At 42.8% G+C, this 54581-nt stretch carries 59 protein-coding genes, 9 tRNA genes and 2 other annotated features (1 of these 70 running past the window's edge); of the genes, 12 read left to right on the top strand and 56 right to left on the bottom strand.

Annotated elements, in window-relative coordinates; translation table 11 throughout:
- On the bottom strand, positions 1–257 hold the 5' end (the start) of the coding sequence (locus DW930_RS04295; protein WP_023022489.1) for a bifunctional methylenetetrahydrofolate dehydrogenase/methenyltetrahydrofolate cyclohydrolase. 598 nt of this gene lie to the left of the window's left edge; only the first 257 of its 855 coding nucleotides appear in the window; it begins with the start codon at positions 255–257; the stop codon falls past the left edge of the window.
- Positions 258–567: 310 nt separating this feature from the next.
- Positions 568–798 carry a DUF1797 family protein gene (locus DW930_RS04305; RefSeq protein ID WP_048687767.1) on the bottom strand — a complete coding sequence of 77 codons (231 nt, stop codon included), beginning with the start codon at positions 796–798 and terminating at the stop codon, positions 568–570.
- A gap of 229 nt (positions 799–1027) precedes the next feature.
- Between DW930_RS04305 and DW930_RS04310 the strand changes: the two genes are divergently transcribed.
- From DW930_RS04310 to DW930_RS04325, 3 genes are all read left to right on the top strand, one after another.
- Positions 1028–3295: an ATP-dependent Clp protease ATP-binding subunit gene (locus DW930_RS04310; RefSeq protein ID WP_123159422.1), complete on the top strand. Its 2268-nt coding sequence runs from the start codon at positions 1028–1030 to the stop codon at positions 3293–3295.
- Positions 3296–3554: 259 nt separating this feature from the next.
- The gene (locus tag DW930_RS04320; protein WP_006596775.1) at positions 3555–4004 is read left to right on the top strand and encodes an NUDIX hydrolase; all 450 of its coding nucleotides are present in this window, start codon (positions 3555–3557) and stop codon (positions 4002–4004) included.
- A 67-nt stretch (positions 4005–4071) separates the two neighbouring features.
- Positions 4072–4374 carry a DUF1827 family protein gene (locus tag DW930_RS04325; RefSeq protein WP_006596776.1) on the top strand — a complete coding sequence of 101 codons (303 nt, stop codon included), beginning with the start codon at positions 4072–4074 and terminating at the stop codon, positions 4372–4374.
- A gap of 80 nt (positions 4375–4454) precedes the next feature.
- Here DW930_RS04325 and DW930_RS04330 read toward each other — a convergent pair whose 3' ends face one another.
- The 14 genes from DW930_RS04330 to typA all read right to left on the bottom strand — a co-directional run bounded on the left by DW930_RS04330 (position 4455) and on the right by typA (position 20108).
- Positions 4455–4889 carry a GNAT family N-acetyltransferase gene (locus DW930_RS04330; protein ID WP_123159423.1) on the bottom strand — a complete coding sequence of 145 codons (435 nt, stop codon included), beginning with the start codon at positions 4887–4889 and terminating at the stop codon, positions 4455–4457.
- A 216-nt stretch (positions 4890–5105) separates the two neighbouring features.
- Positions 5106–7898, bottom strand: a complete 2793-nt coding sequence (gene ileS / locus DW930_RS04335) for an isoleucine--tRNA ligase (RefSeq protein ID WP_123159424.1) — start codon at positions 7896–7898, stop codon at positions 5106–5108.
- A gap of 51 nt (positions 7899–7949) precedes the next feature.
- Positions 7950–8166 (bottom strand) — a binding site (T-box leader).
- A complete protein-coding gene (locus DW930_RS04340) occupies positions 8157–9002 on the bottom strand; it encodes a DivIVA domain-containing protein (protein ID WP_123159425.1) in 846 nt (281 codons plus the stop codon). Its footprint overlaps the feature before it by 10 nt.
- Before the next feature lie 9 nt (positions 9003–9011).
- Complete coding sequence (locus DW930_RS04345) at positions 9012–9800, bottom strand: YlmH/Sll1252 family protein (protein WP_023022477.1); 789 nt, start codon at positions 9798–9800, stop codon at positions 9012–9014.
- On the bottom strand, positions 9797–10057 hold the full coding sequence (locus tag DW930_RS04350) for a YggT family protein (RefSeq protein WP_006596781.1): 261 nt from the start codon (positions 10055–10057) through the stop codon (positions 9797–9799). Before DW930_RS04350 ends, DW930_RS04345 begins: the two co-directional genes overlap by 4 nt.
- A 1-nt stretch (position 10058) precedes the next feature.
- On the bottom strand, positions 10059–10688 hold the full coding sequence (locus tag DW930_RS04355) for a cell division protein SepF (protein WP_023022475.1): 630 nt from the start codon (positions 10686–10688) through the stop codon (positions 10059–10061).
- Between the two features lie 9 nt (positions 10689–10697).
- A complete protein-coding gene (locus tag DW930_RS04360) occupies positions 10698–11366 on the bottom strand; it encodes a YggS family pyridoxal phosphate-dependent enzyme (RefSeq protein WP_042507438.1) in 669 nt (222 codons plus the stop codon).
- Between the two features lie 2 nt (positions 11367–11368).
- Complete coding sequence (gene ftsZ / locus DW930_RS04365; protein ID WP_120701160.1) at positions 11369–12646, bottom strand: cell division protein FtsZ; 1278 nt, start codon at positions 12644–12646, stop codon at positions 11369–11371.
- Positions 12647–12661: 15 nt separating this feature from the next.
- Positions 12662–14014 (bottom strand): cell division protein FtsA, encoded by a 1353-nt coding sequence (ftsA, locus tag DW930_RS04370; RefSeq protein ID WP_023026449.1) that lies wholly within the window; start codon positions 14012–14014, stop codon positions 12662–12664.
- Between the two features lie 140 nt (positions 14015–14154).
- On the bottom strand, positions 14155–15372 hold the full coding sequence (locus tag DW930_RS04375; RefSeq protein WP_123159426.1) for a cell division protein FtsQ/DivIB: 1218 nt from the start codon (positions 15370–15372) through the stop codon (positions 14155–14157).
- On the bottom strand, positions 15369–16439 hold the full coding sequence (locus DW930_RS04380) for a UDP-N-acetylglucosamine--N-acetylmuramyl-(pentapeptide) pyrophosphoryl-undecaprenol N-acetylglucosamine transferase (RefSeq protein WP_123159427.1): 1071 nt from the start codon (positions 16437–16439) through the stop codon (positions 15369–15371). The genes DW930_RS04375 and DW930_RS04380 overlap by 4 nt, the downstream gene beginning before the upstream one ends.
- Position 16440: 1 nt before the next feature.
- Positions 16441–17793 carry a UDP-N-acetylmuramoyl-L-alanine--D-glutamate ligase gene (murD, locus tag DW930_RS04385; protein ID WP_123159428.1) on the bottom strand — a complete coding sequence of 451 codons (1353 nt, stop codon included), beginning with the start codon at positions 17791–17793 and terminating at the stop codon, positions 16441–16443.
- 178 nt (positions 17794–17971) lie between these two features.
- Positions 17972–18238, bottom strand: coding sequence for a DUF3165 family protein (locus tag DW930_RS04390; protein ID WP_023026447.1), 267 nt, complete (start codon positions 18236–18238; stop codon positions 17972–17974).
- A gap of 22 nt (positions 18239–18260) precedes the next feature.
- Positions 18261–20108 carry a translational GTPase TypA gene (gene typA / locus DW930_RS04395; protein WP_123159429.1) on the bottom strand — a complete coding sequence of 616 codons (1848 nt, stop codon included), beginning with the start codon at positions 20106–20108 and terminating at the stop codon, positions 18261–18263.
- Between the two features lie 238 nt (positions 20109–20346).
- Here typA and DW930_RS04400 point away from each other — a divergent pair, with 238 nt between their 5' ends.
- Positions 20347–21072 (top strand): 16S rRNA pseudouridine(516) synthase, encoded by a 726-nt coding sequence (locus tag DW930_RS04400; RefSeq protein WP_123159430.1) that lies wholly within the window; start codon positions 20347–20349, stop codon positions 21070–21072.
- A gap of 35 nt (positions 21073–21107) precedes the next feature.
- Here DW930_RS04400 and DW930_RS04405 read toward each other — a convergent pair whose 3' ends face one another.
- The 4 genes from DW930_RS04405 to DW930_RS04420 form a co-directional block, all read right to left on the bottom strand.
- Positions 21108–21341 carry a hypothetical protein gene (locus DW930_RS04405; protein WP_023022451.1) on the bottom strand — a complete coding sequence of 78 codons (234 nt, stop codon included), beginning with the start codon at positions 21339–21341 and terminating at the stop codon, positions 21108–21110.
- 75 nt (positions 21342–21416) lie between these two features.
- On the bottom strand, positions 21417–21761 hold the full coding sequence (locus DW930_RS04410) for a rhodanese-like domain-containing protein (RefSeq protein WP_042507500.1): 345 nt from the start codon (positions 21759–21761) through the stop codon (positions 21417–21419).
- A gap of 38 nt (positions 21762–21799) precedes the next feature.
- Positions 21800–22018 (bottom strand): YqgQ family protein, encoded by a 219-nt coding sequence (locus DW930_RS04415; RefSeq protein WP_023022447.1) that lies wholly within the window; start codon positions 22016–22018, stop codon positions 21800–21802.
- A gap of 123 nt (positions 22019–22141) precedes the next feature.
- Positions 22142–22669 (bottom strand): Dps family protein, encoded by a 528-nt coding sequence (locus DW930_RS04420; protein ID WP_006596795.1) that lies wholly within the window; start codon positions 22667–22669, stop codon positions 22142–22144.
- A 153-nt stretch (positions 22670–22822) separates the two neighbouring features.
- On the opposite strand from DW930_RS04420, the gene DW930_RS04425 reads away from it, so the two are divergent.
- Positions 22823–23482: an A24 family peptidase gene (locus DW930_RS04425; RefSeq protein ID WP_042507437.1), complete on the top strand. Its 660-nt coding sequence runs from the start codon at positions 22823–22825 to the stop codon at positions 23480–23482.
- 6 nt (positions 23483–23488) lie between these two features.
- On the opposite strand, the gene trpB is transcribed toward DW930_RS04425, so the two are convergent.
- The 13 genes from trpB to rsmD form a co-directional block, all read right to left on the bottom strand.
- Positions 23489–24676 carry a tryptophan synthase subunit beta gene (gene trpB, locus DW930_RS04430; protein ID WP_123159431.1) on the bottom strand — a complete coding sequence of 396 codons (1188 nt, stop codon included), beginning with the start codon at positions 24674–24676 and terminating at the stop codon, positions 23489–23491.
- Positions 24677–24797: 121 nt separating this feature from the next.
- Positions 24798–25033, bottom strand: a binding site (T-box leader).
- Positions 25034–25110: 77 nt separating this feature from the next.
- The gene (locus DW930_RS04435; protein WP_023022440.1) at positions 25111–25644 is read right to left on the bottom strand and encodes a VanZ family protein; all 534 of its coding nucleotides are present in this window, start codon (positions 25642–25644) and stop codon (positions 25111–25113) included.
- Entirely contained in the window at positions 25622–26710 is a 1089-nt protein-coding gene (gene rlmN / locus DW930_RS04440) for a 23S rRNA (adenine(2503)-C(2))-methyltransferase RlmN (RefSeq protein ID WP_123159432.1), read from the bottom strand. The genes DW930_RS04435 and rlmN overlap by 23 nt, the downstream gene beginning before the upstream one ends.
- Positions 26711–26728: 18 nt before the next feature.
- A complete protein-coding gene (locus tag DW930_RS04445) occupies positions 26729–27307 on the bottom strand; it encodes a YutD-like domain-containing protein (protein ID WP_123159433.1) in 579 nt (192 codons plus the stop codon).
- A 585-nt stretch (positions 27308–27892) separates the two neighbouring features.
- Complete coding sequence (locus DW930_RS04450; RefSeq protein ID WP_123159434.1) at positions 27893–29605, bottom strand: sensor histidine kinase; 1713 nt, start codon at positions 29603–29605, stop codon at positions 27893–27895.
- The gene (locus tag DW930_RS04455) at positions 29602–30336 is read right to left on the bottom strand and encodes a response regulator (protein ID WP_123159435.1); all 735 of its coding nucleotides are present in this window, start codon (positions 30334–30336) and stop codon (positions 29602–29604) included. The genes DW930_RS04450 and DW930_RS04455 overlap by 4 nt, the downstream gene beginning before the upstream one ends.
- A gap of 58 nt (positions 30337–30394) precedes the next feature.
- Complete coding sequence (gene msrB / locus DW930_RS04460) at positions 30395–31516, bottom strand: peptide-methionine (R)-S-oxide reductase MsrB (RefSeq protein WP_123159436.1); 1122 nt, start codon at positions 31514–31516, stop codon at positions 30395–30397.
- Positions 31517–31528: 12 nt separating this feature from the next.
- Positions 31529–32089: a TlpA disulfide reductase family protein gene (locus DW930_RS04465; protein ID WP_123159437.1), complete on the bottom strand. Its 561-nt coding sequence runs from the start codon at positions 32087–32089 to the stop codon at positions 31529–31531.
- Positions 32090–32154: 65 nt separating this feature from the next.
- Positions 32155–32460, bottom strand: a complete 306-nt coding sequence (locus tag DW930_RS04470; RefSeq protein WP_023026435.1) for a hypothetical protein — start codon at positions 32458–32460, stop codon at positions 32155–32157.
- A gap of 26 nt (positions 32461–32486) precedes the next feature.
- Complete coding sequence (ccdA2, locus tag DW930_RS04475; RefSeq protein WP_023022423.1) at positions 32487–33197, bottom strand: thiol-disulfide oxidoreductase-associated membrane protein CcdA2; 711 nt, start codon at positions 33195–33197, stop codon at positions 32487–32489.
- Between the two features lie 313 nt (positions 33198–33510).
- On the bottom strand, positions 33511–34545 hold the full coding sequence (locus DW930_RS04480; RefSeq protein WP_172605109.1) for a SepM family pheromone-processing serine protease: 1035 nt from the start codon (positions 34543–34545) through the stop codon (positions 33511–33513).
- A gap of 77 nt (positions 34546–34622) precedes the next feature.
- The gene (coaD, locus tag DW930_RS04485; RefSeq protein WP_117745081.1) at positions 34623–35096 is read right to left on the bottom strand and encodes a pantetheine-phosphate adenylyltransferase; all 474 of its coding nucleotides are present in this window, start codon (positions 35094–35096) and stop codon (positions 34623–34625) included.
- A complete protein-coding gene (gene rsmD / locus DW930_RS04490; RefSeq protein WP_123159467.1) occupies positions 35086–35625 on the bottom strand; it encodes a 16S rRNA (guanine(966)-N(2))-methyltransferase RsmD in 540 nt (179 codons plus the stop codon). The genes coaD and rsmD overlap by 11 nt, the downstream gene beginning before the upstream one ends.
- A 182-nt stretch (positions 35626–35807) precedes the next feature.
- Between rsmD and DW930_RS04495 the strand changes: the two genes are divergently transcribed.
- From DW930_RS04495 to DW930_RS04510, 4 genes are read left to right on the top strand one after another with little or no spacing between them, the layout of a single operon-like run.
- Positions 35808–36485, top strand: coding sequence for an XRE family transcriptional regulator (locus DW930_RS04495; protein ID WP_123159439.1), 678 nt, complete (start codon positions 35808–35810; stop codon positions 36483–36485).
- Positions 36486–36487: 2 nt separating this feature from the next.
- Positions 36488–37900: a Y-family DNA polymerase gene (locus tag DW930_RS04500; RefSeq protein ID WP_123159440.1), complete on the top strand. Its 1413-nt coding sequence runs from the start codon at positions 36488–36490 to the stop codon at positions 37898–37900.
- Positions 37897–38268: a hypothetical protein gene (locus tag DW930_RS04505; protein ID WP_123159441.1), complete on the top strand. Its 372-nt coding sequence runs from the start codon at positions 37897–37899 to the stop codon at positions 38266–38268. The genes DW930_RS04500 and DW930_RS04505 overlap by 4 nt, the downstream gene beginning before the upstream one ends.
- Positions 38249–38554 (top strand): DUF5960 family protein, encoded by a 306-nt coding sequence (locus DW930_RS04510; protein WP_023026420.1) that lies wholly within the window; start codon positions 38249–38251, stop codon positions 38552–38554. The genes DW930_RS04505 and DW930_RS04510 overlap by 20 nt, the downstream gene beginning before the upstream one ends.
- A gap of 20 nt (positions 38555–38574) precedes the next feature.
- Here the strand turns inward: DW930_RS04510 and DW930_RS04515 are convergent, their stop codons facing one another.
- From DW930_RS04515 to rlmD, 14 genes are all read right to left on the bottom strand, one after another.
- The gene (locus DW930_RS04515) at positions 38575–40164 is read right to left on the bottom strand and encodes a hypothetical protein (RefSeq protein WP_123159442.1); all 1590 of its coding nucleotides are present in this window, start codon (positions 40162–40164) and stop codon (positions 38575–38577) included.
- Positions 40165–40241: 77 nt separating this feature from the next.
- Positions 40242–41462 carry a DNA cytosine methyltransferase gene (locus DW930_RS04520; protein WP_123159443.1) on the bottom strand — a complete coding sequence of 407 codons (1221 nt, stop codon included), beginning with the start codon at positions 41460–41462 and terminating at the stop codon, positions 40242–40244.
- 39 nt (positions 41463–41501) lie between these two features.
- Positions 41502–41948, bottom strand: coding sequence for a hypothetical protein (locus tag DW930_RS04525; RefSeq protein ID WP_123159444.1), 447 nt, complete (start codon positions 41946–41948; stop codon positions 41502–41504).
- A gap of 2 nt (positions 41949–41950) precedes the next feature.
- A complete protein-coding gene (locus DW930_RS04530) occupies positions 41951–42232 on the bottom strand; it encodes a DUF4325 domain-containing protein (protein WP_123159445.1) in 282 nt (93 codons plus the stop codon).
- Entirely contained in the window at positions 42207–43376 is a 1170-nt protein-coding gene (locus DW930_RS04535; RefSeq protein WP_123159446.1) for a hypothetical protein, read from the bottom strand. Before DW930_RS04535 ends, DW930_RS04530 begins: the two co-directional genes overlap by 26 nt.
- A 6-nt stretch (positions 43377–43382) precedes the next feature.
- A complete protein-coding gene (locus DW930_RS04540) occupies positions 43383–46031 on the bottom strand; it encodes a valine--tRNA ligase (RefSeq protein ID WP_123159447.1) in 2649 nt (882 codons plus the stop codon).
- Positions 46024–46602 carry an AAA family ATPase gene (locus DW930_RS04545; RefSeq protein WP_123159448.1) on the bottom strand — a complete coding sequence of 193 codons (579 nt, stop codon included), beginning with the start codon at positions 46600–46602 and terminating at the stop codon, positions 46024–46026. The genes DW930_RS04540 and DW930_RS04545 overlap by 8 nt, the downstream gene beginning before the upstream one ends.
- On the bottom strand, positions 46602–47162 hold the full coding sequence (locus tag DW930_RS04550; protein ID WP_207801599.1) for a GNAT family protein: 561 nt from the start codon (positions 47160–47162) through the stop codon (positions 46602–46604). Before DW930_RS04550 ends, DW930_RS04545 begins: the two co-directional genes overlap by 1 nt.
- Positions 47163–47420: 258 nt before the next feature.
- Positions 47421–47768: a helix-hairpin-helix domain-containing protein gene (locus DW930_RS04555; RefSeq protein WP_023026407.1), complete on the bottom strand. Its 348-nt coding sequence runs from the start codon at positions 47766–47768 to the stop codon at positions 47421–47423.
- A 181-nt stretch (positions 47769–47949) separates the two neighbouring features.
- Entirely contained in the window at positions 47950–48204 is a 255-nt protein-coding gene (locus DW930_RS04560) for a DUF1912 family protein (RefSeq protein WP_023022387.1), read from the bottom strand.
- A gap of 2 nt (positions 48205–48206) precedes the next feature.
- Positions 48207–49553 (bottom strand): DUF438 domain-containing protein, encoded by a 1347-nt coding sequence (locus DW930_RS04565; protein ID WP_023022385.1) that lies wholly within the window; start codon positions 49551–49553, stop codon positions 48207–48209.
- The gene (locus tag DW930_RS04570) at positions 49553–49786 is read right to left on the bottom strand and encodes a DUF1858 domain-containing protein (protein ID WP_006596822.1); all 234 of its coding nucleotides are present in this window, start codon (positions 49784–49786) and stop codon (positions 49553–49555) included. Before DW930_RS04570 ends, DW930_RS04565 begins: the two co-directional genes overlap by 1 nt.
- A 43-nt stretch (positions 49787–49829) precedes the next feature.
- Positions 49830–50282 carry a cytidine deaminase gene (locus DW930_RS04575; protein ID WP_023022383.1) on the bottom strand — a complete coding sequence of 151 codons (453 nt, stop codon included), beginning with the start codon at positions 50280–50282 and terminating at the stop codon, positions 49830–49832.
- Positions 50283–50299: 17 nt separating this feature from the next.
- Positions 50300–51655 carry a 23S rRNA (uracil(1939)-C(5))-methyltransferase RlmD gene (rlmD, locus tag DW930_RS04580; protein ID WP_123159450.1) on the bottom strand — a complete coding sequence of 452 codons (1356 nt, stop codon included), beginning with the start codon at positions 51653–51655 and terminating at the stop codon, positions 50300–50302.
- Positions 51656–51813: 158 nt separating this feature from the next.
- Between rlmD and recX the strand changes: the two genes are divergently transcribed.
- The 3 genes from recX to DW930_RS04595 all read left to right on the top strand — a co-directional run bounded on the left by recX (position 51814) and on the right by DW930_RS04595 (position 53628).
- Positions 51814–52590 carry a recombination regulator RecX gene (gene recX / locus DW930_RS04585; protein ID WP_123159451.1) on the top strand — a complete coding sequence of 259 codons (777 nt, stop codon included), beginning with the start codon at positions 51814–51816 and terminating at the stop codon, positions 52588–52590.
- 87 nt (positions 52591–52677) lie between these two features.
- Positions 52678–53211 carry a DUF402 domain-containing protein gene (locus DW930_RS04590; protein ID WP_006596828.1) on the top strand — a complete coding sequence of 178 codons (534 nt, stop codon included), beginning with the start codon at positions 52678–52680 and terminating at the stop codon, positions 53209–53211.
- Positions 53212–53310: 99 nt separating this feature from the next.
- Positions 53311–53628, top strand: a complete 318-nt coding sequence (locus DW930_RS04595) for a DUF960 domain-containing protein (RefSeq protein ID WP_023022377.1) — start codon at positions 53311–53313, stop codon at positions 53626–53628.
- Positions 53629–53693: 65 nt separating this feature from the next.
- Here DW930_RS04595 and DW930_RS04600 read toward each other — a convergent pair.
- From DW930_RS04600 to DW930_RS04640, 9 genes are all read right to left on the bottom strand, one after another.
- Positions 53694–53767 (bottom strand) — tRNA-Pro (locus DW930_RS04600).
- Between the two features lie 19 nt (positions 53768–53786).
- Positions 53787–53860: transfer RNA gene (locus DW930_RS04605), tRNA-Arg, on the bottom strand.
- A 36-nt stretch (positions 53861–53896) separates the two neighbouring features.
- Positions 53897–53970 (bottom strand) — tRNA-Arg (locus DW930_RS04610).
- A gap of 21 nt (positions 53971–53991) precedes the next feature.
- Positions 53992–54077: transfer RNA gene (locus DW930_RS04615), tRNA-Leu, on the bottom strand.
- 7 nt (positions 54078–54084) lie between these two features.
- Positions 54085–54156 (bottom strand) — tRNA-Gly (locus tag DW930_RS04620).
- Positions 54157–54179: 23 nt separating this feature from the next.
- Positions 54180–54252, bottom strand: a tRNA-Thr gene (locus DW930_RS04625).
- Positions 54253–54269: 17 nt separating this feature from the next.
- Positions 54270–54351, bottom strand: a tRNA-Leu gene (locus tag DW930_RS04630).
- A 5-nt stretch (positions 54352–54356) separates the two neighbouring features.
- Positions 54357–54429, bottom strand: a tRNA-Lys gene (locus DW930_RS04635).
- Positions 54430–54460: 31 nt separating this feature from the next.
- Positions 54461–54533 (bottom strand) — tRNA-Asp (locus DW930_RS04640).
- Between the last annotated feature and the right edge of the window lie 48 nt (positions 54534–54581).

The following is a 54581-nucleotide window of genomic DNA, read 5'->3' on the forward strand; positions in this document are numbered from 1 at the left end:
TTGTAGCGGTCAATAAGTGCCAAGAGTTCCTCTTGTGTAGTAGCCTCTGGTAAGCGGACCACCTCGCTACGAAAACCAGCAGCAAGAGCCGAGCGTTCTTTATTTCGTACGTAGACCTGACTAGCTGGATTTTCCCCCACTAGAATAACCACTAAACCAGGTACCTCCCCTGTTTCCTCTTTTAAACGTGCTGTCTTTTCAGCTAATTCTCCCTGTAATTTTACTGCCAAGGCCTTCCCATCAATCACATGTGTCATCTCAATCTCTTTTCTATTCAATATCTTCTCTATTATATCAGATTTGTGAACCTGCTCCTAACACTTCTTGATTAGATAAGGTTATAGGAAGAAACTATAACAGTTTTATTCCAACAAAAAAGAGAGAGGGACAGAAATCGGTCATTCGTTAGAATTCGATTTCGTCGTCCCACCTCCGCACAGTTGAGTAGGGCTATAAAAGCTGATGAAATTAGCGTAGTAGAGCCCACTCAACCACTGCGTCTTGCTCGACAATCCAAAGACAATTTAGAGGCTAGGACTTTTGTCCCAACCTCTTGATTGATACTTCTTAGTACAACAATTCGTAGATTTCCATTGCAATTAAGTCAATGCTATCGAATGTATAGGTCTCACGCGCTTCTACATCACGAAGAGTAAATACTGATCCATTTTCTTCATCATGGTTGTAGGCTACTTCAGCGACTACAACTCCTTCACGTTCAAAATTACGTTTTAAGTTTCCACCGTCTTTTGTCATTGCTTCCAAACGGCTGATAATTCGTACCAAATGTGATTCCATTTTGATTCTCCTATTTACTTTCTACTCTCCTATTCTATCATAAAAGAAGGAGGAAATTCCAATAAAAATCAACTTTTCCGCTTTTTTCCTCTTTATTCCATGCCTAAAACCGGCCTTCATACTAAATTCTTGCAAACTTTTAGAATACTGTTATAATGAAACTATAAAAGTTTGACTATTTCTGACCAATAGTTTCTACACTTTTTACCCTAGAGAAAGAGGTAAGAGAATGCTTTGTCAAAACTGTAAAATCAACGATTCAACCATTCATCTTTATACAAATGTGAATGGTCACCAACAACAAGTAGACCTTTGCCAGAACTGCTATCAAATTATGAAAACCGATCCTAACAATAGTCTCCTGGCAGGATTAAACCAACAAAATCGCGGAGGGCGGGATCCTTTTGAAGATTTCTTCAATCAACTGGGCAACTTCCAAGCTCCCCAAGAACCTCAAACGCCACCGACCCAATCAGGAGGAGGATATGGAGGTGGAAATGGCTACGGACAAAATGGGAACGGTCGAGCTACTGGACCAAATAGACCTCAAGCCAAACAACAACCAAAAGGACTCCTAGAAGAGTTTGGAATTAATGTTACTGAAATCGCTCGCCGTGGGGACATTGATCCAGTCATTGGCCGTGACGACGAAATTCTCCGAGTTATTGAAATTTTAAACCGCCGAACCAAAAACAACCCTGTTCTGATTGGAGAACCTGGTGTCGGAAAAACAGCTGTCGTAGAGGGCCTGGCCCAGAAGATTGTCGATGGCGATGTCCCTTATAAATTACAAGACAAGGAAGTTATTCGGTTAGACGTTGTTAGCCTGGTTCAAGGGACTGGGATTCGTGGACAATTTGAAGAACGGATGCAACAACTAATGGAAGAAATCCGTCGCCGTGAAGATGTCATTTTGTTTATCGATGAAATCCATGAAATTGTAGGAGCAGGATCTGCAGGTGATGGCAACATGGATGCAGGAAATATCCTCAAACCGGCTCTCGCTCGTGGTGAATTGCAATTAGTTGGTGCCACAACACTCAATGAGTATCGTATTATCGAAAAAGATGCTGCTCTTGAACGCCGGATGCAACCAGTCAAGGTGGATGAACCAACGGTTGAAGAAACCATTACCATCCTTAAAGGCATTCAAAAGAAATACGAAGACTACCACCACGTCCACTACACAGATGGTGCTATTGAGGCTGCAGCTCTCCTCTCCAATCGCTATATCCAAGACCGCTTCTTGCCCGACAAAGCCATTGACCTCTTGGACGAAGCAGGCTCTAAGATGAATTTGACCCTCAATTTTGTCGATCCCAAAGTCATTGACCAGCGCTTAATTGAAGCCGAAAATCTCAAGGCCCAAGCGACGCGGGATGAAGATTTTGAAAAAGCAGCCTACTTCCGTGACCAAATCGCTAAGTACAAAGAAATGCAAGGGCAACAGGTCACCGACCAAGATACGCCCGTCATTAGCGAAAAGACTATCGAACACATTGTTGAGCAAAAGACCAATATTCCAGTTGGAGATTTGAAAGAAAAAGAACAATCCCAATTGATCAACTTGGCTGCTGATTTAAAAGCTCATGTCATCGGCCAAGATGAGGCTGTTGAAAAAATTGCTAAGGCTATCCGTCGTAATCGGGTAGGACTTGGAACGCCAAACCGTCCAATCGGTAGCTTCCTCTTTGTTGGACCAACTGGTGTCGGGAAGACCGAGTTGTCCAAGCAATTGGCCATCGAACTCTTCGGTTCTGCTGATAGTATGATTCGCTTTGACATGAGTGAATACATGGAGAAACATGCCGTTGCCAAATTGGTCGGTGCTCCTCCAGGTTATGTCGGCTATGAAGAAGCTGGCCAGCTGACTGAAAAAGTACGTCGCAACCCTTACTCTCTCATTCTCTTGGATGAGGTAGAAAAGGCCCATCCTGATGTCATGCATATGTTCCTCCAAGTCTTGGATGATGGTCGCTTGACAGATGGTCAAGGACGAACAGTGAGCTTCAAAGATACCATCATCATCATGACTTCCAATGCGGGAACTGGAAAAGCGGAGGCTAATGTTGGTTTTGGGGCGGCTCGTGAAGGACGTACCAATTCTATCCTAGGTGAACTTGGAAACTTCTTTAGTCCAGAATTCATGAACCGGTTTGATGGTATTATTGAATTTAAATCCTTATCTAAAGAAAACCTCCTTCAAATCGTCACTCTTATGCTCGATGATGTCAATCAACGCCTGGCCCACAATGATATCCACCTCGATGTTACCGATAAGGTCAAGGAAAAATTGGTTGATTTGGGCTACGATCCAAAAATGGGAGCTCGTCCACTTCGTCGTACCATTCAGGACTATATCGAAGATGCCATTACAGATTACTACTTAGAAAATCCTAGTGAAAAAGATCTGAAGGCTGTCATGACCAGCAATGGAAAGATTTGCATTAAAGGAAAGAACAAACCTGCTAACGAGGCAGAAAAAGGAACTGAATAATCGCATTTAAAGTGGCTGGGACAAAAGTCCTAGCCACTCAATTGTCTTTGGATTGTCTAGCAAGACGCAGTGGTTGAGTGGGCTCTACTACGCTGCTTTCATCAGCTTTTACAGCCCTACTCAACTGTGCGGAGGTAGGACGACGAAATCGAATTCTATCGAATTACCGATTTCTGTCCCACTCTCTTATTTTTATCTCCTACTGCTTTTTATGTCCATCTATGTTATAATGATAAAAAAATAAGAAGCGAGCTTTAATATGACTGTTGCAACTTTTGGGACAAAAGAAGAAAATGTTGACTATGTCAATCGTTATGGAGTCTATGCGGTGATTCCAAATCCAGCCAAGGATAAAATCATCCTAGTCCAAGCACCAAATGGAGCTTGGTTCCTACCAGGTGGTGAAATCGAGGCAGGAGAAGATCATTTTTTGGCACTCGAGCGCGAACTGATCGAAGAATTGGGTTTCACTGCGACCATCGGCGAGTATTATGGCCAAGCAGACGAGTACTTCTATTCTAGTCACCGCGACACCCACTACTATAATCCTGCCTATATCTATGAAGTAACTGACTTTGTAGAAGCTCAAAAACCGCTAGAGGATTTCAATAACATTGCCTGGTTCCCCATCGATGAAGCCATTGACAGATTAAAAAGAGGAAGTCATAAGTGGGGCATCAAAATGTGGAAATCTGCCCAAAAATTGTAAGCAACTTCTTTCACAAAATAAAAAAAAGTGCTATAATAAATGGAGAAAGAGCTTAGGAGGATCTCACATGAAGCTTATGAACACAACAAATAGTCATGCTACTCTGGTCAAAAGTCAATTAGAAAGTACCGATGCTACCCTTGTTGAGGTCTATTCAGCTGGTAACACCGACGTTATCTTTACCAAAGCTCCTACACATTACGAATTGCTGATTAGTAACAAACACCGTGCCATTCGTGAAACAGAAGTTGAAAAAATTCGTGAGTTCTTTTTAAAACGCAAGATTGATCTTCAAATCATTGACCAATCTGCTATAAAGACCCTCTACTCTGATAAACTGATCGAAATTTCTTTCCCAATTGCTAAGTAAGGTATTTCTACCTTACTTTTTTCTTTGCTATCTTTTTCAAAAAACATCCGTTCACCTCGATAATGAGATGAACGGATGTTTTATTTCTGATAGATCATTTTTACGTGAGGGGTAGAAGCCAAGATAAAAGGCTCGCTCACCCTTTGAAAACCTAGCTTTTCATACAAGCCAACTACCTGTTCTTGGGCCTCAATTTCAATGGTCCGCCCAGGAAAGCTCTGTTCACACAGATCCAAAATCTGCTCCACCATAGCCCTTCCCAGTCCTTGGCCACGACTGTCTTTGGCTACAGCAACTCGGCCAAAATGAATCGTAGTCCCCGTCTCAAAGATCCGTGCATAGGCATCTACATTTCCCTTTTCGTCTTGATGAAAAAGGTGAAGAGCTCTAAGATCAATAGCATCAAGATCATTGTAGATTCTTGTCTGTTCCACGACAAAGGTTTCCAAACGCAATTGAACGATCTCGTAAAACTCTTTTAGTTCTAGTTCTTTAAATTCTTTCCGGTACCACATCAGTTCCTCTTTATTGAAAAAGTCGAGGCTGGGACAAAAGTCCTAGCCTCTTTTTTGTCTTTGGATTGTCGAGCAAGACGCAGTGGTTGAGTGGGCTCTACTACGCTGATTACATCAGCTTTTATAGCCCTACTCAACTGTGCGGAGGTGGGACGACGAAATCGAATTCTAACGAATGACCGATTTCTGTCCCACTCTCTATTTTTTCACTTCTTATTATTTGGCTTCAAATCCTTCTGCTACTGCGTCTGCAAAGTTTTCTTCTACGATGCTTGCACAGTGGTCACAGATGGTTGCGTTGTAGCTACGTTCTGCTGTACTTGGATCGATGCGGCGGCAGCGGTCACAAACCTCGCCAGCTGCACGTTCAACAGTGAAAGCAACATCCTCGAAGGCCACTGCGCCTTCTGGAGCTGGACCTTCTGCAATGGTCAACTCTGAAACAATCAAGAGTTGTGCAACATTGCTATCTACTGCCCCAAGAAGAGTCTTCACTACTTCGTTTGGATAAACCGTCAAGTGAGCTTCAAGAGATTTACCGATCACTTTTTCGTTCCGTGCTTCTTCTAAAGCTTTTTGAGCTTGGCCACGGAAGTCCATGAAGGCTGACCAGGCATCCAAGATTTCTTCTTGGTTAGCAAATGTTTGAGCTTCTGGTAATTCTGACAATTGAACGAAGTCTTCCGCTTCAAACTCAAGATAAGACCAGATTTCCTCTGCAGTGTGAGGAAGAATTGGTGTCAAAAGTTTGGTGATTTTCACAAGAATGTCATAGAAGACTGTTTGCATTTGACGGCGTTCAAGTGATTTCGCACCTTCGATGTAGACAACATCTTTGGCAAAATCTAGGTAGAAGGCAGACAAATCAACATTGATAAAGTTCACCAAAGCCTTGTAGATGGTCAAGAATTCGAAGTTTGCGTAGGCATCACGAATGGTCTTGACAAGTTGGTTAAAGCGGATAGTCATGTACTTATCAACGGAACGAAGCTCTTCATAAGCTACTGCATCCTCAGCTGGGTTAAAGTCAGATGTGTTCGCAATCAAGAAACGAAGGGTGTTACGGATCTTACGGTAAGTCTCAGAAACTTGGCTCAAGATATCCATAGAGATACGTACGTCGTTGCTTGAATCCACACTGGTTACCCAGAGACGCAAGATTTCAGCACCAAATTGTTTTTCAACATCACTTGGAGCAATCGTGTTTCCAAGAGATTTGGACATCTTTTCACCTTTACCATCCAAGGCAAAACCTTGTGACAAGATTTGTTTGTAAGGTGCTACGCCATGGTTTGCCACAGATGTAATGAGCGAGGAGTTGAACCAACCACGGTACTGGTCAGAACCTTCTAGGTAAAGATCAGCTGGGTATTTGAGTTCTGGACGGTTGACAACTACTCCATTCCATGATGAACCGGAGTCGAACCATACGTCCATGATATCTGTTTCTTTCTTGAACTCTCCATTTGGAGAACCTGGATGCGTAAATCCTTCTGGCAAGAGGTCTTTGGCATCACGTTCCCACCAGATGAGAGAGCCATGCTCTTCAAAGAGTTGAGCCACATGCTCAATCGTTTCAGCTGTCATGATTGGTGTGCCATCTTCAGCATAGAAGATTGGAAGTGGGACACCCCAAGCACGTTGACGAGAGATAACCCAGTCACCACGGTCACGAATCATATTGTAAAGACGGACTTTACCCCACTCTGAGTGGAATTTCACTTTTTCAATTTCATCCAAGATTTCTTGACGGAATTTTGAAACTGAGGCAAACCATTGTGGAACTGCACGCCAGATGATTGGCTTCTTCGTACGCCAGTCAAATGGGTAGGAGTGAGAGATTTCTTCTTGAGCAAGAAGCAAATCACCAAGTTTTTCAATAACCGTTGGCACAACCTTGTCATAGAATTGACCTTCAAACTCAGGACCAGCATTGGCCATCATGATCCCGCGTTCGTTAACAGTCACGGCAACTTCTAGACCATTAGCAACACCGACATTGTAGTCATCCTCACCAAAACCAGGGGCTGTATGGACGATACCAGTACCTGAGTCTGTTGTAACGTGATCACCAAGTATCACGAGTTCATCTACTGCTGTATCCCATGGGTGTTCTGTCACGATGTTGTTGAGGTCTTGTCCACGGTAAGTTGCCAAAACTTGAACATCAGCCCAACCAAACTTCTCAGACAAACTGTTCAACAATTCTGCAGCTACCACAAACTTACGGGTTTCACCAGCTGGTTGCACCAAGACGTAATCAATATCCGCACCAACAGTCAAACCACGAGAAGCTGTGATGGTGAATGGTGTTGTTGTCCAGACAACGATGTATGTGTCTGTATCTAGGACACCTTTACCATCTTTAACCTTGTTGGCATAGTAAAGGGAAGTTGAAACTAAGTCATGGTATTCAATTTCCGCTTCAGCAAGAGCTGACTCAGATGACCAAGACCAGTAAACAGGCTTCGCTCCACGGTAGATATAGCCTTTATTAGCCATTTCACCGAAGACACGGATTTGCGCTGCTTCATAGTCAGGTGTCAATGTTACATACGGATTTTCCCAGTCACCTGAAACACCCAAACGCTTGAAATCTTCGCGTTGTTTATCTACTTGAGAAAGAGCATATTCACGGCAAAGTTTTAAGTACTCAACCAAGTCCATCTCTTTGCGTTTGACACCTTGTTTTGCCAAAACTTGCTCGATTGGCAATCCGTGTGTATCCCAACCTGGGATGTATGGTGCGTAGAATCCTGACATAGATTTCGAACGAACAATGATATCTTTTGAAATCTTGTTCATGGCATGTCCTACGTGGATATTCCCGTTAGCATACGGAGGGCCATCATGCAAAGTGAAATGAGGTTTCCCTTGGTTCAATTCTTGACGGCGTTGATAAAGCTTTGCCTCATCCCATTCTTTTTGCCATACTGGTTCTTTTGTGGGAAGACCTGCCCGCATCGGGAACTCTGTCTTACCTAAATTTAGTGTCTCTTTGAGTTTCATGGTGTCTCCTCTAAAAAATAATCATACAAAATAAAAGACCACGACCTCGCCAAAAAGGACGACAAATCGTGGTACCACCTTCATTCAAGAAAGAGAGTACTCTCTTTCTCCTCTTTTGTCGCTAACGCTGACCAGCGTTAGTGGTTACTCATTTCACCACTAAGATTTGTAAAAGGATCTACCTTAACAAAGGGAGTACAGGTCTTCCACCATCACCTGCTCGCTAAAACTATTTGATAAGGTCACTGTTTTTACAGATTATAAAATTGAAACAGTTTCCCGTTGTTCTTCCCCTTCTGGAGCGTCGATATCATCAACTTCAGGAGTTTCTACAACAATTTCTTCAATAGAATCTTGAACTACTTGATTTTTTTCTGCTTCTTCCAAAGCTACTTGAACTTTTTCATTCAATCCTTCAAAAGCTTGAGTCGCAGACAATTCACGGTTTACAGCTTCAATATGTTTTTGCAATTCTTCAATTTCAGCACGTGAGAATTGACGAGTTAAATCAATTGCTTCATCATCGTAGTTATGATGAACCGTTTCTTCCAAAGCTTTTTCGACTACTTCACGGAAAGCCTCATCACTTGTTTGAATATACATAGCAGTTGGGCGAAGAATTTCATCCCATTCTGGTGTATCAATGATGCTCAATTGACTTTCAATAGTTGATTTCAAACGTTGGTGGAAGACACGTGTCTTATTCTTCAATTCTTCCGTTTCTACTGCAACTTTCTTGGCATTGTCTGTAGCATGACGGAGAATCTCATTCGCTTTCGCTTTTGCTTCTTCGACTAAGTGGTGAGCATCTTGCTCAGCTTGACGAATAATCGTTTCTGAACGCTCATTTGCCGCGTGCTTCACACGTTCCGCAGTATCTTGAGCGATCAATACTGATTGACTCAAAGAGTCTTTCATTTCATCAAAGTAATTCAAGCGTTCTTCCAACGCACTAATTTTTGTTTCCAATTCATGTTTTTCACGAACTAATTTTTCATAGTCTCGGTAGACCATGTCTTGAAACTCTTCAACTTCTTTAGCATCGTAGCCTCTAAATTTTACATAAAAGCGTTTATCTTTGATTTCTAAAGCTGTAAGTGCCATAGTTCCTCCTTATTTTCTACTGGAAAATACTTCAACTGTTATTTTGTATTTCCCGCTTTTTGATTGGCCGTTTTCTGATAGAAATTTAAAGCGGCCATATTTTCGAACACTAATTAAATCTGCTACTTGAATCATCCGACTAGGATTATCAATTGGCGCATAGTTTACCTTTACTTGGCCAGACTGAATCAATTGAACAGCAACAGACCGAGCAAGCTTAAAAGTCGAGGCTACTAGCTTATCAAGCCGTACACTAGTAACCAATAGGTCTTTGATCTTGGATGGTTCTTCTACAAAAATCCTGTCTCGACAGTCGATCTCACGAATCTTCACAGAGGCTTTTGCAATTTTTCTAAGATTCTCTTTGAAGTAGGAAGAGAAACGTGCATCCACATAAATATGAATTTTCCCCTGTCCAACCACGATATCTCCAAAAGACTTTCTTTCCAAGCCTAGCTGATGGAGAAGCGAGCCCAAAACTTGAGAATGACTTAATCGATAGAATTTATCCGGATAGAGAACTTCTAATAAGGCAATCTCAAAATCAGATGCATCCAACACATAGTAGCTAGGAGCAAGAATCACCCGTGCATATTCTGTTGGATAAATTTCTGAACTTGAGAATACCTGCAAACCGTGGTGGGCACCAATTTGTTGTAAAATATCAACCTGATGTGGATTTAAAAAAGAGGTCAGTTCAAAACTATACTGTTGCTCCACCCGAGCCACTAATTCTAGGACTCGATCGATAAATACGTGATCTTCTTGACTATAGTGTTGATAAAATCCCTTGGTCATATAAATTGTACCAAAAATTGAAGGACAAATCGTTCCACTACGGACAGAGCGAGCAAGGCAAACATGACCGTAAAGTCTAACCCACCAAATTGCAAAGGAATCTTTCTAAATAGGCTCAAAAATGGTTCGACGATCCGTTGAACCATTTTAGCTAAAGCCGATTCTGATGCATTTGGAAACCAACTAAGCAACGCATAGATGATTAATACTAGCTCAAAAACCTGAAAGAAATTTCTAACTAATTGTAGGACAAACATATTAACGATTTCGTTTCATATCAAAGTCATATTCAGCAATTTCGACATCATTTGGAAGGCGAATATCTTCAATATTCACAACAACATTGATTGGTGTTAGTAAGTACATAGTACTTGCAACACGACGTAGATTCCCGGCTAATACATAGCGAGCACCATCCAAATAATCCAAACATCTTCTCGCCTGAACTTCAGTCATGTATTGGAAGTCAATGAGAATACTTTCGTTTGCCAACAACAAGTCAACAATTTCAGTTGCTTCTTCGTATTTACGAGGATAGCGGACATCAATTGTAATCTTTTCATCTGCAGCAGAACGATTTCTTGCCAACTCTTGTTGACGTTGATGAAGTCGAGTAATATTTTCAGAAGATGATTTTTGAGATGAAGCTGATTCAACCACTGCTGTAGAAGCTACTTGTGGACGACTTGCTGCAACAGGAGTAGGTTTCTGCTCCTTGGCAGCTCCCACAGCTTTTGGACGTGGTTTTGATGATGGTTGTACTGGTTTAGGGGATGATACAGGTTGGCTAGCACCGACTGCTTGAGCAGGCGCTTCTTGCACATCGTACTCATCTCCATCTTCAGTAAAATAATCAATCAATCGATCAAATCTATCTTTAAATGACATAATTCTTTCCTATTTGAAAAATGAGGTCCCAATTCGCACAAAAGTCGCACCGTTAGCAATTGCTACATCATAATCACGACTCATTCCCATGCTTAACTCTGTAAAGGGCATATTTTTCAACTGTTTCTTTTGTAATTCTTTTTGAAGTTGGTGAGTTGCTGCAAATATGGCTTGCAACTCGTCCTGACTTGCCTCAAAAGGAGCCATCGTCATTAAGCCAACAATTTGTAAGTTATCCAAGTTTTCCATTTCTGGAAGAAGAGCATCGAGCTCTTCCGGAGCAAATCCATGCTTGCTTTCTTCTCCAGAAATATTAACTTGTATAAAACATTTAATTGGGTGACTCGCCCTTTTTTGAATTTCTTGGGCAAGCTTCATAGAATCTAAAGCATGGAAGTAATCTACATAATTGATAACTTCTTTTACTTTACGACGTTGGAGACTACCGATCAAATGCCAGGTAAGTCCCTCACCTTTTAGAGCTTGGTATTTTTCTAGAAATTTATCAACACGGTTTTCACCGATATGACGGACTCCTGTATCTACCAGAGCCTTAGCTTGGTCGATACCGACATACTTAGTAACAGCAATTACATTCACCTGATCAGTGCGGTTTGCTGTTTCCATTGCTTGTGCAACCTGCGAGAATATACGCTCTTTATTTTCAATCAGATTCATTCTTAACGGTTACGGAAAAATGGTGGTGTTTCCAACTCATCATCTTCTGAAGAAGAATCCACATAGCGCTCAACTTGACGACCAGTGCTAGTATCAGACTGACGTACAATGTTTTCACGACGAATGTCCCAATCTCCAAACGCAGATCCACGAGGTTTTTCTTGTTTAGCACGTGATTGAGGAGTAGGCATGTCGATTTCTTCCTTCAAATCGAATTCGCGATCAAATTGTGGAGTTTGTGGACGTTGTTCACGTGGTCCAGTTTGATAATAACGTGCTGAACTTGGTGCATGAGATGCAATTCCACTAACTTTTTCAACTTTGTCCTGACGAACACCAGTTGCGACAACCGTTACACGAATCTCATCTTTCATTGATTCATCAATAGATGTACCGAGCCAAATGTTTACGCCATGACCAGCTGCTTGGTTAACAATTTCAGAAGCTTCTTCTGCTTCAATCAAGGTCATATCCAAACCACCAGTAACGTTGACGATCACATCTTCAGCACCGTCAATGGTTGTTTCAAGGAGTGGTGAGTAGATGGCTTTACGAGCTGCTTCAATCACACGCTCTTCACCATTACCAACACCGATACCCATCAAGGCATTTCCTTTGTTTTCCATAACAGTCTTCACGTCAGCGAAGTCAAGGTTAATCAATCCTGGGCTTGTGATCAAGTCAGTGATCCCTTGAACCCCTTGGCGAAGGACATTATCTGCTTCACTCAATGCTTCAAGAAGTGGTGTTTTCTTATCAACAATTTCTAACAAGTTGTTGTTAGAAATGATCAACAAGGTATCCACATGCTCGCGAAGTTCATTGATTCCTTCGATCGCATAGTTGCTACGTTTGGTTCCTTCAAATCCGAAAGGACGAGTCACAACGGCTACTGTCAAAGCACCAACGGCTTTAGCAATACGAGCGATAACTGGTGCAGCACCTGTACCAGATCCTCCACCCATTCCTGCTGTGATGAAGACCATGTCTGCACCTTGCAAAGCCTCGGTCAATACTTCTTCACTTTCTTCTGCGGCTTTACGACCAACCTCAGGTTGACCTCCAGCACCCAAACCACGAGTCAACTTAGGACCCAATTGGATAACTGTTTCTGCTTTTGCACTTGAAAGTGCTTGTACGTCTGTGTTTGCTGCGATGAATTCTACACCAGCAACTCCTTCGTCAATCATACGGTTGATGGCATTACCGCCACCGCCACCGACACCGATTACTTTAATAACTGCACCTTGTGCCGCTGCTGTGTCAAATGAAAATGTCATAAATACTTACACTCCTTAATCAAACATATTACCGATTAAATTCTTCATTCGGTCTGTAAAGGTAGTTTTTTCTTCTTGTTTTTGTTCTTCAACTGGATGTTGTTGCTCGACGTTTACTACAGGTTCAATTTCGTCCGGTACATAAGCTGGAACTACTGGTTGCTGTGTTGGGCGTTCGAACTGAATTGGTTGCTGACGAAGACGTTGGTCCCCATGTACAGCAGCCTGAGCAAGAATATCTACATCTGTTAGATTTCCTGCATATTCAGACAAGCTAATCACGTGGGCAAAAGCTGGATTGCGGATACCAATTTGATTTGGAACGTACAATTTCACATTTACACCAAAGACTTCTTGTGCCAACTCTTCAATACCAGGGAGAATAGCGCCACCACCGATGATGACAATTCCTCCAGGCAAATCAAGCAAATGTCTTCTTTCAAGATCTTGTTTGATTTGGTCGAAGATGTGTTTAATCCGAGCTGAAATAATTTCTGCCAAATATTTTTCAGATACTTGAACAGGTTCTACTTCACCAATCACTTCAACATGGAAGACTTCATCACCAACTGCAGGAACATAAGCTGCTCCATAGTTGAACTTCAAACTTTCTGCTAATTTTTGAGAAGTTTTCAATACTTTAGAAATATCCTTAGTAACGTAGTCGCCACCTTCTTGATAGATATTTGTAAATTGAAGTTCTTGATTACGAACAGAAGCTACTGTCGTTTGTCCTCCACCTAAATCAATGACAGTCGCACCAAACTCACGTTCTCCTTCGTTTAATACAGACTTAATCATTGCAAGCGGTGAAATAATGATGTTTTCAACTTGTAAACCAGCACGTTCAACTGTTTTCCGTAAATTATGGAGGACAGTTCTTGGACCAGTATACAAGAGTCCACGCATTTCCAAACGAATCCCCATCATACCACGTGGGTCACGAATTCCTTGGAAACCATCGACTGTGAATTCTTCTGGAATAAAGGTAATGACTTCACGGTCAGGCGTCATACTCTTCGTCAAAGCAGACCTTACAACATTTTCCACGTCTGCATCCGTAATTTCTTTTGAATCACTGGTTACAGGAATCATTCCTTGAGTTGCTTCAATTTGAAGAAGGTTCGCTGGCAATCCAACGTTGACAAGATTGATTGAAATTCCTGCTTTTTCTTCTGCCTGACTTACTGCATTTTTAATCGCATTCGAAGCAGCCTCAATATCAACAATAATTCCATCTTTGACGCCAGCACTTTTCGCATTGCTGACTCCAATTACATTCATTTCTCCATTGACATGTTCTGCCACCAATACTTTTATTGAACTAGTACCGATATCTAAACCTGTAAAAAAGCCGTTTCTAGCCATTACACCAGTCCTCTCTCTTTTGTTTTCCTATACGTCAGTTAGTAGCTCCATTTAGTTAGAACTATCCAAATTTCATTATAACACAAATATGCCCATAGTGGGCATATTTTCTTCATTTATTTCAGATAATTTATGAGGGCTTACTCAGCGGGAACTTCTTCGTGTTGCTCGGTTACGACTGCACTCTCATCAGAATCTGTCGAGTTGGCGTCCGCTTCCTCCGTTTTGTTCCCTTCTCCTTGCTCTTCTTCTTTCTTTTCCTGAGCTAAAGTGGCCATGGTTTCTGCATTATAACTGTATATACCCGCTTCCATGTCAATGACACTGTCATCTTCAATCAGTTTACGAATCTTATCGTAATAAGGCAATTTTCGCTTGATCTGAGATACAGGCACTAAAACCTTGGTGCCATCCTTCATGGTTAGCGTCACCAAATCCTTAGTCACCTTGCTCGGTGTCAAGTCCACTGACTCAATTTTATCTCGTACAGAAGATGGTATTTTCCCGAGTTGTTTGACAAATTGTCGGACCAATTCTCGATCAGAAAAACGAACGCTTAGGTAAGACTTGGGAAGCTGATCCGTAGCAACCGGTGTCTCCACGACTTCCCCATTCTCTAAAATGGGATAGTGATCTTCCTCAGTCACATAGTAACCAAAAACCTGGTATTCCTCAACCTGAACCTTGAAAGTCGTAGGGAAGGCATAAGTCATTGAAATATCCTTGACCCAGGGGCTCGCTGCCTTCATATTAGCAAGATAACGATCCCGATTTAAGAAAGTTGTCAAGGTATAATCCCGATCTTGGATGCGACTTTTTTCGAACAACAGGGTCTGATCCGCATTTTTATTCCCTGAAAATTCGATCACTTTTTGCTTCGCTAGGGGTGTTAAAAGATAGGCAGAAAAGAGAGCAATAAGGGTACTGATAACCAAAACTGGAATAGCTCTGTAGATGTGACGTCTCGCAACTTGGCCTTCCTTTTTAGCCTTCTTCGCTAGTTCCTCTTCTTCGAACATAGCTTCTGAAGCTTCTGTTAGGTAGATGATTTTTTCTTCTTCAGCATCTTCTTCTGTTTCTTCAGGAAGAGTTTCTTGCAATTCCTCCTCAGCTACATCGGCCGCATTCTCATCTTCCTCTTCATCTATAGTCTCAGCGTCTTGCTCTACGGCATCTAGATCTTCAGAGGGAGTTTTTTGATTCAGAAGTTCTTGTCTTTCCTTCTCTTCTTGTGCTTTCTTTTCTTTTTCTTCTTGCTCTTCTAATTGTTTTTTCTTTTGATACTCCTGGTTTCGTCTCTGCCACTCAGAGAGCTTAGTGACTTCCTTAGGAGTTTTTTGGTTCTTCTTATCCGTCATTTTTTCCTTTTATTAATTTCTTGATGGACCAGACTGTAAAATTCATCCAAGGAAAGCAGCTCATTCGAAGACTTCATCGCTTGATGATAGCTTTCTGCCCCTTGGAACATTTTATCCATCGTATTTTGCAAACGATCCATGCTCAATTCTGGCTCAGCGATGGTTTCTGCATAACCTTTCTCAACGAAATATTGAGCGTTTTCGATCTGATCTCCCCGACTAGCTTCTTTCCCTAGAGGAACGATGATATGTAGCTTATTCATGGCCAAGAGTTCAAAAATCGTATTGGCACCACCACGAGTTACCACTAGGTCTGCCTTTTGGAGTAATGGAAGATAGTGATCTGTCACGTAATCCACGCGGTAAAGATGAGGAGCTTGCTCATTTAAGGAGGAGTCCCCTGTCAAATTAATGACGTTGTAGCTTGCCAACAAGGCTTCTCGATTATTTGTAACAAACTCATTGAACACTCGTGCACCAGCAGAGCCCCCCACAAAGAGAAGGGTTGGCAACTGTGAATCAAATTGAGCAAATACTGCTTCTAATTCTACTGGGGTTGGAACTTGTCCCTGATGAACCTTGGTCACAGCTCCTACATGTTGGGCTTTGACTAGGCTTTTCGGTTGCTCAAAGGTCGTGAACATTTTCGTCGCAAACTTATAAGCAATTTTGTTAGCTAAGCCCATGGAACGGTCTGATTCGTGTACCAATACAGGTACGAAACAAAGTCGTGCAGCCACTACCGGAGGAACCGAAACGAAGCCTCCTTTAGAAAACAAGACCTGTGGCCGTACACACAGCATGATCCAAATCGATTGGAGAATCCCCCAGAAGACCTTGAAGACATCCAACATATTTTGCCAAGAGAAATAACGGCGCAACTTACCCGTCGCAATCGAGTGGAAATGAATGTCCAGGCCAGACTTCAAAATCTCTTGGTGCTCAATTCCCTTCTTATCCCCAATATAATGAACTTCCCAACCGTCCTCGATAAAGCGAGGGATAAGGAGAAGGTTCAAGGTGACGTGGCCAACTGTACCTCCCCCTGTGAATACTATTTTTTTCATATTATTTTTTCAACTCTTCTACTGTTTTTAGGAACTCATCGCCCCGCACTTCAAAATTCGCATACATATCCCAGCTGGCATTGGCTGGACTAAACAAGACGATATCGCCTGACTCAGCTATTTCAAGGGCTTTGCGCGTTGCGTCCGCCACATCCGTCGCATCTAGATAGGCCACACCCGCTTGATCCGCTGCCCGTTTCACCCGTTCAGCAGACTCTCCGAGGATGACCATTTTTTTTAGACCGGTAATATCTGGCACCAATTCATCAAATTCATTGCCTCGGTCCAAACCACCAGCGATTAAGATGACATGAGCGTTATCAAATCCAGACAAGGCTTTTTGGGTTGCTAAGATATTGGTAGACTTACTATCATTGTAGAATTTCACCCCTTCAATCTCAGCCACATACTGCAAGCGGTGCTTCACCCCGCCAAAGGCAGATAAGGTTTCTTGGATTGTTTGATTGTCAATGCCACGAAGTTTGGCCACTGCAATGGTAGCTAAGGCGTTTTCTACATTGTGGCTACCTGGTACACCGATTTGATCTGCTCGCATAACGGCTTCACCTCGGAAGTAAAGGACACCATCCTCTAAATAAGCTCCGTCCACCTTTTCTTGAGTTGAAAATGGCACCACAGTAGCCTGCGTTTGCTTAGCCAAATCTTTAGCGAGATCTTGGTTAAAGTTCAGTACCACAAAATCCTTGGCAGTCATATTCTTTTGAATAGCCCATTTTGCAGCTACATAACCTTCGAAGGATCCATGATAATCCAAGTGGGTTGGCATGAGATTAGTAATCACTGCGATTTCTGGATGGAAGGCTTCAATTCCCATCAATTGGAAAGAAGATAATTCCATCACCAATGTGTCTTTAGCTGTCGCTGTTTGAGCGACTTGACTAGCTGGAAAACCAATATTCCCAGACAAAAGACCATTTTGTCCAGCGGCAGTTAACACTTCCCCAATCATGGTAGTGGTGGTTGTCTTTCCATTTGAACCAGTGATGCCGATGATCGGCGCTTCTGAAATGAGGTAAGCCAATTCAACCTCAGTCAAAACAGGGATGCCTTTTTCAAGGGCCCGTTGGACCATGGGATTCGTGTATGGAATTCCAGGATTCTTCACCATCACCGCAAAGTCTTCATCCAAGAGTTCCAGAGGATGTCCTCCTGTCACGACTTTGATTCCTTCTTCCAGCAAACTCTGGGCTGCAGGATTTTCTTCAAAGGCTTTTCCATCATTCACCGTTACGATGGCTCCTAAGCGATCTAGTAAACGTGCTGCAGATTCTCCGGATTTCGCCAATCCTAAAACAAGGACTTTTTTATTTTTAAATGTTTCAATGATGTTCATAGCTTTTTTACTCCAATTTGTTCACCTTCTATTTTACCCTTTTTTAGACAATTTAAAAAGCCTTAAGACAGCAAAAGAAGCAACACCTTACAAAAATGACCTCTTCCCCTTCTTTCATAAAAAAGTCGCCATGATTTTACATCACAACGACTCTATTTCTGGAGTAAAAATCTCCAGTTTATTCTGATTTATCCAAGCGTTTAGAAGACTTGGTTGGCAACCGCGAGATATCAACAAGGGCCAGGTAGCCTACAAAAGCAAGGAAGGCACCAACAAAAAATTCTGAAGGTAATTGGAAGATTTGGAAAATTGCTAAGCAAAGCAGAATCACCAAAGAGACCAATAATACGACCAGGGTTACTACATTCAGAGTTCCTCTAATACTCTTTGGAGCTGCAAAAAGATAAAAAAGGAGGATCAAAATACCTATAATTAAATAAACCATTTTGTCACTCCTTTCTTATTTCTTATTCAGCTGCAGCTGATTTTTTCTTTTTGTTTGCTTTTTCGCGCTCTGCTTTGTTGAGGATTTGCTTACGCAAACGAATAGATTCTGGCGTTACTTCCATGTACTCATCGTCATTCAAGAACTCAAGTGATTCTTCAAGAGTCAAGATACGAGGAGTCTTGATAACCGCTGTTTGGTCCTTAGTAGCTGAACGGACATTGGTCATTTGTTTAGCCTTGGTGATGTTAACGGTCAAGTCATTTTCACGAGAGTTTTCACCGATAATCATTCCTTCGTAAACCTCAGTACCTGGGTTGACAAAGATCGTACCGCGTTCTTCGATAGACATGATTGCGTAAGTTGTTGCCTTACCAGCATCGATAGAAACGAGGGCACCACGGTGACGTCCTCCGATTTCACCTGGAATCAATGGCAAGTATTGATCGAAAGTATGGTTCATGATCCCGTAACCACGAGTCATTGACAAGAACTCAGTTGAGTAGCCAATCAAACCACGCGCAGGAACAAGGAAGACCAAACGAGTTTGACCATTTCCAGTAGCCACCATATCCAACATCTCACCCTTACGTTCAGAAAGGCTTTGGATAACAGATCCTTGGTATTCTTCCGGTGTGTCGATTTGCACACGCTCAAATGGTTCACATTTGACACCATCGATTTCCTTGATGATCACTTCTGGTCGAGATACTTGAAGCTCATAACCTTCACGACGCATGGTTTCGATCAAGATTGACAAGTGCAATTCTCCACGTCCTGAAACGGTCCATTTATCTGGTGAATCTGTTGGATCTACACGAAGTGAAACGTCCGTTTGCAACTCAGCTTGAAGGCGCTCTTCAACCTTACGAGAAGTGACCCATTTTCCTTCACGACCAGCAAATGGTGAGTTGTTTACCAAGAAGGTCATTTGAAGAGTTGGCTCATCGATGTGAAGAACTGGCAATGCCTCAACTGCGTCTGTAGGAGTAATCGTTTCCCCAACGAAGATATCTTCCATACCTGAAACGGCAATCAAGTCACCAGCTTTTGCTTCTTGGATTTCACGACGTTCCAAACCAAAGAAACCGAAGAGTTTGGTCACACGGAAGTTCTTGGTTGTACCGTCCAATTTAGAAAGGGTAACTTGGTCACCAACTTTTACTGTCCCACGGAAGACGCGACCGATACCAATACGACCTACGAAGTCATTATAGTCCAAGAGTGACACTTGGAATTGAAGAGGCTCATCTGAGTTATCAACTGGAGCAGGAATGTGGTCAATAATGGTATCAAAAATTGGCGCCATCGTCTTTTCTTGGTCTGCTGGATCATCTGACAATGAAGATGTTCCGTTGATAGCTGATGCATAAACAACTGGGAAGTCAAGCTGGTCATCATCCGCACCAAGCTCGATGAAAAGTTCCAAGACTTCATCTACGACTTCTGCAGGACGAGCTGATGGCTTATCGATTTTGTTAACGACAACGATCGGCACAAGGTCTTGTTCCAAGGCTTTTTTCAATACGAAACGAGTCTGTGGCATAGTCCCTTCGTAAGCATCTACGACCAAAACAACACCGTCAACCATTTTCATGATCCGCTCAACTTCTCCACCGAAGTCCGCGTGTCCTGGCGTGTCCATGATATTAATACGAGTTCCGTTGTAGGCAACTGCTGTATTTTTCGCAAGGATAGTGATTCCACGCTCTTTTTCGATATCGTTTGAGTCCATAGCACGCTCTGCCAACTCTGTACGCGCGTCAAGAGTTTCAGATTGTTTCAATAATTCGTCAACAAGGGTTGTTTTTCCGTGGTCGACGTGGGCGATAATCGCGATATTACGGATATCTTCTCTTAATTTTGTCATGATTTCCTCTATAGTATTCAAAAATTTATTTTCTAACTGAGCAATTATACCACAATTTTAAGCAAATGGCATGACTCAGACAAGTGTAAATGTTTTCATGCTTTCTTTCGAAAATCTTCTTTCTCATTCCCACTCCTAACCACTCTATTCATGAAAATTTTTCAAGTCTTCAATCTCTTTTCCTCACCCTTTTTCCGAATACTTGTGATTCTCTCCATTTCATGCTATCCTGTTTTTTATGAGATTAGATCAATTACTGGCCCACTACCAAATTCCTCGTAAGGAAATCAAACAGAGCCTGGCTAAAAGGCAGATTCTAGTCGACAGACTTGCCGCAACAAAATTATCCCAAAATGTAGATACAGGTCTCCAAGAAGTTCGCTGGAAAAATCGGGTCCTTACCGACTGTTCCCATCATTATTTTCTTCTCCACAAGCCCCAAGGGCTGGTGACAGCTACCAAGGATGCTCAGCATCCTACAGTGCTGGACCTCCTTCGAGCAGAAGACCGAACACCCAATACCTATCCTATCGGCCGGCTAGATCGGGATACTACCGGTCTGCTCTTACTCACAGACAATGGACCGCTAGGTTTCCAACTCCTTCATCCCCGATACCATATCGAAAAAGAATACGCAGTAACAGTTAACGGCCCTCTCGAACCCGCTCATATCGATCGTTTTCAAGAAGGGATCACTTTTTTAGATGGGACCAGGTGTAAGCCTGCCAAACTAAAAATCCTTACCTCCAGTCCCAAAGAAAGCCGAGCACTAGTCACCCTGTCTGAAGGGAAATTCCATCAGGTAAAAAAAATGTTCCTCTCAGTCGGTGTCAAGGTCACTGCTCTAAAACGAGTTCAGTTTGGGGATTTTACATTAGATTCAGAGCTAGAAGAGGGTCAATATCGCCCTTTGAACCAAGATGAATTACAGATTATTAAAAACTACTTAGAAAACAGTTGCTAAAACAAAAAAGCTTTAGTTTTAAAGCTTTTTTTGTTTTAATTAATCCCCGAAAGTTGTGAGATAAACACGAGACAGAAAATTACAGAAAGCACAATCCCTACAATAGAGAGCATTATTTCTGTCGTATAGTCTAGTCCAGACTCTTTTTGATTTAAAATAGCCGAGCCCAAACCAAAAACACCAAAAATAATACTGATCAATGGAAATATAAAGGCAACTATGATAGATATGATACCCAAAACAAATGAGGCATTGTTCTTTTCTTGCAATTTCTAGAAACTCCTTAAAATTAATATCATTTTATTATGATACATCAAGCATCTTTAGCAACATTTTCCTTGATCTTAACTAGTCTTTACCTTTCCATCCCATGAATCCAAACCGTAGGACAAGATATAGATATCTTTATAGCCTTGTTTTTTCAAGAAGAGGGCCGCATTAGTCACACGGGAACCACGACTGTTCTCATAAAGCAAGACTGGTTTATCTTTTCGAAGAGCCGCCAAGCTCACTTTCAATTGGTTGGATGGAATGTTCCGAGCCCCTAAAATATGCTTAGCGTGGAATTCATTCGGATCACGCAAGTCTACTAATTGGCCTTTGCGGATCAATTCTTCAAACTCTACATTGTCCACAATTTTTGCAGCACGACGGATACGGAAGTAATTGTAACCCATCCAGCCGAACATTGCTAAAACAATCAACCATACTAAAATATTTACTAAACTCACTTTTCTTTATCCTCTTCTAAATAACGTAATTCCTGTGCGTGTTCTCTGCGTAAGACAGCTTCTGCTTCTAGATAATCCAATTTTTCCATCAGCCCAGCGTCATAGATCCTTTTCAATTCAATCTTCATCAATTCGATGTCGTAAAGCCGTTTTCCGACATAAATGATGATTCCAAATTTTTTCAGAAATTGTTGAACATCGTACAGGGTTTTCATGTGCTTATTCTATCAAATCTTTCAAGTATTTTCAAGATGGTCCCTGTTTTATTTACAGGAAAAATCTCCTCCAAACAAAAACGAGCCTCCCAATCAAGGAAGGCTCATTTGTTTATTTTCAGATTACAAACCTGGTGCTTGACCTAATTCAGCGGCAATCATCCAGATATGTTTTTCCAATTCAGCTTTTGCACCGACAAAGATATCGTTGGTCACATCATCTCCTTCAGCGTCTGTGATATCCAAGGCTTTTTGATAAAGACTTACCAAATAGCGGAAGATAGAAAGGACACGTCCCAAATTTTCTTCCATAGAGCGTTCAAATGAACCTTTTTCTTCTTGGATATTGCTGTGTTCCAAGAACTCAACCATGCTAGCATATGGGGCACCACCCAAGGTAATCAAGCGTTCACTCACTTCATCAAGAGTCGCATCCAAGCTTTCCATGTACTCATCCATTTTTGGATGCCATACGAGGAAGCCACGACCACGCATATACCAATGTACTTGGTGCAAGGCAATATGAGCGACATAAAGGTCTGCCACCACTTGATTCAAAACCGCTTTTGTATCGGTTAAACTCTTGCTTACTTCACTGATGGTTGCAAATGTTGCTACGTCTTTTGCTGCTTCTTTTTTGATTGTTGTCATAAATAAATTCTCCTTTTTTAGAATTATTCTAATTTAGTTATATTATAATCCTTCTAATTAAGAAATGCAAGAGAAAATGCTTAAATAAGAAAAGTTAGAAAATTGTTTCATTTCTAATCGTTATTAGTCATCTTTTTTACGAATACTATAAGTATGATCAACTTTTATTTTTTTACAGTCGGTTCCTGTATTGCCTCCTTTTTAGGACTCGTCATCGACCGCTTTCCAGAAAGCTCCATCATTCGTCCAAGAAGCCATTGCGACCATTGCCAACAGACCTTGAGACCTCTGGACCTGATTCCTATCCTCTCACAAGTCCTCTTTCGATTCCGTTGTCGCTATTGCCAGAGCCCGCTTCCTTATTGGTATGCTCTCTTTGAAGCCTGGTCTGGCCTCCTTTTTTTGCTGTGCTATCAGGGCCTTCTTCCTATTTCTCATCTTTTCGTTCTGCTTGGTAGTTGTGTTTTGGCCATCTACGATTTGCGCTCCATGGAGTATCCGCTTCTCCTCTGGCTGGTGCTCCACGCTCTTTGCCTGTTTTTCACCAGCCCTACCCTCTTGATGGGAGTCTTTCTCTTCTTAGGAGTCCTGTCAGCTGTTTACTCCATCGGCATTGGAGCAGGGGACTTTCTCTTACTAGCTACTTTTTCTTTGACCCTCTCAGCTGTCCAAGTCCTCCTCGTCATGCAAGGGGCTTCCCTCATTGGTCTCCTGGTCTTCCTCTTAAAAAAAGAAAAAGACCGGATTCCTTTTGTTCCCTGTCTTTTTCTGAGTTATCAGGCTTTACTGTTTTTTACAATTTTTAGCAGATAAGATTTCTTATTTTGTAGCTTTGGCTTCTAGATAATCGGCAATCGCAGCCACGTCCTTATCCCCACGTCCAGAAACATTGATGATGATGATCTTATCTTTGTCCAATTGTGGAGCACGTTTAACAGCTTCTGCAATGGCATGTGAACTTTCAATAGCTGGGAGGATTCCCTCTGTCTTACTGAGAAGAAGAAGAGCTTGAACGGCTTCATCATCTGTCGCCGCCACATATTCGACACGACCAGAGTCTTTAAAGAAGGCATGCTCTGGACCAACTCCTGGATAGTCCAAACCGGCAGAGATCGAATACACTGGTGCTACTTTTCCATCTTCACCAAAGACCGCATAAGTCTTCATTCCATCGACAACACCAACAGTCCCCTTGGTCATGGTTGCTGCGTGCTGATCTGTATCCAAGCCATGTCCAGCAGCTTCAACACCGACCAATTTGACTTCCTCATCGCCCACATATTGGGAGAAGGCACCAATGGCATTGGATCCACCACCGACACAGGCAATGACATAGTCCGGCAAACGACCTTCTTTTTCCAAGATTTGACGTTTAGATTCTTCACTGATGATTTTTTGGAATTCATGCACAATGGTTGGGTAAGGGTGAGGGCCAACAGCAGAACCCAAGACATAAAAAGCATCTAGATCCGCCATCCATGCTCCAAAAGCAGCATCTACGGCGTCTTTCAAGGTCTTCGTACCTGTTTCAACGGCATGAACGGTTGCCCCCATCATTTCCATGCGAAAGACATTGAGACGTTGGCGTTCAACGTCTTCTGCCCCCATGTAGACATCACAGGCCATACCGAACTTAGCTGCCGCAGCTGCTGTAGCTACACCATGTTGACCGGCTCCTGTTTCAGCAATCACGCGGGTTTTGCCCATGCGCTTAGCCAAGAGGATTTGCCCCAAGACGTTATTCAATTTATGCGAACCTAGGTGATTCAGGTCTTCACGTTTCAAATAAATTTTCGCCCCACCTAAATGCTCTGTCAAACTTTCCGCAAAGTAGAGCGGTGTCTCCCGTCCAGAATAATCTTTCAGATAATGTTTATATTCTGCGATAAATTCTGGGTCATTTTTGTACTGTTCAAAGGTTACCTCTAATTGATCGAGCAAGTTTTGAATAGGTTCTGGTACGAAAGACCCACCAAATTGTCCGAAATAGCCTTTTGTTTCTGTCATGATTGTGTCCTCTTTTCTATATCTTCAATTCTGTTTATGATCTTTTTCTCTCTCTGGTCCTTTGAGCTGCAGTCTCACAGGGTCCTTTTGAGATACAAAAAACCTCACACAGAAAAATCTGTGTGAGGACGATTCGATACCGCGGTGCCACCTCAATTGTAGGAAGACATACTTTCTCCTACATCTCTGACCTGTCTAGCAACAGGCTGCACGATAAGGTGTGCTCACCGAATTTTTATTGTTTCAAATTCATCATCATAAACGCATCAGCCCATTTCAAGATCCACCACTGCTTGTTCACAATGACCACAAGCTCCCTGGAAGTGAGAAAAATCTCTACTTTTCTGATGTCTTGAAGCTATTATAGCTTCCTACCTATCGTTTGTCAACCCAAAATTTGAAATCGTCTTCAATCGTTCGGATTTTAGACCAAACTAAGATGGCTTGTCCTTACTCATAGAAGCTTGTAGCCATTTAAAACACAGATAGGCTAGGTAGCCTCCCAGGGTATTGGTCCACAGATCATCTATCTCAAATACCCGATTGAAATCAAACAAGAGGTCTAGGACAATCTGACTGAGCTCGATCCATAAACTCATCCCTAGACTAAAGCAAAGGACGCGTTTCCGAGTGCCTAGCCAAGGCCAGAGCCAAAGCAGCTGAAAGACCAAAGGGAATAAGAGAAAGATGTTGGCTATATTTTGTACAAACACCTTGATCAGCTGGACCAGGCTGGTCACTTGAGCTAGGTTGATGAGGGAATTAAAGGGAACCAGCAATACGACTACTCGCCCAAAATGTTGGATACCAGGTGTTTCCATTCCTGGTTCAGGCCGTTGGGGGAGAAAACACATGAGACAGAGCAAGACAAAATAGAAGAAACTGCCACCTAGTAGCAGTTGTCTTCCTTTATTTGTTAATTGACCTTGTTCTATCAGCCCGTTGTTACGGTTGAACTTGTTCAACAATGGCTTTCTCCCGGTCTCTCTTCATCGTATTGGAACGCAATTGGCCACAAGCAGCATCAATATCCGTACCATGCTCTTGACGAACCACGCAGTTGACTCCGTTTTTCTTCAAGGTGTCATAAAAGGCCATCACGCGCTCTCTTGGACTCCGGCTATACTGATCATGCTCACTAACTGGGTTGTAAGGAATCAAGTTTACATAAGATAACTTCTTGATCTTTTTAAGGAGTTCTGCCAATTCTAAGGCTTGTTCGACACCATCATTGACTTCATTAAGCATGATGTACTCGAAGGTTACCCGGCGGTTGGTCGTTTCAATATAGTACTCAATAGCCGCAAATAATTTCTCGATTGGGAAAGCGCGGTTGATTTTCATGATGCTGGAACGCAAGTCATTATTTGGAGCATGAAGTGATACCGCCAAGTTGACCTGAACCCCTTCATTAGCAAAATCACGAATCTTATGAGCCAAGCCAGAAGTTGAAACGGTAATGTGGCGGGCACCGATAGCCAGTCCCTTGTCATCATTGACCGTACGGACAAAGCTCAAGACATTCTTGTAGTTATCAAACGGCTCACCAATTCCCATCACAACGATGTGGCTGACGCGTTCATCTTGACCACGCTCGTCAAAGTACTTTTGAACTAGCATGATTTGGGCAACGATTTCCCCACTGTTCAAGTCGCGTTGCTTCTTGATCAAACCAGATGCACAGAAGGTACACCCGATGTTGCAGCCTACCTGAGTGGTGACACAGACTGACAAGCCATAATGTTGGCGCATCAAAACTGTCTCGATCAACATGCCATCTGGCAATTCAAAGAGGTATTTGACAGTCCCATCTGCTGATTCTTGCACGATCCGTTGTTTCAAAGGATTGATCACGAACTGGTCATTCAACGTTTCGATCAAGCCCTTAGATAGGTTGGTCATTTCTTCAAATGACTGGACGCGTTTCCTATAAAGCCATTCCCAGATTTGGGTTGCTCGGAATTTCTTTTCACCATGTTCTTCTGCCCACTCGATCAGTTCTTGTCGAGTCAGACCATAAATTGAAGGTTTCATCTTATCTCTTTTCTCTCTTTACTTTTGACGGATGACAAAGTGGCGTTCTTGCTCACCCTGTACATCTTTTTTCCTAGACCGCTGACGGTTCTTTTTCTTTGGTTGAGAAGCCTTTTGTTTTTGCTCTTGTTCACGTTCCCGTGGCTGATTTTTGGAACGATTTCGGCGATTTTGACGACCGCCACGCTTAGCAGAACGGTTGCCCTCTTCCTGTTGTTTTGGAGAAGATTTCTTGTCAAAGGATGCTCGACGGGGTTCTGCATTTTCTAGGACAAAATAAGCACAACCATAGCTACAGTATTCTAGTAAATAATCTTCTAGACGACTGATTTTCTCTGCATCTGTAACCGGACGATCGTCCTTATAGAAGCCACGCAGACGCAACTGTTCATTGCTCCAATCACCGACAATATAATCAAACTTGGTTAAAATCTCTGAAAAACGCTGACCAAAGACCGTAGCATCAAAGGCATCATTTTGATTCTCAACCAGCTCAAATATCAATTGTTCTGCTAGCACTTGATTGCCAACCAGACGAAATTCCGGTCCAGGATATTTATTATAATTAAATAATTCAGGGGATATTTCTTTGCGCATAGCCTTCCTTTATTCATACCTTTAGTTGTAACACTTTATTTTATCATAAATCCCTATCTTTAGATAGAATTTCAACAGAAAAGAGAAAATCTGTAAAAAGTCTGACGATTTAATTTACTTCTTCTTCCTATCTTATCAGAAAAGCAGACTTTAGAATGTAGACAAATTTTTTACAGAAAATAACTAGGCGATTCTTCAAAAAAAGGATTCTATTTTTTGAGTCATTTAAGCGGATCTAAAACTTTCCGCTGTGAGAAAAGTGCCTGAAACCTAATTGTTTCAGGCACTCGGGAGTTTTGAGACCCTAGGCTCAAAACTAAGTCATGAAACTTCGTAGAAGTTCGCTGACGTCCGTACTCACCTAAGGAAAGTTTTTTAGAAGACTCTATTTTCATTTTGAACGTAAAAAGGAGGCTGGGACAAAAGTCCTAGCCTCTCAATTATCTTTGGATTGTCGAGCAAGACGCTGTGGTTGAGTGGGCTCTACTACGCTGATTTCATCAGCTTTTACACCCCTACTCAACTGTGCGGAGGTGAGACGACGAAATCGAATTCTAACGATTTACCGATTTCTGTCCCACTCTCCTATGAATGTTCATCACGTGATGTGAGGGGTAAATAAAGAGTGATTTTCGTATAGCTATTAGCCTTAGAATCAATCTCCATATGATAGCTAGCCCCAAACTGTAACCGCAAGCGTTGTTCCACATTTTTCAAACCAACGCCTCCTAGTCGAAGAAGAGTTTGGTCTGTCGACTCAGACAAGGCAAAGCCTCGTCCATTATCGTAAATCGTCAGGACCACTTGTTCTTCTCTGATTTCCGAAGTGACTCGTATCACGCCCGGCCGATCCATCTCCTTGATGCCGTGATAGATGGCATTTTCCACTAAGGGTTGTAGGACCAGTTTAGGAAGCTGATAATCTCCCAACGTCCCCTCTTCTAAAATTTCATAATTCAACTTATCCCCATAGCGTTGTTTCTGAATGAAGAGATACTGGCGCACATGGTCTATTTCATCCTGAAGCCTAATTTGTTCTTGTCCTTGATTGAGAGCAAGGCGGAAATATTTGGCTAGGGACTTAGTCAGGTCAACCACGCGCTGACCATCATTAAACTCAGCCATCCAGACAATGGTATCCAAGGTATTATAGAGGAAATGTGGATTGATCTGGGCTGAAAGAGCTCGCAGTTCATAGCGTCGTGCATTTTGTTCCTCTTCTTTAACCAATTGCATAAGGTTTTCAATTTGATCCAACATACGGTTGAAGGCTTGAGCAAGATCTACCAATTCAGGCGATCCCTTGGTGGTCGCCCGCAAGTGGGAATCACCAGCTCCTATTTTCAGAATGACAGCCTGCAAGTCTTGTAGAGGTTTAATCCACAAGCGCAGAATGAACCAGATCCCCAGCCAGCACATGATGAGGACGAGAGCCCCTAAACCTATAAAGGAATAGAGCATCTGTGACTGAAGCATCTGGAGACCTTCCAGAGAAGCCACTCCAATTAAGGTCCAATCACTCTCTGGTATAGCAATTTGGTAGACAAAGTTCTGCCCCTTTTGGGCATAGCCATCCTTGACAGCAATATAGGGTTGCATGGCCTGCATTTCCTGACTGGAAGAATAGACTGCCTTTTTAGGATGGTAGACAAATTCATGCTTCTGATTGACGATGAAACTAAAGCCTTTTTTGCCTAGCTGAAGATGATCTAGATAAGCCTCTAGACTTTGATAACCAATATCTAGACGCAAAACTCCTAGATTTTGACCAGAAGCATCCGCCACTTCCTGGGTGATGGAAATCACCCACTTGTCCTTCTCTGAAGACAAGGATTCCTTCCGGGCTGGCGTCAAGACAGGAATGCCCCTCTCCTTGATTGCCTCCTGATACCAGCTTTCGTTCATCATATCCGATGAGGTCTGCATGCTAATTTGAGAATCCGTAGCAACGAGGCGTCCATCCTTGGTCACCAAGACAGCCGAAACCAGATCTGGGTCTGTCTCAATAATGGTTCGCATCAGACTTTGAACGGCTTCTGGGCTCTCCTCCTTGTCTTGAGCAAACTGACGAATGGTCTCTTCTTTGCTGAGGACCGAGGTGGTCTGCTTCAATTTTTTCAGATAGGAGGTGATAAACTGACTACTCTGGTCGATACTATTGCGGGTTGTTCGCTCCGTCAGTTGGCCAATGGTTGCTGAGCTAGTTTGATAGTATAGACTACCGACTAAACCCAAGAGCAAAAGAATGAAGACAAATACATAGACAATCAGCTGAATCAGCAAAGGGTATCGTTTCATTCATACTCTCCTTTTTTGTATTGTCTTGGGGTTACACCGACTACTTGTTTAAAGCGTTGAGAAAAATAGTTCATATCTTCAAAGCCAACCTGGTCTGCAATCTCATAAATCTTGAGATCAGTCGTCAAGAGTAAAAGTTTGGCCTTCTTCATCCGTTCTTGGATCAAGTATTCTTGAAAAGGAAGTCCCAATGTTTTCTTGATTAGGACACTCAGATAAGAGGGACTAAAACCCAGTTGAAGAGCCAAGTCCTTGAGGGTTAATCGGGAATCTGCTAAGCGGGAATGAATAGCCTCTTCCAACTCTGTCGAATGCCCCTGATCCACCAAGGTTTCAACCTGGGCTTTCTTTCCTTCCTCGTCTAGCTTATTCTTGACTTTCTCCAGCATCTCTTCAATATCCGCTTTTGAAAAGGGCTTGAGGAGATAGTCATCTGCTCCGAGTCGAATGGCTTTCTGAGCAAACTCAAAATCATCATAGCCTGTTAGAAAGATGATATGGCAGGACGGGGCTTTCTCTCGGACCAGTTGGGCCAAATCTAAGCCATTCAACTGTGGCATATTGATATCCGTCAAGAGAAGATCAGCCGGTTGTGATTGAAATTTTTCCCAAGCTATTCGCCCATTTTCCGCTTGGTCAATGACCTTCATCCCAAACTGTTCATAATTCACTAGAGAAGTAAGTCCCTGCCGAACCAGCTCTTCGTCTTCTACAATCATGATTGAATACATGTGTTTCACCTACTTATCCTTGTTATACTCATTATATCAAAGTAGGTCGCAAAAAGTCTCAGACATAGTCCAACAAATAGCCGTAGCCCTTTTCTGCCATCTCTGCTTTAGGAATGAATTTAATTGACAAACTATTGATACAGTAGCGAAGACCACCTTTTTCCTTAGGTCCATCCGTAAAGACGTGGCCTAGATGGGAATTTCCTACTCGACTCCGAACCTCTGTCCGAGTCATATTGAAACTCTTATCTTCCTTGTAGGTTGCCACATCGGGACTGATCGGCCGGCTAAAACTTGGCCAACCACAACCGGAATCAAATTTATCTTTTGAGGAGAAGAGGGGCTCTCCTGTTACGACATCTACATAGATGCCCGCTTCAAACTTATCCCAATAGCGGTTAGAAAAAGCACGCTCTGTATCATTTTCTTGCGTCACTGCATATTCTTCGGGCGATAACTTCTTCTTGATCTCTTCATCGCTCGGCTTTGGATAGCGACTAGCGTCAATAACCGGATAAGAAGCTTGATTCACATCAATGTGACAATAGCCATTCGGATGTTTCTGTAGATAGTCCTGATGGTAGTCTTCCGCCTTGATATAATTAGCAAGTTCTTCTTTTTCTACAGCCAAAGGCTTATCATATTTCTTCGCCACTTCTTCAAATACTTGGTTTATGGTTGGCAAATCTGCTTGATCGGTGTAATAAACTCCTGTCCGATATTGACTGCCCTGATCATTTCCCTGACGGTTTTTTGATGTTGGATCAATAATCCGGAAATAGTGTAGAAGCAGTTCTTTCAAGGAAACCTTCTTGACATTATAGGTGATATGTACCGTTTCGGCATGCCCTGTTTGGTTGACCAGTTCATACTTGGTGGTATCCCCTTTTCCATTGGCATAACCTGATTCGGCATCAATGACACCTGGAACACGGGAAAAATACTCTTCCACACCCCAGAAGCAACCGCCAGCTAGATAGATTTCTCGTTGGTCTTCTGGATTGACTTTTTCTTCCTTCTTTTTGTTTGCTACTGGTGTCTGACTCATGGACGCTTTTTTGATCTGCTCAGTCGTCGCATCTGATGTATCCAAAGCCATCGATCCTTTGATAAGGAAAAAGAGTCCAAAACAAAGCAGGCCCACTAAAAGAACGGAAATGAGTTTCCATTTTGTTTCCATTTTATGTCCTCCTTACTTCATTTCTTTTAGAGTCTGGACGATGTCTTCCTTACTCATATAGCCGATATGGGTCTTGGCGAGAGTTCCATCGCTCGCAATAAAGAGAGCAGATGGATAAGAGCGAATCCCGTACTCTTTGAGCAAGTCGCCCTTACTATCCATCAAGACTGGGAAATCTTTGTAGTCCAAAGCCTGGTACCAATTTTTAAAGTCATCGGCTGATTTTTCCCCATTAAATGTCGGAGCGACAACAGTTAGAACTACATAATCTTTACCCTCCTCTGCCTTTGCTAAATCATTTGTGTCACCTAATGTTGAAAGACAGATTGAGCACCAGGAAGCCCAAAACTTGAGATAGACTTTCTTCCCTTTGTAATCTGATAAGCGGTAGGTCTTGCCGTCTACTCCTTGCAGGCTAAAATCCAGAACCTTCTTGCCAGCTTGCTCTGAACCTCCCGTTTTGGCTGTCTGCTTAGTCTCGCTTTTATTGGATGACTCCATCCCCTGGGCGGAGCAGGCCCCTAACAATCCAACACAGAAAAGTCCTGTCGCTATTAAGGCTATTTTTTTCATGTCTTCCTCCTCTCTAAATTGGGAGAAAGTCGCCCAAGCAGACGACCTCCTCTTCCTATTGTCCTTTATTGGTCTGATTTCATGTCAGATGAGTCACTCATGTCGTCCTTCATCTCTGAATCGCTCGATTTCATCTTATCTTCTTTCATGTCGTCTTTCATTTCAGAACTGCTGTCAGACATCATAGATGAATCTTTCATATCGTCTTTTTTCATTTTATCATCGGACATGGACGAATCCTTCATATCGTCCTTCTTCATCATACTACTATCGTCCGTTTTTTTCATATCTGAATCAGATTTTTTTCCTGAACAAGCTGCTAAAGTGACGATGCTAAGGGTAGCAATAGTAAGTGCAAGAATTTTTTTCATGATTTTTCTCCTTTAATCATTCAAGATTAGTGAAACAGGGATGCTAGGCTGTTGAGATTGCCCAGCATGAGCAAGATGCCCATCAAGACGATGAGAGCACCACCGATTTTTTTCAAGGTCCCCATATGAGGCTTGAGTTTGGCAAAGCGTTGCAAGACCCAGCCTGAAGCCAGGGCCAATAGTAGGAAGGGAAGAGCTAAGCCCAAGGTGTAAACCAGCATTAAGAGCGCTCCTTGTAGAGCACCATTTCCTCCAGAGGCCGCAAGCGCTAAAACGGAGCTCAATACAGGTCCGACACAAGGAGTCCACCCAAAACTAAAGGTCACTCCAATTAGAAAGGCATTGAAGAATTCGTTGCGTTTTTCGTCCTTCTTCAGTTGGATACTCTTTTGTTTTTGGAGTTGCCGAAGATTGATGAGGCCCATCTGATGGATTCCCAATAAGATGACAATCCCTCCTAGTAGGTAACGGAACCAGGGAGCATAGAGTACCTGACCCAGGGCACCTGCACCATAACCTAGGATGAGAAATACGGTTGATAGACCAGCAATAAAACAGAGGGTCTTGACCAAACCATACCAAGAAATATCTCTTCCAAAAATACGCACCGTTTTCTCATGCTCAGAATCTAATAAGATCCCTACATAGACTGGCATCAGCGGTAAAATACACGGAGAGAAAAAAGATAGAATCCCCGCTAAGAACACTGAAATGGAAAACAAACTATTTTCAATCATTTCAATTACCTCCCTTACTTTCTGACACTAGTATAAAGAAAAAATCTCTCTAAAAATAGAGAGATTGATATGCAAAAACTTGAATTTAATTGGGAGATGAATATCCCTATCTACCAACATCGAGGCTGGGACAAAAATCCTAGCCTCGATATTGTCTTTGGATTGTCGAGCAAGACGCAGTGGTTGAGTGGGCTCTACTACGCTGATTTCATCAGCTTTTACACCCCTACTCAACTGTGCGGAGGTGGGACGACGAAATCGAATTCTTACGAATTACCGATTTCTGTCCCACTCTCTTTTCGAGCAAGCTACTTTAATTCTTTTTCAAATAATCAATAGCATCCTGCAAGGTTTTGACAGGAACAATTTTCATCTTGGTCTTAATTTTCTTAGCTGTTTCTACCGCTTCGTCGTAGTTGCTCTTGGCATTCGGATTGTTCTTTTTAACTTCCTCTGTCACCGGATTATCAGGGGCAAAGAAGATTTCAGCACCAGCGCGATCTGCTGCTACGACTTTTTTATCCACTCCACCGATATCTCCGACAGTCCCATCATGGTTAATGGTCCCTGTCCCTGCGATATGGCGTCCCTGACGAAGGTCTGGATCTGCTACTTGGGTATAGATGGACAAACTAAACATCATCCCGGCACTTGGGCCACCGATGCCAGCTGTCGCAAACTCAATCGGCACGTCACTCTTCACTTCTGTCCGGTCAATCAAGCTAATCCCAATCCCATTCTTGCCATTGACCAACTTAATAATCTTTCCTTCAGCTGTCTTGGTCTGACCATCTTCTGTGTAGGTCACTGAGACCTTGTCCCCAATTTTTTGGGAACCAACATACTCGATGAGCTCTTTTGAGCTCTTGAAGGTTTTGTCATTCACAGCCGTAACCGTGTCCGCAATATTTAGAACGCCTTTAAAGGTAGAGTCTTCTGCTACTTGCATGACATAAACACCTAAGAATTCCATCTCTGTCTCTTTTCCAGCAGTTTTTAATCCTTGGTATTTGGCAGTATTTTGAGAGGTCTCCATATAAAATTGATTGATCCGGAAAAATTCCTCACTGGAACTGCCACCTGTCATTTCTTTTTCAGAGTGGATATCTGTAAAAGGAGTCACCCAGGCATAGACTATATCCGAGAAGGTCGCTTGCTTGACGGCAACAGTGACAAAATCATACGAACCAGATGCTTCATCATTTTTCTGGTTGACGCGCATCACTTGGCGAATATCTTCTGAACTCCCAGGCATTTCCAGATAATAGGGCAGGGGAACAAAGAAAGCTAACAAGGCCAGAATCAGAAGCAAAGTCCCAATAATCGGCCAGCGATAGGTTCTCCACACACTATCTTTTTTGCGTACAGGTTCAAATGGGCTTTCTGGTAACTGAGCCCTTTGTTTTTCAAATTCATTCATTCCTTTTATTTCATCTCCTTTATAACACTCTCTGGGACATAGGCACTGACATCTTGCTGGAAGGTCAGCAACTCGCGAATTCTCGTCGAGCTCAAGGCCTGGTACTGGGGCTGGGCACAGAGATAGATGGTCTCAAGCTCTGGAGCCAGCTGGTGATTGAAGTAGTCCATGTTGCTTTCATAGAGAAAGTCTTGGCTATTTCGCAAGCCTCGAACCAAGCTCGTCACTCCATACCGTCTAGCCACTTCTACAGCCAACTCTGCCTCTGAGATGATGACTCTTACATTGGACAAATGAGCTACTGCCTCTGTCACCATGGCCTCTCTTTGCTCAATGGTAAAATAGCCCTTCTTCTCATGATTAAAGAAGATGCCTACATACAAGCAATCAAACAAGCGACTAGCTCGCTCTATCAAATCCAAGTGTCCCAAGGTCATTGGGTCAAATGAACCTGTAAATAACCCGATTTTATCTGACATAAACCGTTACCTTACTAATTCCGTAGATTTTTTCTTTCCAGATTCCTAGACAGGCAATCTCCTCAGGCAAGTCTACTGCCTTGTCTGTCTCACAGACGACCATGACCTCTTCTCCCAGCAAATCTCGTTCAGCCAAGGTTTCAATATCGGCTACGATCTGCTCCTTGGCATAGGGAGGATCCAGGAAAACAAGGTCAAAGGTCCCCTGCAATTGGCCGAGAGCTTGGTGAGCCTCCATCTTCAGCAATTGAAACTTGTGGCTTTCCTTGGTCATTTGGATATTGCTGGCAATAATCCCTTGGGCTCTGCGGTCTTTCTCGACCAAGACAGCCTGCTCCATCCCACGCGATACCGCTTCGATGGACAAGCCGCCTGAGCCTGCATATAAATCCAAGACCCGCCCCCCATCAAAATAAGGACCAATCATATTAAACATAGCCCCTCTCACCTTATCTGAAGTGGGCCTCGTTGTCTTTCCTTCGAGCGTCTTAAGAGGACGCCCCCCATAGGTACCTGATACAATCTTCATAGAGATTATTATATCAAAATTTAGATAAAAGATACAAAAACACTCACCCTCTCCAATCTGAGATCTGCTGAAGCAAATCCCTTTCGCTGCCAAAGAAAAATCCTCTCACTTTTCTCTTGAAGTCCGAATTTATTTTTGCTATACTATATGTAACTTTTAAAACGTTACATAGGAGAACGCAGATGTTTGATGCAAAAAAATTAAAAGACCGGCGACTGGAGCTCGGCCTAACCCAAGCCCAGGTCTACGAATCCTTAGAGATTAGTCGCAAGACCTACTCTAGTTGGGAGAATGGCTTAGCAGAGCCACACGATAAAAATCTCAGGAGGTTGGCCAAGCGCCTCTCCGTTAAAGAGGACTACTTTGTCGACAAGAGCTCAGCGCTTTTCACCTACCCTTTATTAACCCCGCCCCATCAAAAAAAGGTCGATCTCTTGGCTAGCCAACTCTTAGCAGAGCAAGAAAAAGTGGTCTCTTTGGTCCCTTACCGTGTCCTCTCTATCGACTTGGCTGCCGGACATGGTCATACCTTTTATGACAATGAGACCGACTACGAGATCGTTTATTTCGACCAAGAGATCCAACACGACTTTGCCTCTTGGGTCTCTGGAGATTCTATGGAACCAAGCTATCCAAACGGTTCCGTTGCCTTGATGAAACAGACAGGATTTGACTATGATGGAGCGGTCTACGCCCTTATGTGGAACGGAAAGACCTATATCAAAAAAGTCTATCGGGAAGAGGAGGGCCTCCGCCTAGAGTCTATCAACCCAGCCTATGATGACCTCTTTGCACCCTACGAAGATGAACCAAAAATCGTTGGTATCGTGGTTGGCCACTTCCTCCCTCTGGAGGTCTAGACATGCTTTTTGATTATTCACGTGAGCCAAGGTCTGATATTGCTTTTGTGGATATGAAAAGTTTCTATGCCAGTTGTGAGTGTGTCCGCCTCGGCCTCAATCCCTTGACGACGTCTCTTTGTGTCATGAGTCGGAGCGATAATTCTGCTGGCCTCATCTTAGCTAGTTCCCCCGTTTTTAAGCAAGTCTTTGGAAAGAAAAATGTCGGGCGTAGCTACGATCTGCCCTTTGATCTCAAGACTAGGAAATTCAATTACTACTTGGCCCGTAAGCAAGGCCTCCCTACAGATCCATCCTTTGTCCACTATATCGAAAGTTGGGCCAAGCGTACCTTTATCGTGCCTCCTCGCATGAATGCCTATATCCAGGTCAACATGGAAATCCAGCAAGTCTTTCAAGAATTTGCTGCTCCAGATGATATCTACCCCTATTCCATCGATGAGGGATTTATCGATTTGACCAGCTCTCTCAACTACTTTATTCCTGATCCTCAGCTAGACCGACGCTCCAAGCTAGATCTCCTTTCTGCTCGGATCCAAAAGCGCATTTGGCAGCAAACTGGGATCTATGCTACTGTCGGGATGAGCAATGCCAATCCGCTCCTGGCCAAACTGGCTCTAGACAACGAAGCCAAGCACCAGAAAACCATGCGGGCTAACTGGTCTTACGAAGACGTCCCCAGTCGTGTCTGGCAGATAAAAAAACTAACTGATTTCTGGGGCATTGGCCATCGAACAGAAAAACGCCTGAACAAGCTCGGCATTCACTCCATCTATGAGCTGGCCCAGGCCAATCCAGACCAGCTCAAAAACGAATTTGGAGTCATGGGCGTCCAGCTCTGGTTTCATGCCCATGGGATTGATGAAAGCAATGTCCATCGCCCCTATCGGCCAAAGTCTCACGGTCTAGGAAATTCACAAATCCTTCCCCGTGACTACCACCGCCAAAGCGATATTGAATTGGTTTTTCGGGAGATGGCCGAGCAGGTCGCTATCCGCTTACGTCGGGAAAAGAAAAAGACCCAATTGGTCTCCATCCACGCCAGCTACTCCAAACAGGAACAGCTCCCTTCCATCCACTGCCAGCAAAAGATTGAGCCGACCAACTCTACCGCTCAATTAGGCAAGGAAGTCATCCAACTCTTTCGTTCCCACTACCAGGGAGGAGCCATCCGGCAGATCGGAGTCTTTTACGGGAAGCTCGTAGAGGAGAGCTTCCAGCTGATCTCCCTATTTGATGATCCTGAGGAAACTCAAAAAGAAGAATCCCTCCAAGAGACCATTGACCACATCCGTGACCGATTTGGCTTTGCTTCTCTACAGAAGGGATCTGCCCTATTAGAAAATTCACGCGCTCTGGCTCGAAGCAAACTGACCGGAGGCCACTCTGCAGGAGGTTTAGATGGCTTAGCATGATCGATCGTTCTTATCTCCCCTATCAGTCGGCACGGGACTTTCAAGACCGAGGCATGGCCAAGTGGGCTGGCTTCTTCCTCTCTGAGCATTCGACGGCCTTACAAACAAAGCACCTCTCCCTAGAAGAGCTCCGCCTCCTCTCAAGCGAAGAAATCCGTCGCCTTCTCGAGCAGGCTTACCAGCAAAAGTCTCCCCTATCCCTCTCTAGCCTCCAGGACAATCAAATTGCCGTCTACTACGGCCAGGTCTATAGCTTAAGCCCTACCGAAGTCCTCATTAAAAATGGCCAGCACTACCACTCTCTCCTTCTTTCGACTATTTTTTCTATTGAACCAGGAGATTCTAGCTATGAAACCAGCCCTGAATAAACACGAACTCCAATTCGATTATTTTTCAGACAATTACCAGCAGTTCGAGCATGATTTTTACCGCTTGGCAACGACTGCGACCCCCTTAGTCTTTTTAGAAGATGACCTGCTCCGTTCCATGTCGACAGGCCAGCGCAACTATTTCAGACTCCACCACACCCAGAGTCGCGACCATCGTGACCACTACTTTCACTTTCGCGTCTCCACCCATCCCCAATCCCCACTGACACGGATTTATACCTACCTAGGCCACAGCCTCACCACAGAATACAAAGCAACCTCCTAGAAAACTAGGAGGTTCTTTTATCATCTAGATGAAGAGGATTTCGCAACCCAACCAATCGCGTCTACAGGAGGATTGTCCACATCAATCCAGATGAAGTCAATGCCGATTTCACCGTTTTTGAATTTAGAGAGACGGATACCATTGATTTCTAGCTGAGACAATTTCTTACCCGTTAGGATCTCTCTGTCTTTTAACTGAAAGACCCCACGAAGGATCCAATTTCCAAGGATTTCTTGCTTATCAGTTGATTGAATGGCCTTCCCAGCTTCTTGGTTGATATAGGCAGTAATCACATCACCTGATGATAAAAATCGTAGCTTAAAGGTCCGTTCTTCTTTTGGGAGCGCGAGTTTACTAGTACCTGGCTCAAACTTTCCAATCCCTTTACCAAAAAAGTCTGGACGCTCCTCATGGAAATGTTTGGAGTCTGGAAGAGGGATATACACTTCACTAACCGGACGATACACCAGCTGTTCAATTTCTTTAATGAGCTTTTCGTTCCCTGTCTCGTGTGCAAAGCGAATCAAGTCCTCACGAATGGACTTCATCTGAGCTTTTTCTTCCTTGGTAGACCATTTTTTCAAGAGGATTTCTTCCAAAGAGAAGATTACAAAAGCAAGTTCTTCTGGAGCAAGACTATCTTTAAACTTATTCTGAATCTTTAAAATCCGTGGCAAGCGATCTTTCTTCGCCAACTTTGAACCACCATTAAAAGCGTTAAAGCCAGAATTTTCTTCTACATTTCCATGCTTATCTGTGATCACCCACGACACCGTCTCAAGAATCTCCGAATCACTTTTTTCCGAGGTCAATAAATGAAGGTGTTCAAAAAGATAAAAGGGATCTTCGACATAATTCACATCCCAGGTATCAACTACAATCTCCTTATTCCTAAAGGTCATATGGAGCTGACTATCTGCAGCCGTGTATTTGTAATCATGCTGGCCATCTGTAAAACGAAAATTTGTAGGATTGTTCTTAGTTGTAGAACCCAGAATCTTGAGATGATCTAGGTCAACAGGCAGATAAGTTGTCTCTCCTACATGGATCTGAGGCTTGTGTCCTTTGGAAGTCGGCATCAAGACATGATAGACGGCTTCTACATGACTAGAATCAGAATGGAATCCTTTTATGAGGGCTTTTGAAGATTCAATCCGTTGATTTCGCAAGGTCGCAATCTCACGGGCCAGTTTTTCATAGCGAGCACGATTTTCTTTATCAGCTGTCTCCTTATCCGGTGAAATATCAGCATGAAATCGAATTTCACTCAACAACTCATTCCAAGACTGCGAATCTTTCTTGAACTGAGCAATCTTTTGATCCCCTGAGTCCAAGCCAAAGGATTTAATCCCAACCAAATACTTATGTTGCTCATCAACGACAAGCGAAGCATCATAGGAGGTATTGGCAATGTCCTCACCAACCGCATGAAAAGCCTTTTGGAAAACAGTCTCTTGGAATTTTGAATTGACAATCGGAGCGACATGGCTCTCTCGATCATCAGTATCTTCACCCTCTGCTTTTTGAGAGAAAGCCTCACTCAGACTAGCAAAGTTGGTAATGAGAGTCTTATATTTCTCTTTTTGTTCTTGTTTTAGGTGTTCCCACATCATTCAATCCTCACTTCTTATTTAAGTATATCAAAAGAAGACTAGTTTTTCACTAGTCCCCTTACTTATATAATTCGTTAAATAATGCTGTAAAACTCAAAATTTCCACGTTTTTTTACCAATCTGAAATAATCTTCATCAGATAAAATTGCAAGACCATCCTCATAGGAGGCAATCTTCTTCTCTGCTTCCTCATAAGAGGAGACAAAATCTTTCACATAAGACTGGCCTTCAAATTGACCATTCATCTTTGTGTAGATAATGGCAAATTTTCCTGAGCGATCCAATTGAGACGGCCCATTGCTCTCATTAAGGGCAAAAGCAATCCGCTCTGCGATGCGTTTAATCACAGGAACAACCACACTATTTCCAGCTTGTTTATAAAGTTGACCATTGGAAACACCCTCAGGTAACTTAAAGGTCTTTGGATAACCTTGTACATTAAAAGTTTCCTTCGGTGTTAACTTACGAATCTCCCCGCTGTCAGTCAGGATCAACGGGACATTGTGCCCGCCTGTTCCCATATTAGCTGTTAGGGTTGGAACAACACCGTTTTTATTCTCACGAACATATTGACGACGCCACTGGTAGACCGTATCTTGACTGGTCACATTAGCCTTGAGGTCAGCGTAGAAATTCTGCTTGCCTTCTCGATAATAGTAGGCCTCATCTGTCTTAGCACCAAAATCAATGACATCGCCCAAAGTCGTAGTCAGCTTGATTTCCTCAGGGAATTCAAACAAGTCGTAGGCTTCTTTAGTATCAAAACCAACAATGTAAATCCGCTCACGGTTTTGTGGGATATTTCCGTAGTCTTTCCCGTTGAGAACCTTCCACTTGATGAAGTAGTTGTTCTCCGTCAAGGCTTCACGAATAACCTTGAAGGTATTGCCATGGTCATGACCGACCATATTTTTGACGTTTTCGATGAAGATAGCTCGAGGTTTACGCCCTTCAATCATGCGAAGCAACTCAAAGAAAAGATCCCCACGATCATCATCAAATCCCTTGCGGTAACCCGCAATACTAAAGGCCTGGCAAGGGAACCCTCCCATAATCACATCCACACGCTCAGCTGGAATGTCTTCCGGCTGCACCGCATGAATATCACGACTATCCAAATGCGTATTTGGATAATTTAAACGATAAGTCTGACGCGCATACTTATCAAATTCATTGGCATACACCACTCTGAACTCGTTGGTCTGTTCAAATCCCAACTCAATTCCCCCAACACCTGAGAAGAAGGCTGCAATGTTGTACTTCTCAGAGCGGTTCGAACTTACAGAATTTGTCATGTAGTAACCTGCTTTCTAAAAATGAAAGTTAAACCATGTTTAACCCTTATTCAATTTTTTTAATAAAATCTTATAAAGTTTGCTAATTTTTTCTTTTGATTCTGATTTGAATTTATCGTATTTTTCATTATCATCAACAGTATTTAACTTTCTAGAATAGTAGTCCTCTACCTCCATGATATACTCTGTAAGTTTTTTATAAAATTTCTTGTCAGTGAATTTATAAAAACTAGATTTTTTTCTAAGATTTTTTAAAATATTTGTCATCTCAGTAATACCAGTTAATTTAATTCTATCATTAGTATGAATATAGTTTATATCAGATTCAGCTTTTGGTATCGTAAACTGCATATATTTGAAATATATATCTTGAAAAATTTTAGAGTTTTTTTCTCTCTTCAATTTTATATTCTCAAAAATTAAACTAATCACAAAAGTAACAACTGATAATATAATAGCTATTGCTGATAAAATATTACTCCACACGTCTATTCAATAGCCTCCTCGATAGAGTAGTCTAAATCCTCATTTTCAAAAACCAGAGTATACTTAGATTCAACTCCTTTTTTACCAATTTTCTCAAGTTCTTCTTTAAATAGACCTTGAAAAAAAGATGAAGCTACGTTTTCGATTTCAGGTGGAAAAATTAATTTAATTTTATCCTCATCCTGTATATATGGCTTTACTTGGTTATTAAAAACTTCTTTTCCTTCTGGGTTACCAGCCAAGCTTATATATGTTTTTTTAAAAGTTAACTTTATTTCTTTCATCTTCACCATCCTTTTTTTCCAAAACAAAATTCAAATTATAACCAACTCCAGGTAAATATATTTTTGATTTAGAATATACTTCCTTTTCTGGTTTTGCAGACTGAAAGTCCGAATTCGAGAATGAGACGTAACCTTGCGAATCTTCATTCAATAACTTATGATGAAACTTCACTAACTCATGTCCACTCATTATATAGCAATAGTTGCTTTCCGAATAATCTATAATCGATTTAAGAAGTTTAGTACTCCCTCTACCCCCACTAATCATTGTATCTTCTCTACCTGATATTTCATGCTGTAATGAAGCAATAATCCAAAAAATATTTTCGGTATACTCCTGATTAAAGAAGGCTTCATGTATATTATAAATCCTCTTTATATCCTGATACCTTTCACCTATTTTACGAGGATGAGCCTGTATGATTTTATTTTTTACTAAATCACCCATTTTAATTTCAGAAAAGTTTAATATAACGACATTTAGTGCTGAGAAATTTCTATCAGGTTTTTGAACATGAATAAAACTATCAGAATAATCTATATCTACTAAGCAGTCAGATTTCCCGTGTTCGATAGCATTTCCTACTAGTTCTCCAATAGTATTAGAAATAGAAAACAAAATTTTTTTATCGTCAATTATAAATAAATTTTTTAAAAAATTTACTACTGTAGAGGAAAAAGACGAGAGGTCATTATTAGAAGTTACCCACAATCTCAAATGTGTACGAGTAATTTTTACTTGAAATTCCTTCAAAAATTTTTCAAGCGAGTAATTTCCATTGGGCGGATTTAAGTATTTTATAGGTGAATCATAGATTCCTGAGGATACCACATTCCTAGTTACCTGTAGATAGACCGATACCACGAAACCTTGACTAATTAAATAAAAACAGATGCATTCGAAATAAATGTAAGACAATTTATCTTGCAATTCTATAGAATCAAAATTAAATTCTATATTTCTGATTAGTTTAGGTTTTTGAATAATCGATGTTGAAAAAGAAATAATCGAAGACAATAACTCTGCATTGAAATTTTTAATCTTTGTTCTAAAGGAATAATATTTTTTCCCCTTATTATCTTTCTCTAATCGAAGTTTATAGCTAGAACAATCAGAGAAAATCAAATCTATATTTTGACTCATAGAACATTATCCCAACTTCTTCATCTCATCAATACGTGCTACGGTCGCATCGTATTTAGCTTGGTAGTCGGCTTGTTTGTCGCGTTCTTTTTGGACGACTTCTGGTTTGGCATTGGCTACGAAGCGTTCGTTAGAGAGTTTCTTGCCGACCATATCCAGTTCTTTTTGCCATTTAGCCAGTTCCTTGTCGAGGCGAGCCAGTTCTTCTTCGACATTGAGGAGGTCTGCGAGAGGCAAGTAGATTTCTGCTCCTGTGATGACGCTTGACATCGCGAGTTCAGGTGCAGGGATGGTTGATACAATTTCCAAGTGTTCTGGATTTGTGAAGCGCTTGATGTAGTTGACATTGCTGTTAAAGAAGGCTTCCAAGTCGCTATCGCTTGTCTTGACAAGGATTGTGATAGGCTTGCTTGGTGCTACGTTTACTTCTGCACGCGCATTACGAACAGCACGGATCAAGTCTTTGAGGCTTTCCACACCTGTGTGAGCCACCAAGTCTTCAAAGGCTGGGTTGACAGTTGGGTATGCTGCTGTCACGATAGAGCCTTCTGAGATTTGTCCAAAGATTTCCTCTGTCACGAATGGCATGATTGGGTGAAGGAGACGAAGGATCTTGTCTAAAGTGTAAAGGAGAACAGAACGTGTGATAACTTTCTCTTCTTCGTTGTCACTATAAAGGACTTCCTTGGTCAATTCAACGTACCAGTCCGCAAACTCATCCCAGATGAAGTTGTAGAGGATGTGGCCAGCTACACCAAATTCAAACTTATCAAAGTTTTCAGTGACTTTTCCGATAGTTTCATTGAGGTTGTGGAGAATCCAGCGGTCAGTGACATTTCCAGCTTCCTTATTGACAACTTTTTCGACATTAGCAGTTGCCTGCTCAAGGGTCAAGCCTTCATTGTTCATGAGGATGTAGCGAGAGATGTTCCAGATCTTGTTAATGAAGTTCCATGAAGCATCCATTTTCTCGTAAGAGAAGCGCACGTCTTGACCTGGTGCAGAACCGTTTGAAAGGAACCAGCGAAGGGCATCGGCACCGTATTTCTCGATGACATCCATCGGGTCAATTCCGTTACCAAGAGATTTCGACATCTTGCGTCCTTGCTCGTCACGGATAAGACCGTGGATCAGAACGTTTTGGAATGGCTGACGGCCAGTGAATTCCAAAGATTGGAAGATCATACGAGACACCCAGAAGAAGATGATATCGTAACCTGTTACCAAGGTTGAAGTTGGGAAGTAACGTTTGAAGTCTTCTGAGTCGACATCAGGCCAGCCCATAGTTGAGAATGGCCAAAGGGCAGAACTGAACCAAGTGTCCAAGACGTCTTCGTCCTGAGTCCATCCGTCACCTTCTGGAGCTTCTTCACCGACATACATTTCACCCTCAGCATTGTACCAAGCAGGGATTTGGTGGCCCCACCAGAGCTGACGTGAGATTACCCAGTCGTGGACATTTTCCATCCATTGGAGGAAGGTATCGTTGAAACGAGGTGGGTAGAATTCAACCTTATCCTCTGTGTCTTGGTTGGCGATGGCGTTCTTAGCCAATTGGTCCATCTTGACGAACCATTGCGTAGACAAGCGTGGCTCAACCACTACACCTGTACGCTCTGAGTGACCAACACTGTGGACACGTTTTTCGATTTTAACGAGGGCACCGATTTCTTCCAACTTGGCAACGACTGCCTTACGAGCTTCAAAACGATCCATACCTGCAAATTCAAAGGCAAGCTCATTCATAGTTCCATCGTCATTCATAACGTTGACTTGTGGCAAGTTATGGCGTTGACCAACTAAGAAGTCGTTAGGATCGTGGGCAGGTGTGATTTTCACGACACCTGTACCAAACTCAGGATCAGCGTGCTCATCTCCAACGATTGGAATCAATTTATTAGCGATTGGAAGAACGACATGTTTACCAATCAAGTCCTTGTAGCGTGGGTCTTCTGGATTGACCGCAACGGCGACGTCCCCAAACATAGTCTCAGGACGAGTTGTCGCTACTTCAAGGGCGCGTGGGCCATCTTCCAGCATGTAGTTCATGTGGTAGAAGGCACCTTCGACATCCTTGTGGATCACCTCGATATCAGAAAGGGCTGTGCGAGCTGCTGGGTCCCAGTTGATGATAAACTCACCACGGTAGATCCAGCCTTTTTTGTAAAGGTCCACAAAGACCTTGCGAACGGCTTTTGACAAACCTTCGTCAAGAGTGAAACGCTCACGAGAGTAGTCTACAGAGAGCCCCATCTTGCCCCATTGTTCCTTGATGGTAGTGGCATATTCGTCTTTCCATTCCCAGACTTTCTCGAGGAATTTTTCACGACCCAGGTCGTAACGGCTAATGCCCTCACCACGCAAGCGCTCCTCAACCTTAGCCTGAGTCGCAATCCCCGCATGGTCCATCCCTGGAAGCCAAAGCGTATCAAAACCTTGCATACGTTTTTGACGGATGATGATATCTTGCAAAGTTGTATCCCAAGCATGACCAAGGTGGAGTTTCCCAGTTACATTTGGTGGTGGAATCACGATCGAATAAGGCTTAGCCTTTTTATCGCCAGAAGGCTTGAAAACATCCGCATCAAGCCATTTTTGGTAACGCCCAGCCTCAACCTCGGCTGGATTGTATTTAGGTGAAAGTTCTTTAGACATGTGTTTGTCCTTTCTCTATTGTTTTCATTTTTTCTTGAATCTGCTTTGCAACTTCTTCTGCAGACAAATTCGTATTATTTATTTTAAAGTAGTGGTGCAACTCATTTGGTTGAAATTGAGAATTAAATTGAAGTGTTTCAGTGGTCTCTAAAATTTCTCTTTCAGATACCTCAATATGTCGTTTTAAGGGTTTGTGCTTTAATCGATTCTCCGTTCGATTTCGACGTAAGCGCTCTTCAAGACTTGTTTCCAACTCAACAAAAAGAATCTCTTGATGATAATCATCCAACAAATTCTGAATTTCCTTTAAATACATCAGATTGTACTGATTTGAAAAGTCAATTACGCCTGTTAAAATCACCGACCGATGATTCCTGGCGCTTGTCCCAAGAAAAGAAAAGTAAATTCCACGAACAAATTCCCACATTTCCTCTGTAAAATCTTGATAGATTTCGAGGGCAAAATCAATGGGTTGATGGTTGAAAAAGAGAGTCGCGCCGGTGAGTTTCGAAAGTTCCTGACCAATGGTCATTTTCCCTGAAGCTGGAGCTCCAATGATGAAAACATGCATCAATCCACCTCCCACTCACTCTTCAACAAGCCGTATATCAGACTATCACAACGGTTTCCCTGGGCATCTTTGCGATCCCTTATGCGAGCTTCAAGGGTAAAGCCAAGTTTCTCAGCGACTCGTTGACTTTGGAGATTGTAGCCAAAGCAAGTCAGTTCTATCTTGTGAAGATCCAGATCTTTAAAAGCTAAGTCAATCAAGGTACGCGCCGCTTCGGGTACATAACCTCGCCCCCAATAGTCTGGGTGCAAGGTATAGCCAATCTCCAGCACATCGTCTGCGTGGCGATGGTTGAAATCAACAGAGCCGATGAGCTTATCCGTCCCTTTGACTACAATTCCGTAACCCGCTGGGAGATTATCTTTTTGATTGCGCTCGGGAAGGATATGTTCTAGGTAATAAATCTCATCTTCCAAGGTCTTGACGGGTGGAAAGCCTGCTGGATAGGAAACTTCTGGCAGACTAGCGTAGGCATGGATATCCTCAGCATCCGCCACTGTACGGACTCGCAGGACCAGACGTTCCGTTTTGATTCGTTCTGGTAACTCTGCTCTTGTCATCTTCCTCCCTCGCTTTCTACAAAAAAACGTCCCTGCCATCAATCTGACAGGGACGAATGTGTTTATCCGCGGTACCACCCAATTTCGGGCCCTTGCCCGCAACTTTGTTTATTTCATTTTCATCCATTAGCAACTAGTTTTGACACATTTGTGGACTTCTCAGCACCGCCACTTTCTGTAAAATGTGGAATTCAAAACACCTCTAACAGGTTCATTTTATCAAGTTTTCCCGGAAATAGCAAGAAATCACAAAAGCGATTATTTAAACTTGACACCAAGTTCTTGCAATTTTTTGATAGTTGCTGGGCCGATTCCTTTAAGGGCCAACAACTCTTTCTCTGTCCAGTTTGCGAAGTCCGCAACAGAGCGAATACCTTCATCATAGAATGTTTGCGCACGATCAAGGGCTACACCTTCCAAGCTTGCAGCGAATTCTTCCACTGAAGAAGCTACTTGTTTCACTTCTTTCGCTGCTGCTTTTGCTGCTTTCTCAACTTTTTTAGGTGCCTCTTTAACGGCTGCTCCTACAGTTGCGACAGCTTTTTTCAAAAGATGTCTATTTTGATGTTTGTATTGTTTCGCACGGTTAACGTTCTTCTTTGCCATTTTTCCTCCTACGTATCCAGTGATCAATCCCTAAGGCAACAAGGTTTCATCACCAATATTACTTTCAATAATTCGTTGATGTCTGTTCAACTTTTTTATTGTAACACAATCCCTCGAAAAATCAAGTCATTGCACTATTTTCAGCCAAATCCAGCTAGTCAAAAGCCTTTACAGAGAGCCTTTAATAGGTTCTCTCTCCAAACAAGCCATCTGGAAGATCGTGGAAACTTTTCCCTTCGTGGTAGTTGGCAAACTTCCCTTGAAGGAATTGATAGGCATCCAAGCGACTCTCATAGCGGATCATAGCTTCCTTGGCCCGCTCGTCCTGATCCTCTTCATAGACCTTCTTGCTTTCTGTCAGGGCCATCTCATTGATCATGACCTGGGTCTTGATCCAAGCCTCAAATTCTTTCATAAATTCTTTTTCGTAGCTCATTCTTACTCCAATCCTCTATAAAATTCACTATCGATCTCCCGATAGGGTTGGATATCCTGGACATATTCCAAGACACCTTGAAATTCTCCCGCTTCATCGCGCACTGCTGCATAGGTAACATGGACAAATTTCCCACGTGATTCTGATTTGAACCACATTTCATACTTGTCTTTTTTCCCCTCTCGAAGCCCCTGCATGATTGCTTTGACCTTCTCCAAGTATTTTGGCGGGTGACACAGTTCGACATGGCGTCCTACCTGCGACGGCGTCCGTTTGAAAATCATCTCTTCAAAAGGCGCTGCATCATTGTAATATTGGAAAATATCATCCTTATTAACAAAGGTGATCTCCATCGGTAGATGGTTCAAGATCAAGTTAGCCTGCTCCACAGAGAGGAAGCCGTGGCCAAAAGCCTGTGGTTGCTGACGGTCGAAGCTCTCTTCTTTTTTCTTAGGGGTGAAGGTAATGGTCAACTGCCCCTCTGGAGTCTCAATGACCTGTCGCTGCTCGCCTCCATTTGAAGAAGGAAGGGCTTCACCTGAAGCTTCTGTCTCAATTACTCCTTCTTCCTTGAAGTCCACACGTTTCGGCACCCATTTCTCACTCGGAATGATGATGGCATACCCATAGGCATCACTTTCTTCCGCGATGGAGAGCCAATCATCCTGAGTAAAGGCCTCCAGCAAAATCATCAAGAGGATGGACTCTTCCTTGAAGATCATGGCCTCAAACTCTTGCGCAAAGGCTTCAAATCGCTCTTTGACTTCCGAAATGGCACAATTAGGAAGTTCCTTAGCCACTTCCAAGGCTTTCGCAAAGAGGTCTCTAATCTGGTCATCTACCCCCCACATGACTTTGGGAGGGGAATCATGTCCATAGCGTTCCATAATAGGAAACATCAACTCTTCCTTGCGGCGGTAATGCCGATCAAATTGACCCACCAAGCCTAGCTGACGCAACAAGCCTTTGTGAATCTCCTGGATCATCTCAGGATCCTCTGTCGTCTCATAATTATCCAGCAAACGACGGACCCGCATCATAGCCGCCCGAAGGGCCAGGTTCTCCTGTTTAAAGATCTGAACCGGATGGCCTGGATGGTCAGTATCTGCTACTTCAACCCCTTGTACAGCGTTCTTAAAGAGATTGGCATGGACATCACAAAGCTCCATGACATCCTCAAAGGTAATGCCTGCATCAGAGTTCATCAGCTCATGCTCCATGAGGGAAATCTCAATCGCAGACACCCCGCTAAAGGTCGCATCAAAGCGCTCTTGGACCGACTCAGGAGAGGCTCCATGATGAAGATCTAATAAGATGTCTCTCAAGACATGAATTCGTTCATCGCTCATTAGTCTAGCCCCACTACTTCATAGCCATTGGCCTCTAATGTTCGCACAATCTTCTCCATGGGCGTACCTTCTAATTTTGATCCTTGTTTCAAAGAAACCTTGCGCCCAACTGTATTGCGCATGATCGGATTGGCTAAGGGTTTAAAGCCCAATTCCACCAACAAGTCTAATACTTCCGGATGTTGATCAATGACTTGAGCAACTGGAATCGATACATCAATTTTATTGTCCATCTCTCACTCTCACATTTCTTCTCTCATCTTAGCTCCTGGGAAACTAAGATTCCTCCTGGGGAAGCTCCTCAGCCCTCTGATTGGCCCGTTCTTCTCCCCACCAAAAGGGCATCAATTCTCCCAGAGTAATAGTCTTCCGACTCTCATAATCGACCATAAACTCCAACTGGCTATTGGCTGGATCAAGTTCCATTAAGAACTCTCGACAAGCCCCACAAGGCATTCCAGATCCGCCACCATAAGGTGGTCGATCTCGGAAGGCTAAAATTCGTTTCACCTTGGTTTGACCAGATGCTTGGTACATATTAAAGAGAGCCGCTCGTTCTGCACACAAATGGAAGACTCCACAGGTCCCTTCCATACAAAAGCCTGTATAGATTTGCCCATCCTCTGCCTCAATAGCCGCAACCACGTGTTGCGCATAGACAAAATCAGATACTTCATGGGGACGATAGAGGGCCTTGGCCTTTTCATACATGATTTCCCAAATATCCATTGTTGATTCCTGTTCTATTAAGCTTTCTTGACTAACTTCACCACAGCTTCTGTCCGAGCTGTATGGGGAAACATATCTACTGACTGGATGTAGACAACATCATACACCTTGGTCAAGTCTACAAGGTCTCGCGCCAAGGTCGAAACATTACAAGAGACATAGACCATCTTTTGAGGGGCATAGCGCAACAAAGTATCAATCAATTGAACCCCCAGTCCTGTCCGTGGTGGATCCACAATGACTGCATCCGCACGATAGCCTTCTTTGTACCAGCGAGGGATGATTTCCTCAGCCGTCCCCGCTTCGTAGTGTGTGTTATCAAATCCCATCTGCTTAGCATTGTACTTGGCATCCTCAATCGCTTCAGGGATAATGTCCATCCCCCGTACACTCTTGACCTTGTCCGCAAAGGCGAAACCAATGGTCCCAACACCACAGTAGGCATCAATCAAATGATCCTCTGGTGATACATCTAAGGCCTTGACAGCCTCACTATAGAGGACTTCGGTTTGCTCAGGATTTAACTGGTAAAAGGCCCGAGGAGACAAGGAAAAATCATAATCCAAGACCCCTTCTCGGATGGTCTCCTGTCCCCATATAATCTGCGTCTTCTCCCCATAAATCTCGCTTGATTTAGAAGTGTTCAGATTGACTGCCACCGTTACAATTTCAGGGTATTTTTCTACTAGGTCTGCGACCAAGTTTGTTAAATTAATTTGTCGACTCGTCACCACGATCATTTGGACCTGACCAGACTTGCGAGCCCGGCGTACCATGATGGTTCGAACTCCCAATTGCTTCCGATCATCTGAAATCGGAATCTGGTAGTAGGTCAATAGCTCAGCTACGTGATTAGCAATTTCCTGAATGACCGGATCCTGGACCAGACAGTCCCTTAATTCCACCAAATAATGGGAATTTTGAGCGTATAAACCAGCCTTTACCTGCCCCTTAAATTTACGCGTCTGAAATTGGAGCTTGGCCCGATAATACTGAGGTTTTTTCATCCCAAGCGTCGGATGAATCAGATAGTTTTCATACCCTTTAGGAGCATATTTTTTTAAGGCCTGTTGCAATAAGTCTGTTTTGAACTCCAACTGCTTGCTGTACTTCAGATGCATGATTTGGCAGCCCCCACAGGTCTCGTAAATATCACAGGTTGGCGTTACCCGATACTTGGAAGCCTTGTTGACGGACAAGAGCTTGGCTTCTGCAAAATTCTTCCGAATCGCCGTAATTTGGCAAAAGACATCTTCACCCTTTAAAGCCCCAGGCACAAAGACCAAGGTCTTCTTGTAAAAGCCAATCCCTTCACCATTAATTCCCATTCGCTTGATTTTCAAAGGAATTCTTTGTTTAACTTTTAAATCCATATGTCTATTATACCATGTAGTTTCTCATTCGTTTAGAATATGATAGAATTGAAAAGAAAAACAAGGAATCAGGGACCATTTCTCAAAAGGACTACGAATAATATAAAGAGAAAGACTGATCATTTACCATAATAAAACACGAACGAAACAGGAAACCTATGAAAATTACCAAATTAGAAAAGAAGAAACGTCTCTACCTTCTAGAGCTGGATCAAGCCGAATCCCTCTACATTACAGAAGACACCATCGTCCGCTTCATGCTCTCACGAGACAAGGAAATTAGCCAGGAAGAACTCAAGGAAATTCAAACCTTTGCCCAGCTCTCCCATGCTAAAAACTTGGCCCTCTATCACCTTTCCTTTAAGGCACGAACAGCTCGTGAGGTTCGCGACTACTTAATCAAGCACGAAATCGACGAATCTACCATCGAAACCGTCATTAACACCCTAAAAGAAGACAAATGGATCGATGACTTGGCCTATACTCGTGCTATCTTTCAATCCAATCACCTCTCAGGAGACAAGGGCCCCTATCTCCTCAAGCAAAAGCTCATTCAAAAAGGTGTCTCTTCCCACTATATCGACCAAATCACCTCAGAATTTGATTTTTCCGAGGTGGCTAAACGAACTGCCCAGAAACTGGCTAAGCAATACGTTAAGAAACTTCCACCAAGAGCCTTAAAAGATAAAATCACACAAACTCTTATCAATAAAGGCTTTAGTTATGAAGTTGCCAAGCAAGCCTATCACCAATTAGATATCGAACAAGACGAGGAACAAACTCTTGACCTGATTATGAAGGAACTAGAAAAACAGCACCGGAAATACTCCCGAAAATACGAGGGCTACGAGCTTAAACAACGCCTCACTCAAGCCCTTGCGCGCAAGGGATACGACTACTCAGACATTTCTACAGCACTTCGCGAATTCCTTTAAATAAAAAATCACATGAAAATCCCTTATTTTCATGAAAATATGATACAATATAGAGGATGTACTTAGATTGTAGAAAGTTGGTAAGTTATGAAACTACCTAAAGAAGGCGACTTTATTACAATTCAAAGTTATAAACATGATGGAAGTCTCCACCGAACCTGGCGGGACACCATGGTACTAAAAACTACGGAAAACGCACTTATCGGCGTCAATGATCATACTCTCGTTACAGAGAGCGATGGTAGAAGATGGATTACACGAGAGCCAGCAATCGTCTACTTTCATAAGAAGTACTGGTTTAATATCATTGCTATGATCCGAGATAATGAAGTATCCTATTATTGTAATCTTGCCAGTCCTTATTATATGGACCAAGAGGCACTAAAGTATATTGATTATGATCTTGATGTCAAAGTCTTTCCAGATGGTGATAAGAAACTGCTGGACGTAGAAGAATACGAACAGCACAAACGCAAAATGAACTATTCAGATGACATTGACTTTATCCTAAAAGAAAATGTCAAAATCCTTGTAGACTGGATTAACAACCAGTTAGGTCCATTCTCTGAGGAATACATTAAAATTTGGTACAACCGTTATGTTGAACTGCGAAATAAATAAAGTTGAAAAGAGCGAAAGCTCTTTTTTTCGAACTTAATACTTGCAATATCCAAGTAAAACAAGTACTATGTACTTAATAAAAACAGGAAGGGAGACACTATGGCGTTTACAAATACAAGAGGCCGCTATGCAAGTTTTGGGGTCGTAACCAGCTTACCGGATGATATCATCGATAGTTTCTGGTTTGTCATTGACAACTACCTTAAACATGTCTATCCCTTAAATCCCGTTTTAAAATTTGAACTCATCAATCGAAAAGGGAAAACAACCCTGCGCTTCAGTCAAAAAGACTTCCCCTTAGAAATCGCTGTAGATTTCCTTATCCCTTTCGACCCTTACTACCCAAGACAAGTCAGAATCGTTGATAACAAAGGACGAGAAACCATCATGCTGATTGATGAATACCAACTCTTATAAAATAAAAGGCCTAATGGCCTTTTTTCTTTACAAAACAAAAAAGGTCATATGACCTTTCAATAATATCGGGAAGACAGGATTCGAACCTGCGACACCTTGGTCCCAAACCAAGTACTCTACCAAGCTGAGCTACTTCCCGAACTAAAGCTTACGCTTTATGCACCCTAGAGGAGTCGAACCTCTAACCGCCTGATTCGTAGTCAGGTACTCTATCCAGTTGAGCTAAGGGTGCTCGTTCTTATTCTATTCTTACATAGTCTTGCGACCATGCACCCTAGAGGAGTCGAACCTCTAACCGCCTGATTCGTAGTCAGGTACTCTATCCAGTTGAGCTAAGGGTGCTTCTTCTCCAACCTAAGTCTATGCCGAGGACCGGAATCGAACCGGTACGATCGTTACCAATCGCAGGATTTTAAGTCCTGTGCGTCTGCCAGTTCCGCCACCCCGGCCTCCTCAAGCGAACGACGGGATTCGAACCCGCGACCCCCACCTTGGCAAGGTGGTGTTCTACCACTGAACTACGTTCGCATCTGTTTCTTTATATAAAAAAATGCCGGCTACATGACTTGAACACGCGACCCTCTGATTACAAATCAGATGCTCTACCAACTGAGCTAAGCCGGCTCATTATTATTCCTTTATGCGGGTTAAGGGACTTGAACCCCCACGCCGTAAAGCGCCAGATCCTAAATCTGGTGCGTCTGCCAATTCCGCCAAACCCGCTATAATGACCCGTACTGGGCTCGAACCAGTGACCCATTGATTAAAAGTCAATTGCTCTACCAACTGAGCTAACGAGTCGTATCATTATCTTCTAGAAACTATGTTCCTACGGTCCCGACGGGAATCGAACCCGCGATCTTCGCCGTGACAGGGCGACGTGATAACCGCTACACTACGGGACCTATGGGAGTTAACGGGATCGAACCGCTGACCCTCTGCTTGTAAGGCAG

This window comes from Streptococcus sp. AM43-2AT (genome assembly GCF_003603405.1).
Lineage (GTDB): Bacteria > Bacillota > Bacilli > Lactobacillales > Streptococcaceae > Streptococcus > Streptococcus ilei.

Coding starts and splice junctions, on each gene's coding strand:
- DW930_RS04470 (WP_023026435.1), bottom strand. CDS start 32,460: ATGAAAAAAATTCTTGCACTTACTATTGCTACCCTTAGCATCGTCACT.
- DW930_RS04595 (WP_023022377.1), top strand. CDS start 53,311: ATGGCGTTTACAAATACAAGAGGCCGCTATGCAAGTTTTGGGGTCGTA.
- DW930_RS04340 (WP_123159425.1), bottom strand. CDS start 9,002: ATGGCACTTACAGCTTTAGAAATCAAAGATAAACGCTTTTATGTAAAA.
- DW930_RS04500 (WP_123159440.1), top strand. CDS start 36,488: ATGCTTTTTGATTATTCACGTGAGCCAAGGTCTGATATTGCTTTTGTG.
- DW930_RS04420 (WP_006596795.1), bottom strand. CDS start 22,669: ATGACAACAATCAAAAAAGAAGCAGCAAAAGACGTAGCAACATTTGCA.
- DW930_RS04530 (WP_123159445.1), bottom strand. CDS start 42,232: ATGAAAGAAATAAAGTTAACTTTTAAAAAAACATATATAAGCTTGGCT.
- DW930_RS04375 (WP_123159426.1), bottom strand. CDS start 15,372: ATGACGGATAAGAAGAACCAAAAAACTCCTAAGGAAGTCACTAAGCTC.
- DW930_RS04520 (WP_123159443.1), bottom strand. CDS start 41,462: ATGACAAATTCTGTAAGTTCGAACCGCTCTGAGAAGTACAACATTGCA.
- ileS (WP_123159424.1), bottom strand. CDS start 7,898: ATGAAACTCAAAGAGACACTAAATTTAGGTAAGACAGAGTTCCCGATG.
- ccdA2 (WP_023022423.1), bottom strand. CDS start 33,197: ATGATTGAAAATAGTTTGTTTTCCATTTCAGTGTTCTTAGCGGGGATT.
- DW930_RS04565 (WP_023022385.1), bottom strand. CDS start 49,553: ATGAGCGATGAACGAATTCATGTCTTGAGAGACATCTTATTAGATCTT.
- rlmN (WP_123159432.1), bottom strand. CDS start 26,710: ATGAAACCTTCAATTTATGGTCTGACTCGACAAGAACTGATCGAGTGG.
- DW930_RS04570 (WP_006596822.1), bottom strand. CDS start 49,786: ATGGACAATAAAATTGATGTATCGATTCCAGTTGCTCAAGTCATTGAT.
- DW930_RS04540 (WP_123159447.1), bottom strand. CDS start 46,031: ATGTCTAAAGAACTTTCACCTAAATACAATCCAGCCGAGGTTGAGGCT.
- DW930_RS04515 (WP_123159442.1), bottom strand. CDS start 40,164: ATGTGGGAACACCTAAAACAAGAACAAAAAGAGAAATATAAGACTCTC.
- DW930_RS04590 (WP_006596828.1), top strand. CDS start 52,678: ATGAAACTACCTAAAGAAGGCGACTTTATTACAATTCAAAGTTATAAA.
- DW930_RS04575 (WP_023022383.1), bottom strand. CDS start 50,282: ATGGATATTTGGGAAATCATGTATGAAAAGGCCAAGGCCCTCTATCGT.
- DW930_RS04410 (WP_042507500.1), bottom strand. CDS start 21,761: ATGTTCGGCTGGATGGGTTACAATTACTTCCGTATCCGTCGTGCTGCA.
- DW930_RS04380 (WP_123159427.1), bottom strand. CDS start 16,439: ATGAAAAAAATAGTATTCACAGGGGGAGGTACAGTTGGCCACGTCACC.
- DW930_RS04535 (WP_123159446.1), bottom strand. CDS start 43,376: ATGAGTCAAAATATAGATTTGATTTTCTCTGATTGTTCTAGCTATAAA.
- DW930_RS04505 (WP_123159441.1), top strand. CDS start 37,897: ATGATCGATCGTTCTTATCTCCCCTATCAGTCGGCACGGGACTTTCAA.
- murD (WP_123159428.1), bottom strand. CDS start 17,793: ATGAACATCATTGAAACATTTAAAAATAAAAAAGTCCTTGTTTTAGGA.
- trpB (WP_123159431.1), bottom strand. CDS start 24,676: ATGACAGAAACAAAAGGCTATTTCGGACAATTTGGTGGGTCTTTCGTA.
- ftsZ (WP_120701160.1), bottom strand. CDS start 12,646: ATGACATTTTCATTTGACACAGCAGCGGCACAAGGTGCAGTTATTAAA.
- DW930_RS04310 (WP_123159422.1), top strand. CDS start 1,028: ATGCTTTGTCAAAACTGTAAAATCAACGATTCAACCATTCATCTTTAT.
- coaD (WP_117745081.1), bottom strand. CDS start 35,096: ATGTCAGATAAAATCGGGTTATTTACAGGTTCATTTGACCCAATGACC.
- DW930_RS04495 (WP_123159439.1), top strand. CDS start 35,808: ATGTTTGATGCAAAAAAATTAAAAGACCGGCGACTGGAGCTCGGCCTA.
- DW930_RS04325 (WP_006596776.1), top strand. CDS start 4,072: ATGAAGCTTATGAACACAACAAATAGTCATGCTACTCTGGTCAAAAGT.
- DW930_RS04415 (WP_023022447.1), bottom strand. CDS start 22,018: ATGAAAACCCTGTACGATGTTCAACAATTTCTGAAAAAATTTGGAATC.
- DW930_RS04390 (WP_023026447.1), bottom strand. CDS start 18,238: ATGGTTTATTTAATTATAGGTATTTTGATCCTCCTTTTTTATCTTTTT.
- DW930_RS04450 (WP_123159434.1), bottom strand. CDS start 29,605: ATGAAACGATACCCTTTGCTGATTCAGCTGATTGTCTATGTATTTGTC.
- DW930_RS04550 (WP_207801599.1), bottom strand. CDS start 47,162: ATGACAAGAGCAGAGTTACCAGAACGAATCAAAACGGAACGTCTGGTC.
- DW930_RS04305 (WP_048687767.1), bottom strand. CDS start 798: ATGGAATCACATTTGGTACGAATTATCAGCCGTTTGGAAGCAATGACA.
- DW930_RS04555 (WP_023026407.1), bottom strand. CDS start 47,768: ATGGCAAAGAAGAACGTTAACCGTGCGAAACAATACAAACATCAAAAT.
- recX (WP_123159451.1), top strand. CDS start 51,814: ATGAAAATTACCAAATTAGAAAAGAAGAAACGTCTCTACCTTCTAGAG.
- rsmD (WP_123159467.1), bottom strand. CDS start 35,625: ATGAAGATTGTATCAGGTACCTATGGGGGGCGTCCTCTTAAGACGCTC.
- DW930_RS04545 (WP_123159448.1), bottom strand. CDS start 46,602: ATGCATGTTTTCATCATTGGAGCTCCAGCTTCAGGGAAAATGACCATT.
- DW930_RS04355 (WP_023022475.1), bottom strand. CDS start 10,688: ATGTCATTTAAAGATAGATTTGATCGATTGATTGATTATTTTACTGAA.
- DW930_RS04510 (WP_023026420.1), top strand. CDS start 38,249: ATGAAACCAGCCCTGAATAAACACGAACTCCAATTCGATTATTTTTCA.
- DW930_RS04455 (WP_123159435.1), bottom strand. CDS start 30,336: ATGTATTCAATCATGATTGTAGAAGACGAAGAGCTGGTTCGGCAGGGA.
- DW930_RS04445 (WP_123159433.1), bottom strand. CDS start 27,307: ATGCGCAAAGAAATATCCCCTGAATTATTTAATTATAATAAATATCCT.
- DW930_RS04560 (WP_023022387.1), bottom strand. CDS start 48,204: ATGAGCTACGAAAAAGAATTTATGAAAGAATTTGAGGCTTGGATCAAG.
- DW930_RS04330 (WP_123159423.1), bottom strand. CDS start 4,889: ATGTGGTACCGGAAAGAATTTAAAGAACTAGAACTAAAAGAGTTTTAC.
- DW930_RS04320 (WP_006596775.1), top strand. CDS start 3,555: ATGACTGTTGCAACTTTTGGGACAAAAGAAGAAAATGTTGACTATGTC.
- DW930_RS04350 (WP_006596781.1), bottom strand. CDS start 10,057: ATGTTTGTCCTACAATTAGTTAGAAATTTCTTTCAGGTTTTTGAGCTA.
- DW930_RS04465 (WP_123159437.1), bottom strand. CDS start 32,089: ATGAAAAAAATAGCCTTAATAGCGACAGGACTTTTCTGTGTTGGATTG.
- DW930_RS04345 (WP_023022477.1), bottom strand. CDS start 9,800: ATGACCAAGGGATTTTATCAACACTATAGTCAAGAAGATCACGTATTT.
- msrB (WP_123159436.1), bottom strand. CDS start 31,516: ATGGAAACAAAATGGAAACTCATTTCCGTTCTTTTAGTGGGCCTGCTT.
- DW930_RS04425 (WP_042507437.1), top strand. CDS start 22,823: ATGATCAACTTTTATTTTTTTACAGTCGGTTCCTGTATTGCCTCCTTT.
- rlmD (WP_123159450.1), bottom strand. CDS start 51,655: ATGGATTTAAAAGTTAAACAAAGAATTCCTTTGAAAATCAAGCGAATG.
- DW930_RS04400 (WP_123159430.1), top strand. CDS start 20,347: ATGAGATTAGATCAATTACTGGCCCACTACCAAATTCCTCGTAAGGAA.
- ftsA (WP_023026449.1), bottom strand. CDS start 14,014: ATGGCTAGAAACGGCTTTTTTACAGGTTTAGATATCGGTACTAGTTCA.
- typA (WP_123159429.1), bottom strand. CDS start 20,108: ATGACAAAATTAAGAGAAGATATCCGTAATATCGCGATTATCGCCCAC.
- DW930_RS04360 (WP_042507438.1), bottom strand. CDS start 11,366: ATGAATCTGATTGAAAATAAAGAGCGTATATTCTCGCAGGTTGCACAA.